The 49,522-nt window shown below is 74.3% G+C and carries 46 protein-coding genes, 1 pseudogene and 1 riboswitch; of the genes and pseudogenes, 24 read left to right on the top strand and 23 right to left on the bottom strand.

Annotated features, from left to right (window positions below; genetic code table 11):
* The 3 genes from ACH9EU_RS13795 to ACH9EU_RS13785 form a co-directional block, all read left to right on the top strand.
* Positions 1-393: 2Fe-2S iron-sulfur cluster-binding protein (locus ACH9EU_RS13795; RefSeq protein ID WP_396414488.1), on the top strand; the 393-nt coding region annotated here is incomplete at its 5' end.
* A gap of 67 nt (positions 394-460) precedes the next feature.
* Positions 461-1,576 (top strand): fatty acid desaturase, encoded by a 1,116-nt coding sequence (locus ACH9EU_RS13790; RefSeq protein ID WP_396414487.1) that lies wholly within the window; start codon positions 461-463, stop codon positions 1,574-1,576.
* Positions 1,577-1,748: 172 nt separating this feature from the next.
* The gene (locus ACH9EU_RS13785) at positions 1,749-3,311 is read left to right on the top strand and encodes a DUF2867 domain-containing protein (protein WP_396414486.1); all 1,563 of its coding nucleotides are present in this window, start codon (positions 1,749-1,751) and stop codon (positions 3,309-3,311) included.
* Between the two features lies 1 nt (position 3,312).
* Here ACH9EU_RS13785 and ACH9EU_RS13780 read toward each other — a convergent pair whose 3' ends face one another.
* The 5 genes from ACH9EU_RS13780 to ACH9EU_RS13760 form a co-directional block, all read right to left on the bottom strand.
* Positions 3,313-4,176, bottom strand: a complete 864-nt coding sequence (locus ACH9EU_RS13780) for a rhodanese-like domain-containing protein (protein WP_396414485.1) — start codon at positions 4,174-4,176, stop codon at positions 3,313-3,315.
* A 10-nt stretch (positions 4,177-4,186) separates the two neighbouring features.
* Positions 4,187-4,729 carry an SRPBCC family protein gene (locus ACH9EU_RS13775; RefSeq protein ID WP_396414484.1) on the bottom strand — a complete coding sequence of 181 codons (543 nt, stop codon included), beginning with the start codon at positions 4,727-4,729 and terminating at the stop codon, positions 4,187-4,189.
* Positions 4,730-4,949: 220 nt separating this feature from the next.
* A complete protein-coding gene (locus ACH9EU_RS13770) occupies positions 4,950-6,137 on the bottom strand; it encodes a cystathionine gamma-synthase (protein ID WP_396414483.1) in 1,188 nt (395 codons plus the stop codon).
* A gap of 8 nt (positions 6,138-6,145) precedes the next feature.
* Positions 6,146-7,489 carry a PLP-dependent transferase gene (locus ACH9EU_RS13765; protein WP_396414482.1) on the bottom strand — a complete coding sequence of 448 codons (1,344 nt, stop codon included), beginning with the start codon at positions 7,487-7,489 and terminating at the stop codon, positions 6,146-6,148.
* Positions 7,490-7,503: 14 nt separating this feature from the next.
* A riboswitch (SAM riboswitch) is annotated at positions 7,504-7,640 on the bottom strand.
* A 75-nt stretch (positions 7,641-7,715) separates the two neighbouring features.
* Positions 7,716-8,198 carry an AsnC family transcriptional regulator gene (locus ACH9EU_RS13760; RefSeq protein WP_396414481.1) on the bottom strand — a complete coding sequence of 161 codons (483 nt, stop codon included), beginning with the start codon at positions 8,196-8,198 and terminating at the stop codon, positions 7,716-7,718.
* Between the two features lie 241 nt (positions 8,199-8,439).
* On the opposite strand from ACH9EU_RS13760, the gene ACH9EU_RS13755 reads away from it, so the two are divergent.
* The 3 genes from ACH9EU_RS13755 to ACH9EU_RS13745 are packed head-to-tail and all read left to right on the top strand — an operon-like array spanning position 8,440 to position 12,154.
* Positions 8,440-9,615: a thiamine pyrophosphate-dependent dehydrogenase E1 component subunit alpha gene (locus ACH9EU_RS13755; RefSeq protein ID WP_396414480.1), complete on the top strand. Its 1,176-nt coding sequence runs from the start codon at positions 8,440-8,442 to the stop codon at positions 9,613-9,615.
* Entirely contained in the window at positions 9,612-10,661 is a 1,050-nt protein-coding gene (locus tag ACH9EU_RS13750; protein WP_396414479.1) for a transketolase C-terminal domain-containing protein, read from the top strand. Before ACH9EU_RS13755 ends, ACH9EU_RS13750 begins: the two co-directional genes overlap by 4 nt.
* Positions 10,662-10,663: 2 nt before the next feature.
* Complete coding sequence (locus ACH9EU_RS13745) at positions 10,664-12,154, top strand: 2-oxo acid dehydrogenase subunit E2 (RefSeq protein WP_396414478.1); 1,491 nt, start codon at positions 10,664-10,666, stop codon at positions 12,152-12,154.
* 127 nt (positions 12,155-12,281) lie between these two features.
* Here the strand turns inward: ACH9EU_RS13745 and ACH9EU_RS13740 are convergent, their stop codons facing one another.
* From ACH9EU_RS13740 to ACH9EU_RS13710, 7 genes are all read right to left on the bottom strand, one after another.
* The gene (locus ACH9EU_RS13740; protein WP_396414477.1) at positions 12,282-13,538 is read right to left on the bottom strand and encodes an alpha-hydroxy-acid oxidizing protein; all 1,257 of its coding nucleotides are present in this window, start codon (positions 13,536-13,538) and stop codon (positions 12,282-12,284) included.
* 79 nt (positions 13,539-13,617) lie between these two features.
* Positions 13,618-13,779: a hypothetical protein gene (locus ACH9EU_RS13735; RefSeq protein WP_396414476.1), complete on the bottom strand. Its 162-nt coding sequence runs from the start codon at positions 13,777-13,779 to the stop codon at positions 13,618-13,620.
* A 169-nt stretch (positions 13,780-13,948) separates the two neighbouring features.
* Positions 13,949-15,130, bottom strand: coding sequence for a prenyltransferase (locus ACH9EU_RS13730; protein ID WP_396414475.1), 1,182 nt, complete (start codon positions 15,128-15,130; stop codon positions 13,949-13,951).
* Positions 15,127-15,489: a lycopene cyclase domain-containing protein gene (locus ACH9EU_RS13725; protein WP_396414474.1), complete on the bottom strand. Its 363-nt coding sequence runs from the start codon at positions 15,487-15,489 to the stop codon at positions 15,127-15,129. The genes ACH9EU_RS13730 and ACH9EU_RS13725 overlap by 4 nt, the downstream gene beginning before the upstream one ends.
* Entirely contained in the window at positions 15,486-17,996 is a 2,511-nt protein-coding gene (crtI, locus tag ACH9EU_RS13720; protein WP_396414473.1) for a phytoene desaturase family protein, read from the bottom strand. The genes ACH9EU_RS13725 and crtI overlap by 4 nt, the downstream gene beginning before the upstream one ends.
* Positions 17,993-19,105 (bottom strand): polyprenyl synthetase family protein, encoded by a 1,113-nt coding sequence (locus ACH9EU_RS13715; protein WP_396414472.1) that lies wholly within the window; start codon positions 19,103-19,105, stop codon positions 17,993-17,995. Before ACH9EU_RS13715 ends, crtI begins: the two co-directional genes overlap by 4 nt.
* A gap of 34 nt (positions 19,106-19,139) precedes the next feature.
* Positions 19,140-19,931 carry a winged helix DNA-binding protein gene (locus ACH9EU_RS13710; protein ID WP_396414471.1) on the bottom strand — a complete coding sequence of 264 codons (792 nt, stop codon included), beginning with the start codon at positions 19,929-19,931 and terminating at the stop codon, positions 19,140-19,142.
* 38 nt (positions 19,932-19,969) lie between these two features.
* Between ACH9EU_RS13710 and ACH9EU_RS13705 the strand changes: the two genes are divergently transcribed.
* Together ACH9EU_RS13705 and ACH9EU_RS13700 are read left to right on the top strand one after the other, a co-directional pair.
* A complete protein-coding gene (locus ACH9EU_RS13705; protein ID WP_396414470.1) occupies positions 19,970-20,749 on the top strand; it encodes a glycosyltransferase in 780 nt (259 codons plus the stop codon).
* A complete protein-coding gene (locus tag ACH9EU_RS13700) occupies positions 20,746-21,324 on the top strand; it encodes a hypothetical protein (RefSeq protein WP_396414469.1) in 579 nt (192 codons plus the stop codon). The genes ACH9EU_RS13705 and ACH9EU_RS13700 overlap by 4 nt, the downstream gene beginning before the upstream one ends.
* Here ACH9EU_RS13700 and ACH9EU_RS13695 read toward each other — a convergent pair.
* A complete protein-coding gene (locus ACH9EU_RS13695) occupies positions 21,315-23,519 on the bottom strand; it encodes a S8 family serine peptidase (protein WP_396414468.1) in 2,205 nt (734 codons plus the stop codon). The two genes, ACH9EU_RS13700 and ACH9EU_RS13695, sit on opposite strands and share 10 nt — an antisense overlap.
* A gap of 266 nt (positions 23,520-23,785) precedes the next feature.
* Entirely contained in the window at positions 23,786-25,390 is a 1,605-nt protein-coding gene (locus tag ACH9EU_RS13690; RefSeq protein ID WP_396414467.1) for a S8 family serine peptidase, read from the bottom strand.
* 357 nt (positions 25,391-25,747) lie between these two features.
* Between ACH9EU_RS13690 and ACH9EU_RS13685 the strand changes: the two genes are divergently transcribed.
* Positions 25,748-26,359, top strand: a complete 612-nt coding sequence (locus ACH9EU_RS13685; protein ID WP_396414466.1) for a malonic semialdehyde reductase — start codon at positions 25,748-25,750, stop codon at positions 26,357-26,359.
* A gap of 309 nt (positions 26,360-26,668) precedes the next feature.
* Here the strand turns inward: ACH9EU_RS13685 and ACH9EU_RS13680 are convergent, their stop codons facing one another.
* On the bottom strand, positions 26,669-27,628 hold the full coding sequence (locus tag ACH9EU_RS13680; protein ID WP_396414465.1) for an NAD(P)-dependent oxidoreductase: 960 nt from the start codon (positions 27,626-27,628) through the stop codon (positions 26,669-26,671).
* On the bottom strand, positions 27,625-28,824 hold the full coding sequence (locus ACH9EU_RS13675) for an aminotransferase class I/II-fold pyridoxal phosphate-dependent enzyme (RefSeq protein WP_396414464.1): 1,200 nt from the start codon (positions 28,822-28,824) through the stop codon (positions 27,625-27,627). Before ACH9EU_RS13675 ends, ACH9EU_RS13680 begins: the two co-directional genes overlap by 4 nt.
* Positions 28,825-29,155: 331 nt before the next feature.
* Here ACH9EU_RS13675 and ACH9EU_RS13670 point away from each other — a divergent pair, with 331 nt between their 5' ends.
* The 3 genes from ACH9EU_RS13670 (at position 29,156) to ACH9EU_RS13660 (ending at position 31,869) form a co-directional block, all read left to right on the top strand.
* Positions 29,156-30,301, top strand: coding sequence for a type III polyketide synthase (locus ACH9EU_RS13670; RefSeq protein WP_396414463.1), 1,146 nt, complete (start codon positions 29,156-29,158; stop codon positions 30,299-30,301).
* 9 nt (positions 30,302-30,310) lie between these two features.
* Complete coding sequence (locus tag ACH9EU_RS13665) at positions 30,311-30,742, top strand: hypothetical protein (RefSeq protein ID WP_396414462.1); 432 nt, start codon at positions 30,311-30,313, stop codon at positions 30,740-30,742.
* A 215-nt stretch (positions 30,743-30,957) separates the two neighbouring features.
* Positions 30,958-31,869 (top strand): VOC family protein, encoded by a 912-nt coding sequence (locus tag ACH9EU_RS13660; protein WP_396414461.1) that lies wholly within the window; start codon positions 30,958-30,960, stop codon positions 31,867-31,869.
* Positions 31,870-31,963: 94 nt separating this feature from the next.
* Here the strand turns inward: ACH9EU_RS13660 and ACH9EU_RS13655 are convergent, their stop codons facing one another.
* From ACH9EU_RS13655 to ACH9EU_RS13645, 3 genes are read right to left on the bottom strand one after another with little or no spacing between them, the layout of a single operon-like run.
* Positions 31,964-33,211: an aminotransferase class I/II-fold pyridoxal phosphate-dependent enzyme gene (locus ACH9EU_RS13655; protein WP_396414460.1), complete on the bottom strand. Its 1,248-nt coding sequence runs from the start codon at positions 33,209-33,211 to the stop codon at positions 31,964-31,966.
* Positions 33,208-34,329 (bottom strand): agmatinase, encoded by a 1,122-nt coding sequence (gene speB / locus ACH9EU_RS13650; RefSeq protein ID WP_396414459.1) that lies wholly within the window; start codon positions 34,327-34,329, stop codon positions 33,208-33,210. The genes ACH9EU_RS13655 and speB overlap by 4 nt, the downstream gene beginning before the upstream one ends.
* Before the next feature lie 37 nt (positions 34,330-34,366).
* Positions 34,367-34,933 carry a cupin domain-containing protein gene (locus tag ACH9EU_RS13645; RefSeq protein ID WP_396414458.1) on the bottom strand — a complete coding sequence of 189 codons (567 nt, stop codon included), beginning with the start codon at positions 34,931-34,933 and terminating at the stop codon, positions 34,367-34,369.
* A gap of 119 nt (positions 34,934-35,052) precedes the next feature.
* On the opposite strand from ACH9EU_RS13645, the gene ACH9EU_RS13640 reads away from it, so the two are divergent.
* Positions 35,053-36,636: a thiamine pyrophosphate-dependent enzyme gene (locus ACH9EU_RS13640; protein WP_396414457.1), complete on the top strand. Its 1,584-nt coding sequence runs from the start codon at positions 35,053-35,055 to the stop codon at positions 36,634-36,636.
* Between the two features lie 299 nt (positions 36,637-36,935).
* On the opposite strand, the gene ACH9EU_RS13635 is transcribed toward ACH9EU_RS13640, so the two are convergent.
* Positions 36,936-37,391, bottom strand: a complete 456-nt coding sequence (locus ACH9EU_RS13635) for a toxin-antitoxin system YwqK family antitoxin (protein WP_396414456.1) — start codon at positions 37,389-37,391, stop codon at positions 36,936-36,938.
* Positions 37,392-37,492: 101 nt separating this feature from the next.
* Between ACH9EU_RS13635 and ACH9EU_RS13630 the strand changes: the two genes are divergently transcribed.
* Genes ACH9EU_RS13630 through ACH9EU_RS13620 form a run of 3 tightly spaced genes read left to right on the top strand, consistent with a single transcriptional unit; the run spans position 37,493 to position 40,508 of the window.
* Positions 37,493-38,923, top strand: a complete 1,431-nt coding sequence (locus ACH9EU_RS13630; protein WP_396414455.1) for a sensor histidine kinase — start codon at positions 37,493-37,495, stop codon at positions 38,921-38,923.
* Positions 38,923-39,627 (top strand): response regulator transcription factor, encoded by a 705-nt coding sequence (locus tag ACH9EU_RS13625; RefSeq protein WP_396414454.1) that lies wholly within the window; start codon positions 38,923-38,925, stop codon positions 39,625-39,627. The genes ACH9EU_RS13630 and ACH9EU_RS13625 overlap by 1 nt, the downstream gene beginning before the upstream one ends.
* The gene (locus ACH9EU_RS13620) at positions 39,624-40,508 is read left to right on the top strand and encodes a hypothetical protein (protein WP_396414453.1); all 885 of its coding nucleotides are present in this window, start codon (positions 39,624-39,626) and stop codon (positions 40,506-40,508) included. The genes ACH9EU_RS13625 and ACH9EU_RS13620 overlap by 4 nt, the downstream gene beginning before the upstream one ends.
* A gap of 43 nt (positions 40,509-40,551) precedes the next feature.
* Here ACH9EU_RS13620 and ACH9EU_RS13615 read toward each other — a convergent pair whose 3' ends face one another.
* Together ACH9EU_RS13615 and ACH9EU_RS13610 are read right to left on the bottom strand one after the other, a co-directional pair.
* Positions 40,552-41,583 carry an NAD-dependent epimerase/dehydratase family protein gene (locus ACH9EU_RS13615; RefSeq protein ID WP_396414452.1) on the bottom strand — a complete coding sequence of 344 codons (1,032 nt, stop codon included), beginning with the start codon at positions 41,581-41,583 and terminating at the stop codon, positions 40,552-40,554.
* A gap of 24 nt (positions 41,584-41,607) precedes the next feature.
* On the bottom strand, positions 41,608-41,868 hold the full coding sequence (locus ACH9EU_RS13610; protein WP_396414451.1) for a DUF3072 domain-containing protein: 261 nt from the start codon (positions 41,866-41,868) through the stop codon (positions 41,608-41,610).
* A gap of 172 nt (positions 41,869-42,040) precedes the next feature.
* Here ACH9EU_RS13610 and ACH9EU_RS13605 point away from each other — a divergent pair, with 172 nt between their 5' ends.
* The 3 genes from ACH9EU_RS13605 to ACH9EU_RS13595 all read left to right on the top strand — a co-directional run bounded on the left by ACH9EU_RS13605 (position 42,041) and on the right by ACH9EU_RS13595 (position 43,884).
* The gene (locus tag ACH9EU_RS13605) at positions 42,041-42,577 is read left to right on the top strand and encodes a hypothetical protein (RefSeq protein WP_396414450.1); all 537 of its coding nucleotides are present in this window, start codon (positions 42,041-42,043) and stop codon (positions 42,575-42,577) included.
* A 4-nt stretch (positions 42,578-42,581) separates the two neighbouring features.
* Positions 42,582-43,418, top strand: coding sequence for a dihydrofolate reductase family protein (locus ACH9EU_RS13600; protein WP_396414449.1), 837 nt, complete (start codon positions 42,582-42,584; stop codon positions 43,416-43,418).
* Positions 43,419-43,695: 277 nt separating this feature from the next.
* Entirely contained in the window at positions 43,696-43,884 is a 189-nt protein-coding gene (locus ACH9EU_RS13595) for a hypothetical protein (protein WP_396414448.1), read from the top strand.
* A gap of 34 nt (positions 43,885-43,918) precedes the next feature.
* Here the strand turns inward: ACH9EU_RS13595 and ACH9EU_RS13590 are convergent, their stop codons facing one another.
* Complete coding sequence (locus ACH9EU_RS13590) at positions 43,919-44,653, bottom strand: SDR family NAD(P)-dependent oxidoreductase (RefSeq protein ID WP_396414490.1); 735 nt, start codon at positions 44,651-44,653, stop codon at positions 43,919-43,921.
* Between the two features lie 395 nt (positions 44,654-45,048).
* Here ACH9EU_RS13590 and uraD point away from each other — a divergent pair, with 395 nt between their 5' ends.
* The 5 genes and pseudogenes from uraD to ACH9EU_RS13565 all read left to right on the top strand — a co-directional run.
* Entirely contained in the window at positions 45,049-45,546 is a 498-nt protein-coding gene (gene uraD / locus ACH9EU_RS13585; protein WP_396414489.1) for a 2-oxo-4-hydroxy-4-carboxy-5-ureidoimidazoline decarboxylase, read from the top strand.
* Complete coding sequence (uraH, locus tag ACH9EU_RS13580; protein ID WP_396414447.1) at positions 45,543-45,869, top strand: hydroxyisourate hydrolase; 327 nt, start codon at positions 45,543-45,545, stop codon at positions 45,867-45,869. The genes uraD and uraH overlap by 4 nt, the downstream gene beginning before the upstream one ends.
* 73 nt (positions 45,870-45,942) lie before the next feature.
* Entirely contained in the window at positions 45,943-46,989 is a 1,047-nt protein-coding gene (gene pucL, locus ACH9EU_RS13575) for a factor-independent urate hydroxylase (protein ID WP_396414446.1), read from the top strand.
* Entirely contained in the window at positions 46,986-48,533 is a 1,548-nt protein-coding gene (locus tag ACH9EU_RS13570; RefSeq protein WP_396414445.1) for a solute carrier family 23 protein, read from the top strand. Before pucL ends, ACH9EU_RS13570 begins: the two co-directional genes overlap by 4 nt.
* Before the next feature lie 110 nt (positions 48,534-48,643).
* Positions 48,644-49,522, top strand: a pseudogene (locus ACH9EU_RS13565) (pyruvate dehydrogenase (acetyl-transferring), homodimeric type); the annotation flags it as partial.

Below are 49,522 nucleotides of genomic sequence, written 5' to 3'. Positions count from 1 at the left end.
GACTGGCGGGACCGGGCGGCCTACGCGTGCGGGCCCGCCGACTTCCTCGACGCCGCCGAGTCCCTCTGGCAGCGGGAGGAGGGGCAGCTGCGCGTCGAGCGCTTCGCAGCGCCCGTCGCGCCCGGAACCGGCGGTGCGGGCGGTCGCGTGACGTACGAGAAGTCCGACGCGGAGGTCGACTCCGACGGCGCCACGACCCTGCTGGCCGCCGGCGAGGACGCGGGTCTCATGATGCGCAGCGGCTGCCGGATGGGGATCTGTCACGCGTGCGTGACCCCGCTGCTCTCCGGCCAGGTCCGGGACACCCGCACCGGCGAGGTCCACGGCGAGCCCGGGCACCTCGTGCAGACGTGCGTCTCCACGGCCGCCGGGCCCGTGAGCCTCGACGCCTGACCCGTCGTTCACCTCGTCGTCCTCTTCTCGTCCCCCTTCCCCAGACCCGTTCCCGAAGGAGCGCGCCATGACCATCGTCACCCCCTTCCTGCTCGACTCCGGTGGAGGCACCCGCACCACCAAGCCGTCCGCCGCCGCCCACCTCACCGACGAGCAGATCGAGGAGCTCGGCCGTGAGCTCGACGCCCTGCGCGAGTCCGTGATCGCCACCCGCGGGGCCGCGGACGCGGCCTACATCCGCCGGGTCATCGGCGTCCAGCGCTCGCTCGAGCTCGCCGGGCGCGCCACGCTGCTGTTCGCCAAGCACAAACCCGCCTGGATCGCCGGCACCGGCATGCTGACCGTCGCCAAGATCCTGGAGAACATGGAGATCGGCCACAACGTGCTGCACGGCCAGTGGGACTGGATGCGCGACCCCGACATCCACTCCACCACCTGGGAGTGGGACTTCGTGACCCCGTCCAAGGCGTGGCAGCACACCCACAACGACCTGCACCACACCTGGACCAACGTCCTGGGCAAGGACCGCGACGTCGGGTACAACATCTTCCGCGTGGACGAGGAGCAGCCCTGGAAGTGGTGGAACCTGGGCAACCCGCTGTACAACGCGCTGCTCGCCCCCGTCTTCGAGTGGGGGATCGCGATCTACGACCTCGAGCTGGACGAGGTCCGCGAGGGGCGCAAGCCCAAGTCCGAGCTCAGGCGGTCCCTGAAGGCCCTCGGGGCGAAGTTCGCGAAGCAGGCCGCCAAGGACTACGTGGCCACACCTGCTGCCGCGGCACTGACCGGGTCCGCCAAGCAGGCCCTGACAGGGACCCTCGCCGCCAACGCCGCCCGCAACGTCTGGGCGCACGCCGTGATCTTCTGCGGCCACTTCCCCGAGGGCGTGGACACCTTCACCGAGGAGCAGATCGAGGACGAGACCCGCGGCGACTGGTACGTGCGGCAGATGCTCGGCTCCGCCAACATCTCCGGGTCCAAACTGATGCACCTGATGACCGGCAACCTCTCCTTCCAGATCGAGCACCACCTCTTCCCGGACCTGCCCTCGAACCGCTACGCGGAGGTCGCCGTGAAGGTCCGGGAGATCTGCGAGCGGTACGGGCTGTCCTACACCACCGGGCCGCTGCCGAAGCAGGTCGGCTCCTCCTGGGCGAAGATCTTCCGCCTGGCCCTGCCCTGACCCGCCCCCTCCCGCTCCCCTCCGGGGGTCGGCCCGGCTGATGCCGTCCTCCGCTGCGGAGGGCGGCATCAGCCGTACGACCGCTCGAACCGGTGGAGCGGCGGCGCGGGGCGGCGCCGGGTGGTGCCGGGCGTCGTTGGTAGGCTCACCGGACCCGCACGAAAGGCAGGCCATGAGCTCTCCCCAGCGCGTCCTCATCACCGGTGCCACCGGCTACGTCGGAGGGCGCCTGGTGCCGCGCGTGCTCGAGGCCGGCCACCGGGTCCGCGTCGCCGTCCGGTCCCCGGGCAAGCTCCGGTCCGTGCCGTGGCGGGAGCAGGTGGAGATCCACGAGACGGATCTCAACGACCTCGCGGGCATGACCGCCGCGTGCCGGGACGTGCACACCGTGTACTACCTGGTGCACTCCATGGGCGGCTCCCGGCACTTCGAGGAGCAGGAGGCCGAGATGGCCCGGACCGTGGCGCGGGCCGCCGAGCAGGCCGGGGTGCGACGGATCGTCTACCTCTCCGGGCTGCACCCGGAGGGCGTGGAACTCTCCCAGCACATGCGCTCGCGGGTCCGGGTCGGCGAGATCTTCCTGGCCGGCACGGTTCCGGCGGTCGTCCTCCAGGCCGGTGTGGTCATCGGCTCGGGCTCGGCGTCCTTCGAGATGATCCGCCACCTCGGCGACACCCTGCCCGTGATGCCGGCGCCGTCATGGGTGACCAACAGCATCGAGCCCATCGCCGTGCGGGACGTCCTGTACTACCTGGTCCGCGCGATGGACCTGCCCGAGGACCTGAACCGGACCTTCGACATCGGCTCCCGGGACGTCATGACCTACGCGGACGCCATGCGCCGCTACGCCCGCGTGGCCGGGCTGCGACGGCGCCGGGTGTTCCACCTGCCGCTGCCCCTTCCGCGCCTGTCCGGGTTCTGGGTGGGCCTGGTGACGCCCATCCCCCTGGACCTTGCCGTGCCGCTCGTCCAGTCCCTGCAGCACGACGCCGTGGCGAAGGAGCACGACATCGACGACCTCGTCCCCCTGCCGCCGGGGGGCCTCACCGGCTACCGCCGCGCCGTGGCGCTGGCCCTGCAGAAGATCGAGGACAACAGCGTGGAGACCACGTGGGACGTCCACTACGGCTCGGCCGAGGCCGCCGCCGACCCCTTGCCCTCGGACCCGGACTGGGCGGGCCGGACGGTCTTCGTGGACGAGCGCAGCCGCACCGGTCCCGCCCGGCCGGAGCAGGTGTGGCGGGTCGTCGAGTCCATCGGCGGGCGCAACGGCTGGTACTCCCTGCCCCTGGCCTGGCGGGTCCGCGGCGCGGTGGACAAGCTGGTGGGCGGCGCCGGTCTGAACCGGGGGCGCCGCGACCACACGGACCTCCGGGTGGGAGAGTACGTGGACTGGTGGCGCGTCGAGGACCTGGAGGAGGGACGCCGGCTGCTCCTGCACGCGGAGATGAAGGCCCCCGGTCGTGCGTGGCTGGAGCTGTCCGTGGAGCCCGAGGGCACCGGCAGCCGGTACCGGCAGCGCGCGATCTTCTTCCCGAAGGGCCTGCCCGGCCGGCTCTACTGGTGGGGCGTCTGGCCCTTCCACGGGCTGATCTTCCCGTCCATGGCCCGCAACATCCTGGCCGCGGCCCACGCCCTGGACGGCGGTGCCGAGGGGGACGTCCTCGGGCAGCGGTCTGCCGCGAAGGGAGCATCCGGGCACGGGGCCCCGGCGGAGGACGCGTCCCGCGACTGACTCAGCCCGGACCCGCCACCGGCCGGGGGCCGGGGCGGCCCCACTCGCTCCAGGAGCCGTCGTAGACGGCGACGTCCTCGCGCCCGGCCAGGTGGGCGCCCAGGGCGAGCACGCACGCGGTGATGCCCGAGCCGCAGCTGGTGACCACGCCGTGGCCCTCGGGGACGACGGCGTCGATCCGCTCCCTCAGCCGCGGGAGCGGCAGCAGGTGCCCGTCCGGCCCCTGGAGCTCGGTGTACGGGAGGTTGACCGCTCCCGGCATGTGCCCGGGGCGCAGGCCCGGCCGCGGCTCCGGCTCCGTGCCCGCGAACCGTCCCGCCGAACGGGCGTCGAGGACGGTCGCGTCGGGGGCGGCCAGGGCACGGGCGACGTCGTCGGCCCCCACGAAGAACCCCGCACGGGGCACCAGCTCGACGTCGCCGGGCTCGGCCGGGGGCGCGGCGTGCGCCCCGGTGGGTCGGCCCTCGGCGACCCAGGCGGGCAGGCCGCCGTCGAGGACGGCGACGCGCCCGAAGCCCGCGCTGCGGAGCATCCACCAGACCCGGGGGGCGGCGAAGAGGCCCTGACCGTCGTAGGCGACGACCGTGCTGCTCCGGCGGATGCCCAGCGACCGGGCCGCCGCGGTCAGCCGCTCGGCGGAGGGCATCGTGTGCGGCAGCTCCGAGGACGGGTCCGAGAAGGGACCGTCGAGGTCCAGGAGCAGGGCGCCGGGGACGGCCTCGTCGGCGCGGTTCATGACAGAGCTGGCATCCACGAGCACCAGCCGGGGGTCGTCGCGGTGCTCGGCCAGCCACCCCGTGCTCACCACGGGCCCGGGGAGCTCGAGCGGGGCGGTGGCGTCGTCGGCAGGGATGCTGGGGTCCATGGGCCTCAGACTAGGACGTGTCGCCGTCGATGTCCCCCAGGTGCCGGATCCGGTCGTCCGCGGGGCCGTGTCCGAGCGTCCGGACGAGGTCCTGGAGCCGGTCCGTCGCCTGTGCCCAGCCGTCGTGGAAGCCCATCTCCGCATGCCGGTCCCTGTCCTCCTCGGTCCAGTGGAGGGCGCGCACGACGTGGCGGGTCCGGCCGTCCGCGTCGGACAGGTCGACGACCGTCGTCATGAACGGCACGACCGCGGGCCGGCCGGCGGGGATCCAGCCCGGGGCGAAGGCGTTGGTGAACACCAGCCGCCGCTGCGGAACGGCGTCCAGGAACACCGCGACGCCGTCGGACAGCTCGCCGCCCGGCCCGCGCATGACGATGTGGGACGTTCCCCCGGGACGCGGCTCCAGGGTCTTCACCTCGGTCGTCCAGGACCGGGGGCCGAACCACTGCTCCAGCAGTGCGGGATCCGTCCAGCAGCGCCACACCACCGAGCGGGGGGCGTCCAGGACGCGCTCCAGCCGCAGCTCGAGACCCTCGGCCTCGTCTTCGGTCATCGGGCCTCCTCGGTGGTCCGAGGAATGCAGGGGTCGCCGTTCGGGGCGTCTCCCCAGTGGAACGGTTCCGCCCCGGCCGCGACAGGACCGAGGCCCGGCACCTCGACCACGGCATGGGTCCGGGCGACGCTGTGCCCGTTGACCCCGTTGACCCCGTTGACCCCGTGGCGCCCGGACGCCGAGCCGGCGGCGCCGGGGACCGCCGGGCAGGACCGGCCGATCAGGCGGTCAGCGCCCGCTCGAGGTCCTCCAGCTGGTCCTCGACGTCCTCGATCCCCACGGAGAGCCGCACCAGGTCCACGGGGACGGCCAGCGCGGTGCCCCGGACGGTGGCGTGCGTCATCTCGGACGGGTAGCAGACGAGGGACTCGACCCCTCCCAGGCTCACGGACAGCGCGTAGAGCCGCGTGCCCTCCGCCGCGGCACGGGCCGCCGCCTCTCCCCCGGCGAGGCGGAAGGAGACCATGCCGCCGAACCCGCGCATCTGCGCGGCGGCCAGGTCGTGGCCCGGGTGCTCCGGCAGCCCCGGGTAGAGGACCTGGGTGACCTCGGGGCGGCCGAGCAGCCACTCCGCGATCCGCTGCGCGCTCTCCTGGTGCCGTTCCATCCGCAGGCTCAGGGTCTTCAGCCCGCGGGCCGCGAGGTAGCTGTCCTGGGGACCGGCCACGGCCCCGGCCGCGAACTGCTGGAACGCGACCGTCTCGGCCAGCGGCGCTCCGCGCCACTCGGCCGCGCCCACGACCACGGCGCCGCCGAGGACGTCGGAGTGCCCGCCGATGTACTTCGTGGTGGAGTGCACCACGGCGTCCGCGCCGAGCAGCAGCGGGTTCTGCAGGTACGGGGAGGCGAAGGTGTTGTCGACGACCAGCAGCGCCCCGGCGTCGTGGGCGAGCTGCGCCCACGCCGCGACGTCGGCGATGCCGAGCAGGGGGTTGGACGGCGTCTCGAGCCACAGCACGCGGGTGGCGCCCGGGCGGAGGGCGGCGGCCACGGCGTCGAGGTCGGTGATGTCCACGGGCGTGGAGGCCACGTCCCACGGGGCGAGGACCTTGGTGATCAGCCGGTTCGTGCCGCCGTAGCCGTCGGCGCCGAGCACGACGTGCTCCCCCGGTCTGAGCACGGCCCGCAGCAGGGCGTCCTCCGCAGCGATCCCGGAAGCGAAGGCGAACGCCCGTTCACCGTGCTCGAGCGCGGCGAGCTGCTCCTCGAAGCCGCCGCGGGTGGGGTTCGAGCCGCGGGAGTACTCGTGCCCGGCGCGCAGGACGTTGATCCCGTCCTGGGCGAACGTGGAGGTCTGGTAGATGGGCGGGATCACTGCCCCGGTCAGGGGGTCCGGCGCCTGACCGGCGTGGACGGCGGTCGTCGTGAAACCGCGCGTGCGGACGCGGTGCGGTGCGGTGGAGGTCATGTCGCGGCTCACTTCCCGGGGGTCGAGGTGGTCTCGAGGACGCGGTCGAGGGCTTGGCGGAGGTCTGCCACGAGGTCCTCGGGGGACTCGAGGCCGATCGAGAGCCGGATCGTGGTCTCGGCGATCCCGCCGGCGATCCGCTGCTCGGGCGTCAGCCGGCAGTGCGTCATGGCCGCCGGGTGGACGACGAGGCTGCGGGTGTCGCCGATGTTGGCGACCAGCTTGAACAGCCGGAGGCTGTCGATGAACGGCCCCACGGCGTCGTCGGGGGCGGCGAGGTCGAAGGAGAACACGGACCCGGTGCCGCGCGGGAAGTCGCGGGCCGCGATCCCGGCGCCGGGGTCACCGGGCACTCCCGGGTGGTGCACCCGGGCGACGGCGGGGTGGCCGGCCAGGAACTCGGCGACCGCGAGTCCGGAGGCGGTGTGGCGGGCCACGCGCAGGTCCAGGGTCTCGATGCCCTGGATGATCTGGCTCGCGTTGAACGGGGACAGCGTGGTCCCGAGGTCGTGGACGTACTTCGCGCGGACCAGGTGCAGGTAGGGGCTCGCGCCGGCGCAGCGGTCCACGAGGCTCCGGCCGCCCCACCGGGCGCGGGCCACGGTGAACTGGGGCCACTTCCCGGGCTGCGCGCTCCAGTCGAACGTCCCCCCGTCCACCACGGCGCCGGCGAGGGAGTTGCCGTGGCCGCCCAGGAACTTGGTGGCCGAGTGCACGACGATGTCCGCGCCCTTCTCGAACGGGCGGTACAGGGCCGGGGACGCGACCGTGTTGTCGACGACGACGGGCACCCGGGCGGCCCGGGCGACGTCGGCGATCCCGGGCAGGTCCGGGAGGGTGGCCAGCGGGTTGCCGATGGACTCGAGCAGGAACGCCCGGGTGTCCGGGCGGACCGCCGCGGCCCACTCGCCCGGGGTGGTCGGGTCCACGAAGTCCACCTCGACGCCGAGGTCGGCGAACGAGTCGGTGAGCAGGTCCACGGTGCCGCCGTAGAGCTTCTCGGAGGCCACGAGGTGCTTGTCCTCGCCCTGGCCGAGCAGGGCCAGCAGCGCGACGGCGACGGCCGACTGCCCGGAGCCGGTGGCCACCGCGCCCGTGCCGCCCTCGAGATCGGCGATGCGCTGCTCGAGCACGCTGACGGTCGGGTTGCCCGTGCGGGTGTAGGTGAAGCCGGGCCGCGTCTGCGCGAACATGTGCTTCGCGGCCTCGTAGTCGGGGAACTCGTACGCCGCGGACTGGTAGATCGGCACCGTCAGGGTGCGCTGCGTGACGACGTCCTGGGTGCCCGCGTGGATCTGGCGGGTGGCGAGGTCGTGGTCGGCCACGTCGTGCTGGGTCACGGGGAGGGACAAGGCGATGCTCCTGCTGCTTGCTCTTACCCGCACCGGTCGGCCGCGGCGGGCTCGCCGCGGAGGATGCAGGCCGCTTCCTCATCCGAACCACCCACTGAGCATGGGGTTGGTGCGTGACCAAGTCGGAGCTTGGCGGTCACGTCTCGTGAAGCTGGATCAACAGTAAGCGCGCCGCTCCCGGGTGTCCCACCGCGACGCAAGATGACGCCCGTGACGGATCATGACGTCATCCGCCCGAGTACGACGCCCCCGAGTACGACGCGCTCGTGTCGACGTCCTCGAAGACCAGGAACGTCTGGGTGTCCACGACGCCGGGCAGCTGCTGGATGTGCTCGAAGATCACCTGGCGCAGGTGGACGGTGTCCACCGCCCGCACGAGGAGCATCACGTCGAAGGTGCCGCCGACCAGGGCGATGTGGTGCACCGCCGGAATGGCCTGCAGCTGCGCACAGAGGTCCCGCCAGGTGTTCTGCTGGAGCTTGAGCGTCACGTAGGCGGAGGCCTGCAGCCCCGCGCGCACCGGGTCGACCACCGCGCTGTAGCGCAGGATGACGCCCTCGTCCCGGAGCCGGTTGATGCGGGCGTAGGCGTGCGCCCGCGAGACGTGCACCGCCGCGGCGATCGCGGTCACCGACTGGCGGGCGTCCCGGGTGAGCTCGGAGAGGATCCTGCGGTCGGTCTCGTCCAGCGGGACGGGCGTGGAGGGCACGGGGAGCTCCTTCGGGTGCGGTCCGGACCTGCGTCCCGACCGGAACGGACGAACGCATGTGCTCCAGGCCACACTAGAGCATTTCGTCCACCGCAATTGCGTCCATGACTCCACTTTTCTGCACTTCTGCCGTGCCCTGGATACGAAGGCGTTCCTGTTCCCATACTTGGCGGACAGAGCAGAACCCGCCCTCCTGCCGTCCCGGCTCCGGGACCCGGGCGGGACCGACCGAGGGGACACCATGAGCCAGACCGTCGAGACCCCCGGGGACCCCATCCTCCGGGCCTCCCAGCGCTTCGGGATCACACCGGAGCAGTACATGCTCCCGGCCCGCGGCGAGATCCGGATGGTCGACCCGTCCGGACGCCTCCTGCCTCCCGCCGAGCAGGGCACCGAGCCCGGCCACGAGTACCCGCTGCCGCCCGAGGACGTGCTGCTGGAGGCCTACGAGAGGCTCGTGGTCGGCCGCCGGGTCAACGACCAGAACTCCGCACTGGTGCGCCAGGGCCGGATGGCGGTCTACCCGTCCAGCCACGGCCAGGAGGCCTGCCAGGTCGCCGCGGCCCTGTGCCTGCACGAGGGCGACTGGCTGTTCCCGACCTACCGGGACACCGTGGCGGTCATGACGCGGGGGGTGGACCCCCTGCAGGCCATGGCGATCTTCCGCGGCGAGTGGCACAGCGGCTACGACCCCCACGAGCGCCACGTGGGCATCCAGTCCACGCCCCTGACCACGCAGCTGCTGCACGCGGTCGGGGTGGCCCATGCCGCCAAGCTGCGCGGTGAGGACACCGTGGTCCTGGCGATGTGCGGGGACGGCGCGACCAGCGAGGGCGACTTCCACGAGGCCCTCAACTTCGCGGCGGTGTTCAAGCTGCCGGTGGTGTTCTTCGTGCAGAACAACGGCTACGCGATCTCCGTGCCGCTGGCCCAGCAGTCCGCGGCCCCGACGCTGGCCCACAAGGCCGTCGGCTACGGCATGGCGGGCGAGCGCGTGGACGGCAACGACCTCGTGGCCCTGCTCGCGGCCCTGCGCCGGGCGGTCGACCTCGCCCGCTCCGAGTCCGAGCCCCTCCTCGTGGAGGCCCACACCTACCGCATGCAGGCCCACACCAACGCCGACGACGCCACGCGCTACCGGGACGACGCCGAGGTGCAGGAGTGGATCGCGAAGGACCCGGTCACTCGGATGCGCGCCTACCTGGACGCGCAGGGCGTGCTCGAGGACGACGCGGAGCGGCGCATCGCCGCGCGCGCCGAGGAGGTCGCCACGACCCTGCGGGACGGGATGAACGCCGAGGTGCGGATCGACCCGCTCGAGCTCTTCCGCCACGTCCACGCCGAGCAGACCCCGCAGCTCGCCGAGCAGGAGCGCTTCCTGGCCGACGAGCTCGCCCGAGAGGAGACCGAGAAGTGAGCACCCTCGAAGCCCCCGCCCCGCCCGCCGGCGCCCCGGCCGCGAAGCCGGTGACCCTGGCCCAGGCCCTCAACACCGCCCTGGCCGACGCGATGGCCGCCGACCCCGACGTCGTCGTCTTCGGCGAGGACGTCGGCACCCTCGGCGGCGTCTTCCGGATCACCGACGGGCTCACCGAGCGCTTCGGCCGCACCCGCTGCTTCGACACCCCGCTGGCCGAGTCCGGGATCGCCGGCATGGCCGTGGGCATGGCCATGAACCGGATGCGCCCGGTGATCGAGATGCAGTTCGACGCCTTCGCCTATCCGGCGTTCGAGCAGATCGCCTCGCACATCGCGAAGATGCACAACCGCACCCGCGGTGCCGTGACCCTGCCCATCGTCATCCGCATCCCGTACGCCGGCGGGATCGGCGGCGTGGAGCACCACTGCGACTCCTCGGAGGCCTACTACGCCCACACCCCCGGCCTGAAGGTCTTCACCCCGGCCACCGTGGAGGACGCCTACCTCATGCTCCGCGAGGCGGTCGACTCGGAGGACCCCGTGGTGTTCTTCGAGCCCAAGAAGCTCTACTGGTCCAAGGCCCCGGCCGACCTGGCCGAGCTCCGGGACCGCTACGAGCAGGGTACGCACGGGCGCCGGGAGGGCCGCGCCGTCGTCGCCCGACCCGGGGACGACGTGACGATCCTGACCTACGGGCCCTCCGTGCCCACCGCCCTGGCCGCTGCCGCCGCCGCGGCGGCGGAGGGCCGCTCGCTGGAGGTCGTGGACCTGCGCACCCTCGTGCCCTTCGACGACGAAACGGTCGCCGGGTCGGTGCGGAAGACCGGCCGCGTGGTGGTCGTGGCCGAGGCCCCCGGCTTCGCGTCCGTGGCCTCGGAGATCGTGGCCCGGGTGCAGGAGCGCTGCTTCCACTCCCTGGCCGCACCGGTGCGCCGGGTGACCGGCTTCGACATCCCGTACCCCGCGCCCAAGCTCGAGGAGTACTACCTGCCCAGCGTCGACCGCATCCTCGACGCCGTGGACGACCTGCAGTGGGAGGACTGACCATGACCGTGAGGACCTTCACCCTCCCCGACCTCGGCGAGGGCCTGACCGAGGCCGAGCTCGTGACCTGGCTCGTCCGGGTGGGCGACGCCGTCGCCGTCGACCAGCCCATCGCGGAGGTCGAGACCGCCAAGTCCGCCGTGGAGGTGCCCTGCCCCTTCGCCGGGACCGTCCACGAGCTGCACGGCGCGTCCGGGCAGACCCTCGACGTGGGCGCACCCCTGATCTCCGTGGACACCGCAGACCGTGCCGGAACCCCGGCCCCGGAGGGCGGGGGGCCGAAGGGCGGTCAGTCCTACCGCGAGGAGGAGCAGGCCGGGACCGACCCGTCCTCGGGCCCCGAGCTGACCGCGGGGACCTCCTCCGGGGGGTCCGACGACGACGCCGGCTCCGGCAGCGTGCTCATCGGCTACGGCACGCCCGGCGGCGGCACGGCGGGGCGCCGGCGCAGGCCGCGACGGACGCCCGCCGCCCCCGCGGACACGGGGACGGCCGGTGCGCAGCGGGCCGCCGCCCACGACGCGATGGCCTCGTCCCCGCGGCTGGCCCCCACCGTCGTCTCCCCGATCGTGCGCAAGCTCGCCAAGGACCGGGGCGTCGACATCTCCACCGTGCGCGGTTCCGGGCCCGGCGGGCTCGTGCTGCGCCGGGACGTGCTCGCCGCGGCCTCGGGGCCGGGCACGCCGGCTGCCGCCCCCACCGGGGCGTCGGCCGGCGCGGCGTCCCGGGCGGAAGGGGCCGCCGCGTCGCCGACCCCGGAGCTGCCCGCCACCGATCCGCGGACCGGGCTGGGCGTCGCGGGGCGCACACCGGTGACCGGGGTCCGCAAGGCCGTCGCCCAGGCGATGACGCGCTCGCGCGCCGAGATCCCCGAGGCCACGGTGTGGGTCGACGTCGACGCCACACGGCTCGTCGAGCTGCGGGCCGAGCTCAAGGCGCAGGATCCCGCGGCGCCGGGGCTCATGGCGCTCATCGCCCGGTTCGTGCTCGCCGGCCTGGCCCGCTACCCCGACCTGGCGTCGCGGATCGAGACCCGGGAGGACGGCGGCCAGGAGATCGTCCGCTTCGCCGGCGTGAACCTCGGCTTCGCGGCGCAGACGGACCGCGGGCTCGTCGTGCCGAACGTCCGCGACGCCCACACCATGAGCGCCCGCCGGCTCGACGCCGAGCTCAAACGGCTCGCCGACCTGGCCCGGGCCGGCAAGGCCTCCCCCGCCGACCTCACCGGGTCCACGTTCACCCTCAACAACTACGGGGTGTTCGGCACGGACGGGGCCGCGGCGATCATCAACCACCCGGAGGTCGCGATCCTGGGCATCGGGCGGATCATCGACCGCCCGTGGGTGGTCGACGGGCAGCTGGCCGTCCGCAAGGTCACGCAGCTGTCGCTGGCCTTCGACCACCGCGTGTGCGACGGCGGGGTGGCCGGCGGCTTCCTGCGCATGGTCGCCGACGCGGTCGAGAACCCCGCGTCGGTGCTCGCCGACCTCTAGTCCGCCACCGGCCGCGAGGGGTCGTGCCACGCCGGAACGCCGCACCGACGCGGCACGACCCCTCCGCCGGGCGGGCAGGCCGGGCCGGCCGGCGGGGCGGGTCAGCCGGGCCGGCCGGCGGGGCGGGTCAGCCGGGCCGGTCCGTGACGGCCGCCCGGCGACGGAGGTCCGGGTGGTGGCGGGTCCCGAGCAGCTCGGGGCCGAGGTCGCGGACCGACGCGGCGCCCATGAGCTGCATGCTGATCCGGATCTCCTCCGCCAGCAGCTCGATCGCGCGCTCCACGCCGGCCTGCCCGCCGGCCATCAGCCCGTACAGGTAGGCCCGGCCGATCAGCACGAAGTCCGCGCCCGCGCACAGCGCCGTGATGACGTCCGCTCCGCTCATCACGCCGGAGTCGAGGATCAGCTCGACGTCCGCGCCGACCTCGTCCCGCACCTCGGGCAGGGCGTGCAGGGAGGCGGGGGCGCGGTCCAGCTGCCGGCCGCCGTGGTTGGAGACGACCAGGCCGTCGGCCCCGGCGGCACGGGACCGGCTGGCGTCCTCCCGGGTCAGCACCCCTTTGACGAAGAGCTGCCCCGGCCACTCGGAGCGGATCCACTCGAGGTCCTCGAAGGACAGCGCCGGGTCGAACATCGCGTTGGTGATGGTCGGCAGGTCCGCGCTCGTGCCGGAGAGGGACGCGAAGGTCAGGGGGTCCGTGGTGAGGAAGTTGACCCACCACTCGGGCCGGTGGGACGCGTCGGCCAGCGTTCGCAGGGTGAGCTTCGGCGGGATGACCATGCCGTTGCGCACGTCCCGGAGCCGCTGTCCCGCCACGGGAGTGTCCACGGTGACGAGCAGCGTCCCGTAGCCGCTGGCCGCCGCGCGCTCGAGCAGGTCCCGGGACCGGGCCCGGTCCTTCCACAGGTACAGCTGGAACCACCGCGTCGCGCCGGGCCCCGCGGCGGCGACCTCCTCGATCGAACGGGTGCCCATGGTCGACAGGGTGAACGGGATCCCGGCCCGCTGCGCGGCGCGCACGCCGCCTGTCTCGCCGTCGGCGTGCATGAAGCGGGTGAATCCGGTGGGGGCGATCCCGAACGGCAGGGCGGAGCGGGAGCCGGCGATCGTGGTGGACAGGTCGGGGGCGGCGATCCCGTGCAGGATGCGCGGCAGCAGCTCGACCGAGTCGAAGGCCTGCCGCGAGCGCTCCCGGGTCAGCTCGCGCTGGGCCGCGCCGTCCGTGTAGTCGAACGCCGGCCGCGGGGTGCGGCGGCGGGCGATCCGCCGGAGGTCCCAGAGGTCGGCCGCCCTGGACAGCCGTGCGGCACGGCGGTCGAGGGTCGGGGGCTCGAACCGCATGAGCGATCGCAGCTCGGACCACCGGGGCAGACGTCGCTCCATCGCGGACCTCCTGGTCGGTGTGCTCCCGCCCACCCTACGGCGCACGGCCGCCGTCCGGGCGGCACGCGGGGGCCGCCGGTCAGTCGGTCTCGGGACCGCAGCAGTACGGGCAGTCCCACTCGACCTGCGCCCAGCCGTCCTGCGGGCCCACGTGGACGCAGTGCAGGTGCGGGGCGTCCACGGCGGCGTTCCGGTGCGCGGGCTTCGTGGCACGAGGTGTCGGGAGAAGGTCGACGGTCATGATTGCTGCTCCTCGGGGAAGAACGCTGTCCGGTCGCATGCCGGCCGGTTCCTCCAGTATGAGACAGCTCACACATCAGCAACAGCGGAAGTTTCCGACGACTACCGGTCAGCAGAACTGATGAGTGGCTCCGGCCCGCGGCGCCGCCGGGGAGCGCGGGAGGCCGGTCTCAGCGGGTCAGCGACCAGCTCCAGATCAGCAGCATGGTCACCAGGAAGCCCGTCACGTAGTTGAGCCACAGGAACCTCTTCCAGCCCCGGTTGGCGCGCTCGCACCCGGCGTCGTCGATGGTGAGGAACGGCACGAGGTTGGCCAGGTACGGCAGGACGAGGAAGGACGCCAGCGGCCCGGGCCACGGGGTCAGGAGCAGCAGCGTCCCCGCGACGGCGTAGAGGACCGCGGCGGCCCGGACGGTGGCGCGGGCGCCCAGGACCGTGGCGATCGAGCGCAGCCCGCCCTCGCGGTCCGCCTGCACGTCCTGGACGGCGCCGAAGGCCTGGGAGGCCATGGACCACAGGAAGAACGCTCCGCACAGGGCCACGGTGCCCGCGGACCAGCCTGCCCCGGCGAGCACGAGCCCGTACACGGCCGGGGACACGAAGTGGGTCGCCGAGGTCGCCGAGTCCAGGAACGGCACCTCCTTGAACCGCAGGCCCCGGAGGCTGTAGGCCACCACCGCGAACAGGCTGACGGCGAGCACGGCTCCCGCCGCGGCCCCGCCGGCCGGGAACAGGTGGAGCAGGAACGGCAGCGCGACCAGCACGGAGCCCACGAGGATCATCCGGTGCTCGGAGCGGTCCACGAGCGCTCCCTCGACACCGCCCTTGCGGGGATTGCGGAGGTCGGACTCGTAGTCGAAGACGTCGTTGATCCCGTACATCAGGAGGTTGTAGGGAAACAGGAAGAACAGCGTGCCCACGACCAGGGACAGGTCCACCCGGCCGGTGGTCAGCACGTAGGCGGCCGCGAACGGGAAGGCGGTGTTGATCCAGGAGACGGGCCGGGACGTGGCCACGAGCGTGCGCACGGTGGAGCCCAGCCGCCCGCGCTCGGCGAGCCCCCACCACAGGGCCGGGAGGAGGAGCAGGGCCGCGAGCGGGTACGCGAGGTCCTCGACCGGCGCCAGCCCGATCCGCAGCCCCGTGATGCGCCCGTCCCCGTAGTCGAAGAGCCCGGCGGCGATCATGAGGCTGTCGAAGACCACGGTGAGCACGGCCAGGACCGCGAAGCACAGCGCGAGGACCGGCACGGCCCGGCGCGGTGGGGGCGCCGGGGAGGGCCGGCGCACGAGCAGGGTCGCGGGCACCACGGCGAGGGCGAGGAACACGGGGATGATCAGCGCGTAGGTCACGGGGCGCCCGCCCCCCGGGAGGCGGCGGGGGCGGAGCGGCGGGCCGTGAACTGCTCCACGAGCCGGACGAGGTTCATGGTGAGGTAGCAGAGGAAGACGAGGAACACGATCTCCTCGACCGGCAGCTGGGGTGCCACCATCCAGCCGGTCGCGAAGCGGCTCGGGCTGTGCCGGAAGATCCCCAGGCCGATCCCGGCGAGGTCCCACGCGAGGAAGAACACGAGGCCGGCCGCGAGCACGAGCGCCGCCCGCCGGGGGTCGTGGGCCAGGAAGAGCTTCCGCCGCACGTCCAGGACGACCATCCCGGCGAGGCTCAGGAGCAGGCAGCCCAGGTAGGCGAAGCCGTACAGCGAGCTCATGCGCCCGGCACCGGCGGCTCGGCGAGCGGTCCCGTGGAGGTGTCCCCGCGCAGGTCCTTGAGCAGGATCTCCGCGCTGATCAGGCACATCGGCAGGCCGATCCCCGGCAGGGTCGAGGCCCCGCAGTAGTGCAGGCCGGCGACCCGGCGGCTGCGCGTGGAGCCGCGGAAGAACGCGGACTGCCGCAGGACGTGGGCGGGGCCGAGCACGTTGCCCCGCCACGAGTTGAGGTCCCGCCGGAAGTCCTCCGGGCCCACGGTGTGGCGCAGCACGATCCGCTCCCGCAGGTCGGGGATCCCGGCCCACGCGGCGATCTGGTCCAGCACCCGGTCCGCGACGGCCTCGACCGCCGGGGCCCCGGTGCCGTCCGGACCGCCCGCGCCCAGCCCGGGGTCGGCGGGCACGGGGACGAGCACGAAGAGGTTCTCGTGCCCGGCCGGGGCCACCGTCGGGTCGGTGGCCGAGGGCTTGCACACGTACACGGACGCGGGGTCGGGCACGCTCGTGGGCTCCACGAAGATCGCCCGGAAGTTCGCGTCCCAGTCCTCGGTGAAGAACAGGCTGTGGTGCGGCAGCTCCGGCAGGGCGCCCCGCACGCCGAGCATCACGAGGACGGCGCCGGGGCCGCTCTGGCGACGGTCCCACCAGCGCTGCGGGTAGGTCTGCAGGGCGGGCGGGAGCAGCCGGGTCTCGGTGTGGTGCAGGTCGGCGGCCGAGACGACGACGTCGGCGGCGAGCTCGTGCTCCGCGCCCTCCCCGTCCCGCCACACGACGCCGGTGGCCCGGGCCGGCCCGGCGGAGGCCCGCGACGTGGTGATCCGCACGACGTCGGCCTCCGTGCGGATCCGCGCCCCGTGCGCGACGGCGAGCCGCTCGGCGGCCTCGACGATCCGGTGGAAGCCGCCCCGGGGGTACTGCACGGAGTCCGCGAGGTCCATGTGGCTCATCAGGTGGTAGAGCGAGGGCGTCATCCGCGGGGCCGAGGCGAGGAAGACGGCCGGGTAGCCGAGCACCTGCCGCAGCCGCGTGTCCTGCACGGTCCGTGCCGCGAACCCGTGCAGGGAGCCCGTGAGGTGCCGGACGAGACCGGGCAGGCCCCGCACGACGGCGCGGGTGAGCAGCGGGGCGAACGACGTGTAGGACGTGTACAGGAAGTGGTCCACGGCGAGGGCGTAGGTCCGCTCGGCCGAGGCCAGGTAGGCGCGGATGCGCGCGCCGGCGCCCGGTTCCACGGACTCGAACAGCGCCACGGTGTGCTCGAGGTCGGAGCGGATGTCGAGGGGCTCCGGGTAGTTCTCGCCCCACACCCGGTAGGCCGGGTCCAGCGGAACCAGCTCCAGCTCCCGGGCCGCGCTGGAGCCCATGAGCCGGAAGAAGTGGTCGAAGACCTCGGGCATCAGGTACCAGGACGGCCCGGTGTCGAAGCGGAAGCCGTCCCGCTCGAGCAGCCCCGCGCGCCCGCCCGTGGTCGCCCCCCGTTCGAGCACCTCGACGTCCCAGCCGTCCCGCGCGAGCAGACCGGCGGCGGCGAGCCCGGCGATGCCGGCGCCGACCACGACGGCACGCCGTCCCCGGGGCGCCGCGGCCCGCCGCTCCCCCGGTGCCGCGGCCCGGCGGCGGGGGCGCGCCCTCGCGACGGCGGCCGCCGCCAGGGCGGCCTTGCGCGGGTTCGGGACGCGCACACGGGAGTCCAGCAGCTGCCGGGCGGGAGTGGCGCGGATCCGCGCGGCCAGCTCCCGGAACAGGTCGTGCGCCGTCAGCACCGCGGCCCGGGAGGAGACCGGGAGCTCGCCGACCACCGCGCGGGCGGCCGCGAGGTCGGCGTCGATGTCGTCCAGGAGCCGGCGCTTGTCGGCCTCGGAGAACTCGTGCGGCTCCACCCCCGGGAAGTACACGCGGCCGAGCTCGCCGAAGTCCTGGGCGAGGTCGCGCAGGAAGTTGACCTTCTGGAAGGCCGCGCCCAGCCGGCGCGCCCCCGCCTCCAGCCCCGCCCGCCGCCGGTCGTCCACGGGGTGGCCCGCGAGGAAGACCCGCAGGCACATCAGCCCCACGACCTCGGCGGAGCCGTACACGTACGCGTCGAGGGAGTCGGCGCTGTGCCGGTGCTCGGCCAGGTCCGCGCGCATCGACGCGAAGAACGGGCGGACCAGCTCCGCGCCGATCCCGGCCAGGCGGGCCGTGCGGGCGAAGGCGTGCACCACGAGGTTGCTGCTGAACCCGCGGTCGATCGCGGCGTAGGTCTCGGCCTCGAGGTCGTCGAGCAGCTCGCGGGCACCCTCGGCGGGGACGCCGGCTCCGGCGCTGGCGCCGTCGACGATCTCGTCGGCGATGCGCACGAGGGCGTAGACGGCGTAGACGTGCGGGCGGACCTCCGGGCCCAGCAGCCGGCAGGCGAGGCCGAAGGACGTCGAGTAGCGGCGGATCACGGTCGCGGCGGCATGCCGGGCGGCGTCGTCGTACCTGGCGGCGGCCTCGGCCGGCGACCCGGCGTGCTCGCGGGCGCTCACCGGATGCGCTCCGTGGCCCCGCCCACGATGCGGCGCAGGTCCTGCTCGAGGGCCGGGGGCAGGCGGGCGTCGTCGAGCAGCGCCCGCGCCTCGGCGGCGCACCCGGCGACCATGTCCTCGACCTCCTGCCGCGCCCCGCACCGCTCGAGCAGCTCCCGCGCCCGCCGGGCCTGCTCCGCGTCCACCTGTCCGCCGGACCCCTCGAGGAGCGCGTCCAGCTCCGCGCCCGCGGGCGTGCGCTGCGCCGCGGCCACGAGCATCGTGCGCTTGCCCTCCCGCAGATCGCTGACCACGGACTTGCCGGTGGCCTCCGGGTCCCCGAAGACACCGAGCAGGTCGTCCACGAGCTGGTAGGCCGTGCCCACGGTGCGGCCCAGCCGGCCGAGGACGGCCACGTGCTCGGCAGGGGCTCCCCCGAGCACGCCGCCGGCCTGGAGCGGGGTCTGGAAGGAGTACACCGCGGTCTTCAGGCACGTGGCCGTGAGCACCTGGTCCCGCGCCGGCCGCGCGCCGGGCAGGGCGTGGTCGACGTCGAGCAGCTCGCCCGCGGCCGAGCAGAAGAGCGCCTCGTCGATCAGCTCGAGCAGTTCCGGGAGCCGTTCGGGCGAGGCCCCCGAGCGGGCCACGAGCCGGTAGGCCCCGGCGAGGGCGAGGTCCCCCGCGATGACTCCCACGCCGACCCCGTACTGGCGCGCCCGGTCCGGGGCGGCCCCGGCCGCGGACGCGCGGGAGGCCGCGGCGGCGTTGACGGTCGGCTGGTGCCGGCGCTGCTCGTCCTGGTCGATGACGTCGTCGTGGACGATCAGCGCCGTGTGCAGCAGCTCGAAGGCGGCGCCCACGGCGTCCACGACGGGGTCGGGCTCCCGGGCCGGATAGGAGGCGGCGGCCATCCGCACGAGCCGGGGACGGATCCGCTTGCCCCCGGCACTGAGCCGGGCCACCTCGCCCCAGAGCCGGGCGTAGCCGGGGGCCAGGGCCCGCGCCCGGTCCGTGGCCTCGGCCAGGAAGCCGTCCAGGGCCGAGTCCCCGCCGCCGGCCGGAGCGGTCCGCGCCCCCGAGTCCGGGCGGGCGCCGGGGATCGCCGATGCGCGCGAGAAGACGGTCACCATGCCCCCATTCCACCACAGTCTTTCGAAAATCGAATCAGTTGGTCGCTCCGGCGTGCGGATCCGGGGATGCCGCACCCGGGCCGGCGTCGGCGTCCGCCCCGGAGGCTTCGCGCCCCGTCCCGGCCCCGTCGGCGTGGTCCTCCGCGGCTCCGTCCTCGCCGGCCCCGTCCCGCCCGGCCCCGCCCTCGCCGGCCCTGCCCTTTCCGGCCCCGTCGCGTGCGTCGTTCTTCTCCGCGTTCTTCTCCGCGTTCTTCTCCGCGTTCTCCTCCGCGTTCTCCTCCGCGTACTCCTCCGCGGCGCGGCGCCCGGCACGACGGACGGCCTCGGTGAGCTCGGGCAGGCGGCGGCGCAGCACCTCGATCTCCTCGTCCGTGCAGTCGTCGAGCACCCCCAGGACCTCCTCGGTGAGGGCGGCGAACATCTGCCGTCCGGAGCGGTAGGCGTGCTCGGTGGCGCGGAGACTGACCTCCCGCCGGTCGTGGGGGTCCACGGAGCGCACCAGGTGTCCGGCGGTGACGAGACGCTTGATCACGCTGGTCGTGGCCGAGCCGCTCAGCACGAGCCGGCGGGCGACGTCCCCCGCCCGGACCGGCCGTCCCGCCCGGTTGGCCTGCATGACCTCGTTGAGGGCGTGGACGTCCTTGTGGGCCAGTCCGAAGCGGCGCCGGACCTGGTCCGCGTAGCGCTCCGCCTCGGTGCTGAAGAGCTGCAGGAGGAACAGGACGTCGAACCCGCGCCGGTCACGGTGGACGCCCTCCTCCGCGGCGCGCGGCGGTCCGGGCACGGTGGCGCCGGGCGCCCGGGTCCTGCCCTGCTCGGCCTGCATGTGGCGATTCTAGGCGCAGGGCGCGGGAGAATGGGCCCATGAACGGACCGCGCGCCCTCCCCTCCCGCCGCCCCGGGGACCCCACCGTCTCCGTGGTCGTCCCGGCGCGCGACGACGCCGTGCACCTCGCCCGGTGCCTGCGCCTGCTCGCCGCGCAGACCCGCCCGCCGGACGAGGTCGTCGTCGTGGACAACGCCTCGCGCGACCGCACCGCGGAGGTGGCCCGGGCCGCGGGGGCGCGCGTGGTGCACGAGCCGCGGCCCGGGATCCCGCCGGCGGCGGCCACCGGGTACGACGCGGCCCGCGGCGACGTGGTCGTGCGCTGCGACGCCGACACCGTGCCGGCCCCCGAGTGGATCGCGGCCCTGCTCGCGGCGCTGGGGGACCGGCCTGACGTCGTGGCCGTGTCCGGGCCCGGTCGCTTCAGCGGACTGCCGCCGGCGCTGGGCCCGGCGCTGTCCCTGCTCTACGTGGGCCTGTACGTCGCCACCACCGCCGCCGCCCTGGCCCACCCTCCCCTGTTCGGCACCAACATGGCGATGCGCCGCTCCTGGTGGCTCGAGGTGCGGGACGGGGTGCACCGGGACGATCCCGAGCTGCACGACGACTTCGACCTGAGCTTCCGCCTCGCCCCGGGTCGCCGGATCCGCTTCCGTCCCGGGCTCTCGGTGGGCATGTCCGCCCGGGCGCTGCGCCCCGGGCGGCCCGCCGTGCGCCGGCTGGCCCGGGCGCTCCGGACCCTGCGGGTGAACTGGGCCGAGGAGCGGCCGTGGGAGCGGTGGCACGCACGTCTCGGCCACCGCGCGGACCGGCCGTGACGGCTCTCCTCCTCGCGGTCCGGTGGGCGGGGCCGCTGTCCGTGCTGCTCACCGCCCTCGTCTACGACGCCGCCGGGGCGGCGGTGATGATGCTGGTCTGCCTCGGCGTGACGGTCGCGTGGCGGGCGCGGCCGCCCGCGGCCCTCGAGCTCGGCACCGACCTGGTGCTGCTGCTCGCCGCCTGGAGCTCGGTGCTCCTGCTCTACGAGCGGCTGACCTGGTGGGACCTGGTGGTGCACTTCGCGGCGACGGCGGTGCTGGCGGAGCTCGGCTTCCGGGCCCTGGAGCGGTGGGGCGGGCTCTCCGCCGCACGGGCGGTGTCCCACGTGCTCGTGGTCTGCGCCCTGGGCGCCGCGCTGGCGCTGCTCTGGGAGTACGCGGAGTTCGTGGGCAACGCGACCGTGGACCCGCGCGTGCAGGTGGGGTACCGGGACACGCTGGGGGACCTGGCCGCCGGCACCGCGGGCGCCCTGACGGCGGGAGCAGTGGGCGCGGCGGCGCGGAACCGGGCGGGCCCGGCACGGGGCGGGTCCGGGGACCGGGGCGTGCGCGCGGACGGGCGGGGTCAGCGGTAGCTGACCGAGGTGCCGCCGGCCCGGTAGGCGATCGCGCCGCCCTGGAAGCGCTGGACCACGGAGTCCCCGACCGCGTACTCCTGGGACACCGGCAGTCCGAGCCGGCCGCTCTCGCCGCCGAGGCCCGCGTGCGCACGACCGATGGCTCCGTGCAGCGAGTGGGCGCCGGTGGCCGCGGACCACAGGATCCGGCCGTGCTGGAAGGACTGGTGGGCGACGCCGGTGGATCCGGCACGCTCGTCGCCCAGAGGGTGACCGAGCACGCCGCGCTCGCCGCCCGTGGACGCGTGGCGCGCCCCGATCGCACCGTACAGCGCCGCCGCCCCGGTCGCTGGGCTCCAGACGATCCGGCCGTGGCGGAAGAGCTGGTGGACTCCCCCGGCGCCGTTGTCCTGCTCGCCGGTGCGGGGGTAGCCGAGGGGACCACGGACGTCCCCTCCCCGGTTCCAGGCTCCCTGGACGGCGCCGTGCACCCACTGGGCGCCCGTGGCGGGGCTCCAGTAGATCGCGCCGCGGGCGAAGTGCTGGAAGCAGCCGCCCTGCGGGAGACCGCAGACCTCCGGGGACCGCGGGGCGCCCGTGGCGACCCTGATCCGCTCGTAGAGCGCGCCGATGGCGCCCTTCGTGGGGTAGCCGCCCTGCACGGCCACCCGGGAGACGGCCTCCTGCGGGTTCACCAGGCCGGCGCCGCAACCGCCCGGACACCCGCCGGGCAGGGGGCGGGCCGTGGCGACCAGAAGGTTCCGGACCTGCGCCGGCGTCAGCGAGGGATCGGTCTCGCGGACCAGGGCCACGACCCCCGCGACGGCCGGGCTGGCCATGGACGTCCCGAACTTGTTGGCGTAGCCGCCGGTGCCGGGGGTGGTCACGCCGTTGTTGGCGGTCGAGAGGATCTGCGCCGGGCCGTCCCCGCCGGGCGCGGCCAGCGTGACCCGGCCCCAGTTGGAATAGGGCGCCCGGGAACCCGAGGCGGTGGACGAGGCCACCGAGATCACGCCCCGGCAGTTGGCCGGCGACTCCTGGACGGCGTCGTGGTTGCGGTTGCCCGCCGCCGCCACCACAACGGCCCCGCGGGCGGTCGCGCTGTCGACCGCGTCCTGCAGGACCGCCGGGCACACGCTGGAGACGAAGCCCAGACTCAGGTTCACCACGGTCGCCGGGTTCCGGTTCCGCGCGGTCGGCGGGACGTCCGCGCCCACCGCCCAGGCGGTCGCCACCGCGATGTCCGAGAGGTAGCCCTCGCCGCAGGCCCCGATCGCGCGCACCGGCAGGATCTTGGCGTCGTAGGCGACGCCGGCCACGCCGGTCCGGTTGTTGGCCCGCGCCGCGGCGATGCCGGCCGTGTGGGTGCCGTGCCACGAGGAGCGGACGGCCGTGCCTCCGGACGCGCACTCGCCGGCCCCGCCGTAGTCGCCCTCGTCCCGGGGGTCGGGGTCCCAGCCGTCGCCGTCCCGGGAGTGCCCGGACTGCACGACGCCGCCGTGCAGCGAGACGAAGTCGTAGCCGGGCAGCACGTTCGCGTCCAGGTCCGGGTGGCGGGTGATGCCCGTGTCGACCACCGCGATGGTCTGGCCCCGGCCGGTCGCCGACCCCCACACGTCCGGCAGACCGAGCCCGGCCGCCGTGCGGTGGAGGCTCCACTGCGCCGTCGGGAAGTAGGGGTCGTCCGGGACGGAGGCGATCCGCACGAGGTGGTCCGGCTCGGCGTACTCGACGGCGGGGTCCTCCTCGAGCTCTGCCACGAGGGCGTCGAGCCGCCCCGCGTCGAGGACCTGCCCTGCCGTCACGACCCGGGCCGAGTCCACGGTCGGCCTGAGTTCCTGGAGGTCCGGGACGGCGGCCGCCGTGCCCGGGAGCCCCGGACCCCGCCCTCCGGGGCGGTCCGCGGCTCGCTCCGCGGCCGCGTCGTAGACCTGTTCACGGGCTTGGGCGCCGGGCTCGGCGCCCTCGGCGAACTTCACGATGATCCGGTCGGTGACGGGCCCGCCGGCCGGGGCGGGCGCCTCCGGGGAGACCTCCGCGACGGTCTCCGCGACGGTGTCCGCGGTGTCCCCGCCCGCGCTCCGGGCGGGGGCCGGCACGGCGGGCCGGGCGTCGGGCGAGTCGTCCGGCTGGGCCGCGGCGACGCCGACGGGGGCCAGGACGAGCAGTGCGGCCAGGGCGCCCGCGAGGGCACGGCCGCGGTGGGGGGTCATGAGGTCTCCAGCCGGTGGGGGGCGCGCAGGGCGCGGCCCGGATCCTGCGGCGCACCGCCCACGGGGTCCACGGGCCCGGACGTTGCGTCAGCGAACAGCCTACGGAGCGCGGGCGGCCGGTGCCCACTGGCGATTGCTTCTGTTACCCAATGGGTACGCCAGGACGCCGCGAGGACCTGCCTGGGCGGGTCGACGAGCGCCGGGTCGCCGGGCGGGCCACGCCCCGGGGCGGGAGGTCACGGGGGCTGACGCCGGAGGGCGGGACGTCAGGGACCGGCCCACCAGGTGGCCGGCAGCACGTCGTACCAGCGGGCCCCCTGACCCGCGTGCCAGAGGATCCACCCGTTGGTGAACTCCTGGAAGCAGGGGCTGCCGCCGAGAGCGCACAGTTCCCGGGACTGCGGCTCGCCGGCACTGCCGGCGATCCTGCGGTACAGCCCGTCGATGCCGCCCCTCGTGCTGAACGGCCGGCCGCCCTGGGCCTGCACCACGGCGGAGACCGGGTCGACGATCCCCGCCCCGCAGCCGGGCGCGCACCCGCCCGGAGCCTGTCGCGCCGTGGAGGTCAGGGCGTCCTGGATCCCGGCCACGCCCAGCGTCGGGGCGGCCTGCCGGAGCAGCGCCACGGCCCCGGAGACCGCCGGGGCCGCCATGGACGTGCCGTTGCGGTGGGTGTACGTGGCCGCACCGGGCACCGTGACTCCCGCGTTCCCCGTGGAGACGACCTGCGCGTGGGGGTCCCCACCCGGGGCCGCCAGCGTGACGGACCCGAAGTTGGAGTACGGCGCCAGGGCGCCGGCGACGTCCGTCGCGGCCACCGAGATGACCCCGGCGCAGTTGGCGGGGGCCGACTGCGCCGCGTCGACGGCCTGGTTGCCCGCCGCCACGACCACGGGGATGCCCCGCGCGAGTGCCTCGTCGACGGCCGCCTGCAGCACGGCGGGGCACTCGCCCGGCACGCCGAGGCTGAGGTTGATGACCGAGGCCGGGTGCGGGTTCAGTGGCACTCCGGGCACCGGTGCGCCACTGGCCCAGACGACACCCGCGGCGACGTCGCTGATGTAGCCCTGGCTGCAGGCGCCCACGGCGCGCACCGGGAGGATCCGGGCGTCCGGGGCCACTCCCGCGATGCCGGTGGCGTTGCCGGCGCCGGCCGCGGCGATGCCCGCCGTGTGCGTCCCGTGCCACGAGGACGCCGGAGGCATCGGGCTGTTGGGGCACAGGGCCGCGTCGGGGTAGTCCCCCATGTCCGTCGCGTCCGCGTCCCATCCGTCCCCGTCGCGGCCGTTCTGGGGCGTGGAGACGAAGTCGTAGCCCGGCAGGACGTTGACGTCCAGGTCGGGGTGGGGGGTGATGCCGGTGTCCACCACGGCGATGGTCTGGCCGGCCCCGGTGGCCAGGTCCCAGGCCAGGGGCAGGCCCGTCCCGGCGGGGTCGTTCCACAGGGTCCACTGCTGGGCGGAGTACAGCGGGTCGTTCGGCTCGAAGCTCGTGGTGGCCAGCAGGTCCGGCTCCGCGTGCTCCACCGCGGGGTCCTGCTCCAGTGCCGCGGTCAGCTGCTGGAGCTCCGCGGCGGCCGGCGCTCCCTCCGTGCGCACGACCGTGGCGTCGTCGGCCGTCGCCGCGGTCTCGACGAGCCGGGAACCGCCCGCCCGCTCCGACGCCCGCGCGTAGACGTCGTGCCGGAGCTCCTGCGACCCGGCCCCGTCCCGGAACGTCACGACGATCCGCTCGCCGGTGCCGGACGCGGCGGTGTCCGGGACGGCGGTCGCCGCGTCCGGCGCGGGGGCCGCCGTGGCGGTGGCCGCCGGGGCGAGGGCGAGGGCGGCCGCCAGGGCGAGCGCGGCGGTGCTGCTGCGGGTGGACGTCAAGGATGCCTCCGGCCGTTGGCGGGAGGCGGCACGGCGCACGCGGTCCCACCCCCCGATGGACTGGAGCGGGGACGTCCCCTGCATGGACGGATGCATGGACCGAGTCCCCCGACTCCGGTGCTCCGACCAGCGTAGGAAGGGCGACCGCGTGTGTCCCAATGCGTACTCCACCGCAGCGCGGCCCGCGGCGCGGCCCGCACCGAGGCCCCGGCCGGCGGTCGCACCGCAGCCCGTGGCGGCGCACGGGGTGTCCGTCGTCGCAGGGTGTGAGGGGGCTCACGTGGAGCGCGGGCATAGACCCCGACCCATTTTTGTTGACGCGTACAACAACAAGTGCTTGAACCCGAAAGGAACCCCATGACCGCCGACGCCCTCCAGGACCAGCTGACCCTCGACGCCGCCTCCGCCGACCTGCTCTTCCGCGAGGCCCGCACCGCCTCCGAGTTCCTCGACGAGCCCGTGAGCGACGAGCAGCTCCGGGCCGTCTTCGACCTTGCCAGGATGGGTCCGACGGCCATGAACATCCAGCCGTTGCGCGTCACGTGGATCCGTTCGCAGGAGGCCCGCGACCGCCTTCTCCCCCACATGGCCGAGGGCAACCGCGCCAAGACAGCCTCCGCCCCCGCGGTCGCCGTGCTCAACTACGACGTCGACTGGCACGAGCATCTGCCGGTCGTCTTCCCGCCGGCCGCCGCCAAGCAGGAGATGTTCGCCGGCAACGAGGAGCTGCGCGCCCAGATGGGCCGGGACAGCGCCCACCTGCAGGCGGGGTACTTCATCCTCGCCGTGCGCGCCGCGGGCCTGGCGGCGGGCCCCATGGGCGGGTTCGACCCCGCCGGCGTGGACGCCGAGTTCAACACCGGGACGAGCCGGCGCGCCATGCTGGTCGTCAACATCGGCGTGCCCGCCGCCCCGCGCCACGACCGCCTGCCGCGACTGGGCTTCGACGCCGCGACGACCACCGCCTGACGCGCCTCGGCAGACGGGGACCGCACTGGCCCTGCTGCCACGGGCGGGGCCCGCAGGGATGCCCGAGTGACGCCCCGAGTGGCGCCCCGTGGAGTGCTACAGGAAGAGCCGCAGGGGACGCGAGGAGGCCGCTGGAGTCGCGTCCGCCGGCCGGGCCTGATGTCCGGCGGAGGACGCCGAGCGGTTCTCGCGCTCGCTCGGCGCCCCGGACGGCCCCGGCCCCCCCTCGACCGAGGGCCGGGGCCGTCCACCACGGTCACCGGCTCGCGGGCCTCGCAACCCCCCGACCCCGAACCGTCGACACCACGACTAACCGATCGGTGCAGGCGGTCGCTCCCCGCCGAGCACGGCGAGCACGTTGTCGGCGGCGAGCACCGCCATCGCGGTGCGCGTCTCCACGGTGGCGGAGCCCAGGTGCGGCACCAGCACCACGTTGTCGAGCTCCAGCAGCTCGGGATGCACCTGGGGCTCGTGCTCGAAGACGTCCAGTCCGGCACCCGCGATCCGGCCCTCGCGAAGTGCGGACGCGAGCGCCGCTTCGTCGACGATCGGTCCGCGCGCGGTGTTGACGAGGTACGCCGAGCTCTTCATCGCCGCCAGCTGCTCGGCGCCGATCAGATGGTGCGTGGCGGGCCCGTAGGGGCAGTGCAGCGACACGACATCGGAGACGCTCAGCAGCTCGTCGAGATCGACCCGCCGGGCGCCCAGCTCCGCGGCGATCCCGGGATCGATCTCACTGCGCGACTGGTAGACGATCTCCATGCCGAAGGCCTTGGCCCGGCGCGCGGTCGCCTGACCGATGCCGCCCATGCCGACGACGCCGAGGGTCTTGCCCTGCAGGCTGCTGCCGAGCAGGAAGAACATGCCCCACTTCCAGGCCTGGCCGGAGCGGATGAGCCGTTCCCCCTCGCCGAGCCGGCGGGTCGCCATGAGAATGAGGCCGAACGCGATGTCGGCGGTGGCGTCCGTGAGCACGCCGGGGGTGTTGGTGGCCACGACGCCCCGTTCGGCGCAGGCCGGCACGTCGATGTTGTCATAGCCGACGGCGACGTTCGCGACGACTTTGAGCTGCGGGCCGGCGGCCTCGAGCAGCTCGGCGTCGATGCGTTCGGTGAGCAGGCTCACGACGGCATCGGCGCCGGCCACTCGCCGCAGGAGCTCCTCGCGGCCGATCGCCTCCGGGCCCGGCCAGGCATCGACCTCGTGCTCGGCGCGGAGCTTCTCGATCGCGGCGTCGGGCACACGTCCCGTGACGACGACCCGGCTCATGCCGACTCGATCCACTGGCGCAGGCGGCCGAGGCCGTCGCGGATGTCGGCGACGTCGATGCCCGAGTAGGCGAGCCGGATGTACTGCTGCTCCTCGCCCGGCTGGCGTCGGCCGAAGTGCTCGCGCGTGCAGAAGGAGACGCCGGTCTCGTGCAGTGCCGCCGTGGCGAAGTCGCCGACCGCCGTGTAGCCCATGCGCTCCATGGCGGAGGTGACGTCGGGGAACAGGTAGAACGTCGACTGCGGCACGGCCACGTGCATGCCAGGGGTCGCGTTCACGAGCTCACATGCGGCGTCCCGGCGCTCGCGCAGGATGTCGAGCATCTGCTGCACGGGTTCCTGGGGACCGCGGAGTGCTTCGATGCCGGCCCACTGGACGTAGTGCGTGGTGCACGACTCGTCGTTGGTGTTGAGCGTGCTGAGCACCGTGGCGATCTCGGGCGGCGCGACGGCGCAGCCGAGGCGTGAGCCGGTCATGGCGAACTTCTTGCTGAACGTGTAGAGGATGACGGTGCGCTCCGCCATGCCGGGGAGCGACGCGATCGAGTTCGAGACCCCCTCGTAGCGCGTCTCGAAGTAGGCCTCGTCGGAGAGCACCCAGAGGTTGTGCTCCTGGGCGAGCTGCGCGACGGCCTCGCGCTCGGCCGCCGTCGACTCGGCCGAGATGGGGTTCTGCAGGTCGTTGTAGATGATGGCGACCGTGTTCTCGGTGATCGACTCGCGCACCTGGTCGAGGTCGATCGCGAAGCCCTCCGGCGTGGGGAGGTAGCGGTACGGCACGGCCGTGCCGCCGAGGTACTCGATCTGCGACTCGTAGATCGGGAAGCCGGGGTTCGGGTAGAGCACCTCCTGGCCGGGGTTCATGACCGCCTGCAGGAACTTCGTGATCACGGGCTTGCCGCCCGTCATCACGACGACGTTGTCGGGGGTGAGCTCGATGCCACGACGCGAGCCGATGTCATCGGCGAGGGCCTCACGCAGCTGCGGGATGCCGGGGCCGGGGCAGTAGCCCGTGTAGCCGTCGGCGATGGCCCGGTTCATCGCCTCGATGATGTGCGGGGCCGTCGGGATGTTGATGTCGCCGAGGTGGAAGGGGTACACGCGGTTCCCCTTCGCCTTCCAGGCGGCCGCGGCTTGGGCGACGCTGAAGGCGGTTTCGGTGCCCAGCCGTTCGAGCCGGTGCGCGAGTTGCGGCATGCTGTTTCACTCCTCATCGAGGTGGCGATCGATCCTCCGGCGGATCCAGACCTAGTACACGACTAATATATCAGAAGGTGGACCGTGATTCACGCCTGGCGTCCCGACCGGCACAGCCGCGCGCGGTCGCGATCCCCGGGGACGGGCCGTGCGCCGGAGCGCAGGTGGGGGTGAAGGGGGCCGACACGGCGCGATGCGCCCAGGGAGCACAGGGCGCCACCCGTTCGGCATCTCGGCTGCGAGGCGGAACCGGCCGGGCCCGGGCCTCGCACGGGACCATCCGCGCGTCGCCCGTGGCACCTGCCCGAGCGAGGCCGGATACTGGGGGACGATGACACCCGCACTCCTCTCCCTCGGCACGGCCCTGCCCCCGCACGTGCTCGAGCAGACCGACGCCCTGACCCTCTACCGCACCCAGCCCGGCACGGACCGCCTCAACGCGCGGCTGCTGAGCACGGTCTTCGGCGCCTCCGGGGTCGAGCGCCGGCACACCGTGCTGGCCGAGCTCGTCGACGACGACGCCCGCACGGACTCCCCGTACGTCACCGCGGAGGGCGCGTTCCGGGAGCCGCTCACCGGGGCTCGCAACCGCACCTACACGGAGCGGGCCCCCGCCCTCTTCGCCGAAGCGGCGCGGGACGCCCTCGACCGGTGCCCGCAGGTCGACCCCGCCTCCGTCACCGACGTGGTGACGGTCTCCTGCACCGGGTTCTTCGCGCCGGGCCCCGACTACCGGCTGGTCCGGGACCTCGGCCTGGACCCGTCCGTCCGCCGCTCGCACATCGGGTTCATGGGCTGCCACGGTGGGCTGATCGGGCTGCGCCAGGCGGCGTCCATCGCCACCGCCGACCCGGAGGCGGTCGTCCTCGTGGTGGCCGTGGAGCTGTGCTCGCTGCACCTGCGCCCGGCCCGGGACCCGGACGCCATCCGGGGCGCGGCCCTGTTCGCCGACGGCGGGGCCGCGGCCCTGGTCAGCTCGCGGGTGCCCGCGGGCGCGACCGCCCTGCTGGAGCTCGACCGGTTCAGCACGCTCGTGATCCCCGACGGCGAGCACGCGATGGCCTGGACCATCGGCGACACGGGCTTCGAGATGATCCTGGGCGCCGCCGTGCCGCACGTCCTGGAGGAGAACATCCACGCGGCCCTGCAGGCCCTCCTGGACGGCCCGGGGCCCCCGGTGGCACGGGAGGCCGTCACGGACTGGGCCCTCCACCCGGGCGGCCGGGGCATTCTCGACAAGCTCGAGCAGACCCTCGGCCTGGGCCCCGACGCCCTGCGGGAGTCGCGCGACGTGCTGGCCCAGCGCGGGAACATGAGCAGCGTGACCGTGCTGCACGTGCTGCGCCAGGTCCTCGACCGCATCCCGGCGGGCGAGGCGCGGACCGTGTGCGCCCTGGCCTTCGGGCCCGGCCTGACCGTGGAGTCGGCGCTGTTCACGGTCCCTGTCCGCGAGGCCGGGACCGCACCGACGGCGTAGGAGGTCCCCGTGGACCACGTCGTCGTCGTCGGCACCGGACTCGCCGACCCGCGCCGCGCCCCGGGACGCCTGTCCGGCACCCTGCGCAGCCCGCTCGTGCGGCCGCGGGACCTCGTGCTGGAGCCGTTCCTGGCCGGGGTGGTCCTGGAGGACGAGGGCCGCACCTCCGGCGCGTTCGTGCGGGATCTCGTGGGCTGGTTCCTGCAGGGCACCGCGGGGCTTCCGGCCGGGGGCATGGGGCCCTGCCCGCCTGGATCCACGACGGGCTGCGCACCCCCGGCCGTGCTGGGGGTCCGCGTCCGGTCGGTAGAGCGCGAGGGGACGGGGTGGACCGTGCGGGCCGCCCGGCTCCCGCGGGGCGCCCGGCTTCCCGGCGAGAAGGCGGTCCGCCGGCAGCTGGGGAGATCCGGCGGGCGCGCGCCTCCGCGTGGGACCTGCTGACGGTCCACGAGGTCCACAACGCGCTGCCCGGGCAGCAGGCGGGGGTCGTGGCCGACCGGCCCGTCGCGCTCGAGGGCGGGGCCCGTCCCGCGCCGCCCTGATCCGGCACCCGAGCCAGATTCTTGCTTGATCAACTATTTCCGTGGTAAATTTCTAGACGTCCCGTCACGAGCCCGCCCGGGCCGTGCCCGTCCTCCCTCACGGAAGCGCCGCAGATGCCGATCTTCGCCCAGCACCCCGATCCCCGCACCCTGGCTCCCCGGCCGGCCGAGGACCTCCTGGCCGCAGGCACCCGGATGGGCGCCGTGGAGCTCCTGGTCTCCGACCTGGACACCATGGTCGCCTTCTACACCACCGGGGTGACCCTGGAGGTGCTCCAGCACTCGGGGAGCACCGCGGTCCTGGGCCGCCACGGCGAGACCGTGGTGCGGCTGCGCCAGGTCGAGGACCTGCCCCCGGCCCGCCCCGGCCAGGCCGGGCTGTTCCACACCGCCGTGCTCTTCGAGGACGAGGCGGCACTGGCCGCCGCGGTGGCCTCCGTGGCCGCCTTCGCGCCGCACTCCTTCACCGGCAGCGCCGACCACCTCTACAGCCAGGCGTTCTACTTCGACGACCCCGAGGGCAACGGTGTGGAGCTCTACGCCGACCGGCCCCGGGACACCTGGCGGCGCGAGTCCCACGGGCTGCTGTCCGTGGCGACCAACCCCCTGGACCCCAACGCCTTCCTGCGCGCCCACCTGCGCCCGGACGACCTCGCCCGCACGGCCACGCCCCCGGCCACCCTCGGCCACGTCCACCTGCAGGTCGGGGACATCGCCGTGGGCCGCCGGTTCTACGTCGACGTCCTGGGCTTCGAGGTGATGAGCGACGTCGGCTCGGCGCTGTTCATCGCCGCGGGTGGCTACCACCACCACATCGCGATCAACACCTGGGCCAGCGCAGGGGCCGGACCCCGTGCGGCGGCCCTGGGCCTGGGCCAGGTCAACATCGACCTCCCCACGGACGACGACGTCGCCGCCCTCGGGTCCCGGCTGAGGCACCACGGGATCGAGACCCGCCACGACGGGGCCGTGCTGCGCTTCGAGGACCCCTGGAGGACCCTGATCCAGGTCGGCGCCACCGCCTGACCTCCGCACCGCACCCGGGCAGGACCGGGCCCAGGACGGGCCCGCGACGCCTCCGGGCCCCGGCGGGGACGGCGAGCGGGACGGATTCGCGGGCTCAGTCGCCGGCTCGCCGGCGGACTCCGTCGCGGAGCATCTCGCCGACCCGGCGCACGCCCTCGGCGATCTCGGCCTCGGAGGCCGCCGAGAAGGCCAGCCGGAGGCTCGTGGACGGCCGCCCGTCGGCGTAGCAGGCACCCCCGGGCACGAGGGCCACGCCGTGCTCGAGGCCCCGGTGCATCAGGTCGCCGTGGTCGGCGTCGGGGTCGAGGTCCAGCCAGGTGAAGAATCCCCCGCACGGCCGCGTCCAGCGCACGCCGGCCGGCATGTACGTCTCGAGGGCCTCCATCATGGCCGCGCAGCGGGCACGGTAGCGCGCCGCGGCCCGGTCCAGGGCCGGCCGCCAGTGCTCGCTGCCCACGTACTCGACCGCGAGCTCCTGGCTGAGCACGGACGGGTGGATGGTCACGGCCTCCGCGGCGATCTGCAGCCGGGCCCGCACCGAGGGCTCCGCGGCGATCCAGCCGAGCCGCAGTGCGGGCGAGAAGATCTTGGAGAAGCTGCCGAGGTGGATCACCGCGCCGGGGTCGAGGGAGTAGAGGGACGGCAGCCGGTGGGCCCGGTCGAAGCCGAGCAGCCCGTAGGCGTCGTCCTCCAGGACCGGGACGCCGCGCTGGGCGCAGACCTCCACGAGCCGGCGCCGCCGCGGCTCGGTGAGGGTCACTCCGGTGGGGTTGTGGAACGTCGGGACGGTGTAGACGAGCTTGACGGTGCGCCCGACCGTTCGGAGCGCGTCGATCCGCGCGGCGACCGCCTCCGGGTCCACCCCGTCCTCGTCGACGTCGACGTGCTGGACCTCCACCTCGTAGCTGCCGAAGACGCCGAGCGCCCCCACGTAGGTGGGGCCCTCCGCGACCACGACGTCGCCCGGGTCGCAGAAGAGCTTGGTCACCAGGTCGAGGCCCGCCTGGGAGCCGGCGGTGACCTGGATGCGGTCCGGGGTGGCCACCGCGCCCCCCAATGCCATGAGCTCGCAGACGAGCCCGGTCAGGCGGGCGATCCCGGCCCCGGAGCCGTACTGCAGGACCTCGGGGCCGCGCTCGGACAGGATCCGGGCGGTCATCCCGGCGAGCACCTCGTGCGGGAGCACCCCGGTGTCCGGGTTGCCGCCGGCCAGGGACACGATCCCCGGGCGCATCGCGTGCTCGAAGACGGCGCGCACGGGCGAGGGCCGGAAGTGCTCGGCGCGGTGCGCGAACGCCGCGACCGGGCCCGCCGGGCGGCTCTCCGCCGCACCCCCGCTCACGGCCGCTCCTCGCCGGCGCCCCCGCGTCCGTCCCGCCCGGCGCCCCCGCGCCCGTCCCGCCCCTCGTCCCCGCGGACGTCCCCGCCCGGATCCCGGGGAACGGGCCTCGAGGCCCCGTACGCGGGGCCCCCCGGAGCCGCCTCCGCACCCAGGGCCAGCAGCGTGATCAGCTCGTAGACGGCGTGCGCCGCGGCGATGCCCGTCAGCTCGGCGTGGTCGTAGGCCGGGGCGACCTCCACCACGTCGCAGCCGACCACGTCGGCCCCGCGCAGCCCGCGCAGGATCTCCAGCAGCTCCCGGCTCGTCATCCCGCCCGCCTCCGGGGTGCCCGTGCCGGGGGCGTGGGCGGGGTCCAGGACGTCGATGTCCAGCGACACGTAGAGCGGCCGGCCCCCGACGCGCTCGCGCAGGTCGCGGACGACGGCGTCCACCCCCCTGCGCATGACGTCGGCGGAGGACACGATGCCGAAGCCGAAGCGGGCGTCGTCGTCGAGGTCCCCGGCACCGTAGAGGGGTCCGCGGATCCCCACGTGGCACAGCGCCTCCGGATCGAGCAGGCCTTCCTCGAACGCGCGGCGGAACGGGGTGCCGTGGGTGTACGCGGCCCCGAAGTAGGTGTCCCAGGTGTCCAGGTGCGCGTCGAAGTGCAGCAGCGCGAGCCGGCCGTGGCGGGCGTGCGCGGCCCGCAGCAGGGGCAGGGCGATCGTGTGGTCGCCGCCGATGGCCACGAGCCGGGTGCGCTCCCCCATCAGCTCCCGGGCCTGCGTCTCGATGGCCGTGATCGCCTCACGGATGTCGAACGGGTTCGCGACGACGTCCCCGGCGTCGGCGACCTGGACCGCGGCGAAGGGGGAGACGTTCTGCGCCGGGTTGTACGGGCGCAGCAGCCGGGACGCCTCCCGGACGTGCTGGGGGCCGAAGCGGGCGCCGGGGCGGTAGGAGACCCCGGAGTCGAAGGGCACCCCCGCCACGGCGACGTCCGTGCGCCCGACCTCGTCGGTGCGCGGCAGGCGTGCGAACGTGGCCGGTCCGACCCAGCGGGGAGTCAGCGAGGCGTCGACCGGCCCGACCACGGGGCGGCCGTCCGGGGCGGTGGAGGTGGTGCGGTCGGGGTTCATGCGGAGCACCTCTCGACGGGGAGCGGGGACACGGGGCTCAGGCCCCGAGGATCCAGAGCAGGACGGCCTCATCCTCCCCGGGGTTCTCCCAGGTGTGGGGCTCGGCGCCGGGGAAGGTCACGGTGTCCCCGGCCGCCAGCTCGAAGGTGCGGCCGGGAACCATCAGCCGGAACCGGCCGCTGACCAGGTGGAGCACCTCCGTCTCGCAGTCCATGCTGTACATGGCCTCCTCGCCGCGGCCTCCGGCGGCGACGCGGGCCCGGAGCACCTGCACCGTGCGCTGGTCGGCCGGGGTCAGCAGCTGCTCCTCGATCCCCTGCCCGCCCAGGTCGATGCGCGGGGCCTCCTCGAGCCGGACGACCTCGACGGCGCCGGGACCGCGGAACAGGTCTCCCACGTCGAGCCGCAGCACCTGGCACATCCGCACCAGCGAGTCGACCGAGGGCGACGTCATGTCCCGCTCGACCCGGCTCACGAACCCCTTGGTCAGTCCCGCGGCGGAGGCCAGCTGGTCGATGGTCATGTGGTTGCGCCGCCGGTGGGCGCGCAGGCGGGAGCCGACGGCGGCGGAACGGCCGGAGCTCTCGACGGGCAGTGCCTTCACGCGACCTCCTCGGCGGACCCCGTGACGCGGGGACTCCACCATGCAACTTTTGTTGCACGCCCGGCAACCCCCTGCGAGACTGGCACCGAGCACGCCCGACCAGCGAGGGAGGCCGGCCCATGACCGCGCGCAGGACCACCGCCCGGGCCGTCCTGGAGACCCTTCGCGGCTACGGGGTGGACACGGTCTTCGGCATCCCGGGCACCCACTCGCTGGAGTTCTACCGGCCTCTGCGGGAACTGGGCATCCGCGCGATCACGACCCGCCACGAACAGGGCGCGGCCTACGCCGCCGACGGCTGGAGCCAGGTCTCGGGGCTGCCGGGGGTGGTGGTCACCACGTCCGGTCCGGGTCTGCTGAACTCGCTGTCCGGGGCGGCGGCGGCCTACGCCGAGTCCCGGCCCATGGTGCTGCTCTCACCCGGCCGGCCGATCGGGCACGACTTCCGCGACATCGGCTCGCTGCACGAGACGAAGAACCCCTCCGCCGCGGTCGGTGCCATCGTGGGGCGCAGCCGCCGCGTCCTCAGCGGCGCCGAGGCCGTGACCATGGTCCACGACGCCTTCCGCGACTTCGCCCACTCCCGGCCGCGTCCCGTGCACATCGAGATCCCGCTCGACGTGCTGGAGGCGGAGACCGCGCTGACGGACCGCCAGGTCGCCCCGCGGCGCCCGGGCGCCCCGCAACCGGCCCCCGCCGACGACGTGCGCCGGGCCGCCGAGGTGCTGCGCGCCGCCCGCCGGCCCGTGATCCTCGCGGGCGGCGGCTCGCTGCCGGCCGGCGAGCGCCTGCTCGAGCTGGCCGAGCTGCTCGAGGCCCCCGTGGTCACCACGGTCAACGGCAAGGGTGCCGTCCCGGAGCGGCACCGGCTCTCGCTGGGCGCGGACCTGCGCCTGACCGCGGCGCGCGAGTTCCTCCGCTCCGCCGACGCCCTCCTGGTGATCGGTTCCAAGGTCGGCGAGGCCGAGCTGTGGGGCGGGGACGTCACCCCCGCCGGGCCGGTCGTGCGCGTGGACATCGAGCGGGACCAGATGCTGTGCAACCTCGACCCCGACGTCGAGGTCCCGGGCCACTCGGCCGCCGTCGTGCCCCAGCTCCTCGACGCCCTCGGACCGCTGGAGCCCCGCCCGCACCGGGACCTGGCGGAGGTCTTCGCCCGGCTCGACGACGAGGCCCGCCGCCGCGCCCCCGACCTCGCCGCGCTCAACGAGTCGATCATGTCCGTGGTCCCCGAGGACACGATCGTGGGCGGGGACTCGTCCCAGGTCACCTACCTGGGCTCGACCACGTTCTTCCGGGCCGCGCGTCCCCACTCCCTGCTGTGCACGGGGACCTACGCGACCCTGGGCTACGGGCTGCCCGCCGCGATCGGGGCCAAGCTCGCCGCCCCGGAGCGCCCGGTGCTGTGCCTGGTCGGGGACGGCGCGCTGATGTTCTCGGTCCAGGAGCTCATGACGGCCGTGGAACTGGGCCTGGACCTGCCCATCGTCTGCGTGGACAACGGCGGCTACGGGGAGATCCGGCAGAACATGGTGGACCGGGGCATCGAGCCCCTCGCCGTGGACCTGCGCCAGCCCGACTGGCCGGCGCTCGCCGAGGCGTTCGGCGCCGTCGGGCTCGAGGCCACCCCGGACACCCTCGCCGAGACGGTGCGCCAGGCCTTCGACGTGGCGGGCCCGAGCCTCGTCCACCTGCGGATCTGATCCCGCGGCCGCACGGCACGACGAATCCGGTGCGAACCGCTGGCAGACCCCGCAGGGTCGGGCGTCCGCCCTGGCGAGCGCCCTGTGCGCCTGACTGCGCTCGAACGCCACGCAACCGGATGGGCACCTCGCCGACGAGGGGGTGTGGAGGGCCCGGGTGCCCTCGGGCCCGAGGCGCGGCCTCCCGCACGCCGGCCCGCCGAGGGACGGCGTCCTGCCGGTGTGCGGCCCGCGCGGCGCCAGGGCGGGACTCCCCGCCGGGACTTCCCGCGCCGGCGGGTCCCTCGGGGTCAGGAGCGTCAGCCGGCCTGCGGCGGGTGTCCCCGGTGGACGCTCGTCCGCCGGACGGTGCCGTCCGGGTGGTAGTAGGTCCACTCCCCCGACTTCCGGCCGCGGTCGAAGTGTCCCTCGTCGATCGGCGTGCCGTCCGCGGTGAAGCGCTGCCAGTAGCCGTGCTTCTCGCCGTCGAGGAGCTCCCCGCGCTGCAGCACGCCCCCGGAGGCCCGGTACCAGGTCCACGGCCCGGTCAGCCGGCCGCGGTCGTAGTGGCCCTCCGAGCGCAGGGCCCCGGCGTCGGAGCGGTGGCGCCACAGCCCGTGGCGCTCGCCGTCGACGTACTCCCCCTGCACGACCCCGCCGTGCGGGTCCTTCTCGGCCCACGTCCCCGTCGGTCGGCCGAGCTCGTCGACGGCGTTCGGTGCGGCGTCGGGTGTGGTGGGGGGTGCGGCGTCGTGCGCCTCGCGCGGTGCGTCCATGTCCCCCAGTCTCGCCGGAGGCGAGCCTGCGGAAAACCCCACCCGCAACGGGTGGAGAACATCGCAGCCGGGCAGGGCCCCGCGGTCGTAGCGTGAAGGGCATGAGCACACCGCACGAGACCCGGCCCCTGCCGTCCACGCCATCACCTCCGCCGTGGAGCACCGCCGGGCGGACTCCCGGCACGGAGCCGGGCAGCGCCGGCGACACCCACCGCGCCTCCCCCGGATCCCTGCCCGCCGGCACCGCCGGGGCGCCCGCCGGATTCCGCGAGTGGGGTCCGTGGTCCCTCCGGACCGTCCTGTCCGGCACCGCCGATCTGGTGGTGGACGCCGCGCTGGGCACGCTGTGGCTGACCGCGCTCGTCACCCTCGTCTCGGCCGGCATCGCCTCGCTCGCGGCCCTGGTCGGTGCGGTCCTGCTGGTCGCCGCGCTCTACGCCGCCCGCGGGATCGAGTGGGTCGAGCGCCGCCGCACGCAGGCGGCCTTCGGGCTGCACCTGCCTGCGCCCCACCGGGCCAGGTCCCCCCGTACCGACGGCTGGCGGATCCCGCACCAGTGGTGGCTGGACGTCTCCGACCCCACCTTCTGGACGGGGTTGCTGCATCTGGTCCTGACCACGGTGCTGGGCTGGGTCGCCGTCAGCGCCCTGTTCGGCACCGGCGCCGCCGTAGCGCTCGCCCTGGCGCCCCTGTACGCCGCCGAGAACAACCCCGTGTGGCCCTCCGACGTGCTCGGGACGTGGCCGGACTGGGCGGTGGTCCTGGCGGGGATCGTCTTCGCCCTGCTCGGCCTCCTCGTGGTGGTGCTGTGCACCGCCGCGCACCGCGGCCTGTCCCGGCTGCTGTTGCGGGTGGACGAGGCCACCGAGCTGCGGCGCCGGGCCGCCGAGGCCGCGGCCGCCCGCGAGACCGCGGTCCGCGGCGCCCGCACCGAGCGCTCCCGGATCGAGCGGGACCTGCACGACGGCGTGCAGCCCCAGCTGGTCTCCGTGGCCATGAACCTCTCGATGGCGCAGCGGCGCATCGACCACGACCCCGCCGGGGCCAAGGACCTCGTCCGCGAGGCGCACGCGACCACCAAGGCCGCGATCGCGGAGCTGCGCCGGCTGGCCCGGGGATTCCACCCCGCCGTCCTGGAGGACCGGGGGCTGGACGCGGCGCTGTCCGCCGTGGCCGCGCAGTCCCCCGTCCCCGTCGCGGTGGACGTGCGGGTGCCGCGACTGGCTCCCGAGACCGAGGCGGCCGTGTACTTCGCGGTCTCCGAGGGTCTGGCGAACGTCGTCAAGCACTCGCGGGCCGACGCGGCCTCCGTCCGGGTGGCCCTGGAGGCCGACCCCGGCGGCGGCTCCCGGGTGGTCGCCCGGATCGCCGACGACGGCCGCGGCGGCGCCGTGGTCGTCCCCGGTGGCGGTCTGTCCGGGATCGCGGACCGGATCCGCTCCGCGGGCGGCCACTTCTTCCTCGACTCGCCCGCGGGCGGGCCGACCGAGCTGACCGTCGAGCTGCCGGTCGCCCCGGGGGCCGGTTCCTGATGCGCATCGTGATCGCCGAGGACGCCGTCCTGCTGCGCGCCGGCCTCGTCCGCCTGCTCACGGAGGCCGGCCACGACGTCGTCGCCGACGTCGACACGGCCGAGGGCCTCCTGCGGGCCGTGGCCGAGCACCGGCCGGACTTCGCGCTCGTGGACGTGCGGCTGCCGCCCACGTTCACCGACGAGGGGATCCGTGCCGCCGTGCTCCTCCGCTCGCAGCACCCGGGGCTGGCGGTGCTCGTGCTCTCCCAGTACGTGGAGGAGCGCTACGCCTCCGAGCTCATCGCGAGCCGCCGCGACGGACTGGGCTACCTGCTCAAGGACCGGGTCGCGGACGTCGACCAGTTCCTGGAGTCGGTCGGGACCGTGGGCGGGGGCGGCACCGTCCTGGACCCGGAGGTCGTCTCCCAGCTGCTCGTGCGCTCCCGGCACCGGAGGGACCTGGAGCTGCTCTCCCCGCGGGAGCACGAGGTGCTCGGGCTCATGGCCCAGGGCCTGTCCAACGCCTCGATCGCCGCGAACCTCTTCCTCACCGAGTCCTCGGTCGAGAAGCACATCCGGTCCGTGTTCACGAAGCTGGGCCTCGCCTCCGAGGACGGCGGCAACCGCCGCGTCCGCGCGGTCCTGCGCTACCTGGGCTGTCCCGATCCCGGGCCCGGCCGTCCCACGTCAGCCCACCACCCGAACCAGGAGTTCCGGCCATGACCACCCACCCCGAGCACCCCGGCCCCGCGGACCGCGGCGCCGTGCCCGACGGCGAGCGCACCGCTTGGCTCGTGCCCACCGCCGTGCTCGGCGGCATCGGCGCCCTCGTGCTGCTGACCGCCGGCGGCGCGACCGCGGCCGCGTCACTGTCGATCGAGCAGCACCGTCTGGAGACCACGGTGACCGAGCCGGTGACCGCGGTGGAGGTCGACGGCCGCTCGGCGGTCGTCGAGGTCGTCACCGCCGACGTCGAGCACGTGCTGGTCGAGGCCGTGCACGCCGGGTTCCGCCTCGAGGACGTCCCCGAGCCCCAGGTGGAGAACGGTCGGCTGACCCTGGCCGCTCCCCCGTCCGGCTCCTGGTTCGGCACCGGCTCCTGGATCGGACCCCGCGGCGGGATGCAGGTGCGGGTCACCGTCCCGGCCGAGGACGAGCCCGTGGACCTGCGGCTCTCCGGTCGGGCCGGGACCCTGAGCGCGGAGGGGGACTTCCGGGACGTCCGGCTCGAGACCGAGGCCGGTGTCGTCGAGGTGCAGGGCAGCGCCCGCAGCCTGTGGGCGTCGTCGGAGGTCGGCGCGGTGTCCCTCGACGGCGTGCGGGTGCGCGAGGACCTCGACGTGCACACGGAGGTCGGCGCCACCGAGGTGCGGCTGACCGGAGACGCCCCCCGGCGGGTGTCCGTCACGACCCGCGCCGGGGCGATCGAGGCCGAGGTCCAGGACGCCGCTTGGTGGACCCCCGTCGTCGCCGGCGCCGACGAGCGCGGGACCGGGAGGCTCACGGCCGCCGCCGTCTGCGCCGGGGCCCCGGAGGACCGCCCGTGCCTGTTCGTGCGCTCGGCGGTGGGTGCGGCCGAGGTCGCCTACGCGGCGCGGCCCTGAGCGCCGGCGCGCGGGAGACCCCCGCCGGGAACCGCGGCGACCGCTAGACGAGTGGCGACCTGGGCCGGTGGTCGGGGTTGCCGAGTCCCTCGCGGCCGTCCAGGTGGTCGAGCAGCTCCCGGACCGCGTCGAGCGAGCTCACCGTCTCGGACCAGCCGGTGAGCTCCCGGATGCGTGTGGTGTCCATGACCGGAACGGCCTCGGCGAGATCGACCCAACCGGGGTCGGTGGGCTGCAGCCGCAGCCGGTACGTGATCGCCACCAGCGCCCGCACCAGCGACACCGGGACGGGCAGGACGCGACCGGCGCCCAGCACGCGCGCCATGCCGTCGGGCCCCAGCACCGGTTCGGCAGCGACGTTGAACGCGCCGCCGGCCCGGTGCTGGATCACCCGCCAGAACGCGTCGGCGACGTCGCGGGTGTGCAGGGCCTGGAACCGGAAGGACTCGGGGAAGGGCAGCACGGGCAGGCGCAGCCGCGCGAGCAGCCGCTTGGGCACGAGGGCGCCGAAGAAGTAGTCCGCGATCTCCGGTGCGGCGTCGGCCTGGAAGAGGAACCCCGGCCGCAGCCGCGTGACCACGGTCTCGGGATGGGCCTCCTCGAACCGGTTCAGCACGGCCTCCGTCTCGGCCTTCTGCACGTTGTAGTGCGAGGTGTCGACACCGCCCACGGGCCAGGACTCGTCCACGGGACGGTCCTTGGGACCGGGGCTGTAGGCGCCGAGCGAGGACGGGTAGACCAGCTGGGGCACGTGCGCCAGCGTCACGGCGTCGAGCACGTGCACCAGGCCGTCGACGTTCGTCTCGTGCATCAGGGCGAAGTCCCGGTTCGGGCGGATGAGCCACACGAGGTGGACCACCGCGTCCGCCCCGTGGAAGATCTCCGCGAGCCGGCCCACGCACTCCTTGACCGAGACGTCCACGGCGTGCCACTGCACGCCGTCGTACGGTTCCCCGGAGCGCTCCGGGCCCTCACGGGAGACGCCCACGATCTCCGTGACCTCCGGCGCGGCGTGCAGCCGGCGGAGCAGGGCCGTGCCCACATTGCCCGTGGCCCCCAGGACGACGATCTTCATGCTGCTCCCCCTCGTGGTCCGGGACTACTGGTCCTGGACGCGGTCGCTGCGGCCCTGCAGGCGGTCGATGTGCTTGGAGGCCTCGGCCTTGGTCAGGTCGGCGGGCAGCTCCTCGCCGGCCTCCCGGGCGAGGGTGTCCAGGTAGCTGCGCTGGGCGCCGGTCATGGGCTCGTCGCCCGTGGCCCACTCGTCCGGATCGCGGTCGAGACCGCTGCCCTGTTCGGGGCCGGCCGCCCCGATGGTCTCGTCACCGGAGCCGGGAGCGTCGTTCGCGTGGTCTGTCATGCCCCCATGATAGTCATGTCACTTATGGTTCTCGCCTCCGGACTTCGGTGCCCGCCGGCCGTGCCGAGGCGCCCCGGAGTCAGTACCCTGGGAATCCCCCGACCACGCGGCCGGGAGCGGCGGGACCACATCGGCACGCAGACCCTGGGGGGTCCGGACGGAGGAGCAACGGATGAGCGAGCAGCCGCACACCGGCACGGACGGCGCCCCGCGCGACCGCGTCCAGGCCGACAAGCTCGAGGCCTACATGCTCGGGCACTACCTGGGCGCCCTGTCCGGCGTACGGCTGTTCGACGAGGCCGCCCGCACCTGGTCCGGGACACCGTACGAGGGCCGGTTCGCGCAGTTCGTCGACGACATCGAGAACGACATCGAGCACCTCGAGGCGATGATCGACCGCCTGGGCTCCCGCCGGCGGGCGGTGGCCAAGGCGATCGGGACCGCCACCGGGATCACCTCCCGGCTCAACCCGTTGAGCCGGATCCGCGAACGGGCCGGGATCGCCGCCCACGGGGAGCTCGAGATGCTCCAGTCCCTCGTGGTCGCCAAGCGCAGCATGTGGCTCACCCTCCTCCAGCTGGTCCCCGCCGAACCGCGCCTGGACGCCGAGGAGCTGCGCCGGCTCGAGGCCGACGCCGCCGACCAGTACCACCGTCTGCGCGCCGTCGCCGAGGAGACCGCCCGGGACCGGTTCCTCGACCGGGACTGAGCCCGTGACCGAGCCCTCCTCCCCACGACCGGGACCCCTCGCCGGACGCGCTCCCGGCCCCCTCGACGACGGCGCCGCGGACCCCGCTCCCGGCACCGCCGCGGACGCCGCCGTCTGGGACCGGCTGCTGGCCGGCCGCGTCCCCCCGCCCGCGGGGGACGGGGCGGAGCTGGCCGAACGCTACGGCCCCCTGGTGGCGCACCGTGGCCCCCTGGTGATCGCGCAGCTCGGCCAGAGCCTCGACGGCTTCATCGCCTCCCGGACCGGTCACGCGGAGTTCGTGACCGGCCCTGCCGACAGGGAGCACCTGCACCGGCTGCGGGCGCTCGTGGACGCCGTCCTCGTGGGCGTCGGCACCGTGGCCGCCGACGACTGCCGGCTGACCGTCCGGGCCGTGCCCGGCCCCCACCCGACCCGGGTGGTCCTGGACCCCTCGGCACGCGCCCCCGCCGGCTCGTTCGTGCTCACGGACGACACGGCGCCCACCCTGTGGGTCGTGGGCGAGGACGCCGTCGTGCCGGGGGCGACGGCGCCGCACGTCATCGTGGTCCGGGTCCCGGCGCCCGCCGGGACGGTGGCGCCGGCGGACGTGCTCGCGGCGCTCGCGGCGCACGGCCTGGAGCGCGTGCTCGTGGAGGGCGGAGGGCGCACCGTGTCCCGCTTCCTGGAGGCGGGCACGCTGCACCGGCTCTACCTCACCACCGCTCCCATGCTCATCGGCGACGGCGTGCCGGGCATCCGCTTCCGCGGTGCCGACCACCTCTCGCAGGCGCTGAGGGCACCCGCCCGCCGCTTCGAGCTCGGCGACGACCTCTGCACGGAGCTGACGTTCCGGAGCTGACGCACCGCAGCCGACGTCCCGGAGCTGGGCCTCCCGGGCCGGCCCGGCCTGCAGCGCCGGGGGCGCTCCCCGCGCCCCTCCGGCACTCGGTCGGGACTCCTCCGGCGCATCCTCCCCCGTCGCCCCGGCCCCGTGCCCGGAAGCGACCGTGGCCGTGTGCTGGGCGCCCCTGGAACGGATTCCTGATGTGCACTGGCCCCTTGACGCTTTCCCCGATCGTCGCTATATTTCGTCATACGGAATTTTGATTCCGTATTACGAATCCGAAGGAGTTCCCATGAACGCCAGCCCGGCCTCCGCCGCCCACGCGTCCTTCTTCAGCTACGCCGGCACCGACTGCGACCCCGATCTGAGCCTGCCCCCGCACACGGCGCCCCGGAGCGCGCCGCTGTGGATGCTCGCCCTGTCCTCGGCCTGCCTGGGCGCCGCCGTGGGGCGCTTGTCGACCCGGCGCCTGACGGCCTGACGGCCCCCGGGGCGCGGCCACGCCCCGGCCCCGGCTACCCGCGGCCCACGAAGGGCATGCCCGAGGCCGTGAGGACCAGGGAGTTCACGGTGGCCGAGGCCGGCAGCTGCGCCATCATCAGGACCGCCCGCCCGACCTCCTCGACCGGGAAGCTCGGCTCCGGGCGCAGCGTCCCGTCGGCCTGCAGCGCCCCGGCACCGGTGTCCAGGCCCGCCAGCAGCTCGGTGGCCGCGTTGCCGATGTCGATCTGCCCGCACGTGATGCCGTGCGCGCGGCCGTCCAGGTCGATGGACCTGGTGAGTCCCGTGACCGCGTGCTTGCTCGCGGTGTAGGCGGGCGAGAGCGGCCGGGGCGAGTGCGCGGAGACGGACCCGTTGTTGATGATGCGGCCCCCGCGGGGGGTCTGCTCCTTCATGATCCGGACGGCCTCGGCCGCGCACAGGAACGTGCCGGTGAGGTTCACCTGCAGGGTGCGCCGCCACTCCTCCGGATCGATCTCGTCCACCGCGCCGCGGGGCCCGAATGTCCCCGCGTTGTTGAAGAGGACGTCGACCCGCCCGACCTCCCGCCGGATCCAGCGGAACGCCCCGGCGACGGCGTCAGCGTCGGCCACGTCCGTGACCACCACACGGGCACCCGGAGCCCCGGCGGCGGTCTCCTCGAGGGCGCCGCGGCGCCGGCCCGCCAGCACGACCGTCCACCCCGCCCCGAGGAACGCCCGCGCCACCGCGCGGCCGATCCCGGACCCGGCCCCCGTGACCACGGCCACCCTGTCCGACGCCGCCCCGGCCGTCGCCGGCTCCCCCGCCGTCCGGTCCTGCGCCGTCCGGTCTTGCGCCGCCGCACCGCTGCTGGTCTGCTCCACCGCCGCCTCCTCGTTCGCCTCCGTCCGGCCGCCTCCGCGGCCGCGACCCCCGCTCGTCCGCGCGGGCGCCCCTGATGCCACTCTGGCTTCACCAGGTCCTGCGGGGCGCCGGGACGCGCCGCACAGCCTCCGGAGCCCTGCCCTTCCCGACGGGCTCCTCGTGGCCGGCTCGTCACCGCCCCGCGAGACCGGGAAAAACTTGTGCGGGCCCATTGACTTCCATTCCGTGATCCCCTTCACTGTACATAGTGGAAGACTTATTCCACATTATGAAACCTAGGAAGGCGTGGGCGCACCAGATGCATCTCATGGAGTTCAACTCCCTCGGCCGGGCCGAGGCGATCGAGACGATCCGCCCCTCGCTCGACGTTCCACGCTGGCTCGAGAGCCTGGCCGACGCGCGACCCTACGGGCACCGTGAGGCCCTGCTGGACGCGGCCCGCTCCGCGGCGCACCCGTTCACCGCCGAGGAGATCGAGCGCGCGCTGTCCCACCACCCGCGCATCGGCGAGCGGGCCCGGGGGGAGAGCCCCGAGGCCGGCCTCTCCCGGAGCGAGCAGGCCGCCGTCGACCCCGCGGACGAGGACGTCCAGCGGCGCCTGCGGGAGGGCAACCGCGCCTACGAGGACAGGTTCGGCCAGGTGTTCCTGGTCCGCGCCGCCGGACGAGGTCCCGAGGAGATCCTGGAGCAGCTCTCCCAGCGCCTGGGCAACGACCCCGAGACCGAGCGCGCCGTCGTCGCGGAGCAGCTGCGCCAGATCGCCCTCCTGAGACTCGAAGGACTCGTCACGCCATGAGCCACGTCACCGCCCACGTCCTCGACGCCGTCGTCGGCGCCCCCGCACGGGGCCTCACCGTGGTCCTCGAGACCGCCGACGGCACCCCCCTGGCGACCGCCGCGACGAACGACGACGGACGCGTGCCCGAACTGGGCCCACAGACCCTGGAATCCGGCGACTACCGGATCACCTTCCGCACGGGAGAGTACTTCGCCGGCAGGAACCAGCCGACGTTCTACCCGTTCGTGACGGTGAACTTCACGGTGCGGGCCGAGGAGGCGCACTACCACGTGCCTCTTCTGCTGAGCCCGTTCGCCTTTTCCACCTACCGGGGCAGTTGACCCAGGAGTCGACGGGTCCGCCCGTCTTCGACCGCCCCACCGGAGAAACCACTTTCGACAAGGAGCTTTCGTCATGACCGACGTCAGAACCGAGAAGTCCACGGACACGGTCGTCCTGGGGGCCAACCAGTACGGCAAGGCCGAGAACCACGTCGTGCGCATCACCCGCGACACCGCGCGTCACGAGATCCGCGACCTCGTGGTCACCTCGCAGCTGCGCGGGGACCTGGAGGCCGTCCACACCCGGGGCGACAACAGCCACTGCGTCCCCACGGACACCCAGAAGAACACGGTCTTCGCGTTCGCCCAGCAGTACGGCATCGAGTCGCCCGAGGCGCTGCTGCTCAAGCTCTCCGACCACTTCACCGGGGAGTTCGAGTGGATCACCGGCGGGCGCTGGGCGGCACAGGAGCACGCCTGGCGGCGCATCGACGACCACGACCACTGCTTCGTGCAGAACAAGGACGAGGTGCGCACCGCGGTGCTCGTCACCGACGGCGACGAGCGGACGGTCATCTCCGGCTTCCAGGACCTCACGGTCCTGAAGTCCACGCAGTCCGGGTTCACGGGCTACCCGAAGGACCGGTACACGACGCTGCCCGAGACCGAGGACCGGATCATGTCCACGGACGTGGCCACCCGCTGGCGGTACAACACGACCGAGCTCGACTTCGACGCCGTCTACGAGGACGTCAAGAGGATCATCCTCACGAAGTTCACCGACCACTACTCCCGCGCCCTGCAGCAGACGCTCTACCTCATGGGCCGGGCCGTCATCGAGGCCCACCCCGAGATCGACGAGATCAAGTTCTCCTGCCCGAACAAGCACCACTTCGTCTACGACCTCGGCTTCTGCGACCTGCCCAACCCCCACGAGACCCACTGGGCGGCCGACCGCCCCTACGGGCTCATCGAGGCCACGGTCCAGCGCAGGGGCGCCCCGGCACACGCTTCTCGCCGGCCACCGAGCCGTCCCCGTCCCTCCGGGCCGTTCCGCGCCGGTCGGCCCCGTCCGGCCGCGCGCCCCACGCCCGCGCGCTCCGTGCGCCCCCGGCGCCGCTTCCGCGTCGCGCCGCACCCCTCTCCAGCGTCATCAGGTTCCAGAGGAGGACCATCATGACCAGGTCTCGCACCGCCACCCCGAGCAGAGCCCCCCGCCCCGAGGACGAACGACTCGGCGTCGGCGCCAGCTTCGGCTACGGCCTGCAGCACGTGCTCACCATGTACGGCGGCATCATCGCTCCACCCCTCATCATCGGCGGCGTCGCCGGCGTCACCCCGCAGGAACAGGGGCTGCTGATCGCGGCGTGCCTGTTCGTGGGAGGCTTCGCCACCGTCCTGCAGTCCTTCGGCATCCCGTTCTTCGGCTCCCAGCTGCCGCTCGTGCAGGGCACCTCCTTCGCGTCCGTGGCCACCATGACCGCCATCGCCCAGGGCGAGGGCGGAATCCAGGCCGTCTTCGGCGCCGTGATCGCGTCCGCAGCCCTCGGTTTCCTGATCACACCGTTCTTCGCCCGCGTGGTGCGCTTCTTCCCGCCCGTCGTCACCGGCGTGGTGATCACCGCGATCGGTCTCACCCTCTTCCCCGTGGCCGCCCGGTGGGCCATGGGCGGCGACGCCCAGGCGCCCGAGTTCGGCTCGGTGGGCAATCTCGGCCTCGCGGGGGCGACGCTGCTGATCATCCTGCTGCTGTCCAAGCTCGGCAGCGCCGCGATCTCCCGGCTGTCCATCCTCCTGGGCCTGGTGCTGGGCACGGTCCTCGCGGTGCTGCTCGGCAGGGCCGACTTCAGCACGGTCCTCGACGGACCGGTCTTCGCCTTCCCCGAGCCGCTGGCCTTCGGCCCGCCGGTCTTCGAGGTCGCGGCGATCGTCTCGATGTTCATCGTGGTGCTGGTGATCCTCACCGAGACCACGGCGGACATCATCGCGGTCGGCGAGATCGTGGACACGAAGGTCGACAAGAAGCGCATCGGCGACGGCCTGCGTGCGGACATGGCGGCCTCCGCCATCGCCCCGCTGTTCAACGGCTTCACCCAGAGCGCGTTCGCCCAGAACGTCGGCCTCGTGGCGATCACCGGGGTCAAGAGCCGGTTCGTGGTCACGGCCGGCGGTGTGATCCTCGTGGTCCTCGGCCTGCTGCCCGTGCTCGGCCGGGTGGTCGCGGCGGTGCCGCCGCCCGTGCTGGGCGGCGCCGGCATCGTGCTCTTCGGCACCGTGGCGGCCTCCGGCATCAGGACGCTGGCCAAGGTGGACCACAAGAACGGCGCGAACCTCATCATCGTGGCGGTGTCGATCGGCTTCGGCATGCTGCCGATCGCCGTTCCGGAGATCTACGGGAACTTCCCGGGCTGGTTCGAGACCGTCTTCCACTCCGGGATCAGCTCCGCCGCCGTCATGGCCGTCCTGCTGAACCTGCTCTTCAACGAGTTCCGCGCCGGCAACCCGCCGCGGGGCACGGGCTCGGTCTTCGCCAACGCCCCGGTCCGGGCGGTGCGCTACGAGAGCCTCGAGCACCTGCAGGACCACCTGAAGGAGGGCGACACCGTCAGGGGCGGCAAGCTCGTGGACTGCGACGGCAAAGAGGTCCCGGTGATCACCGCCGCCGGCGAGATCATCGACACCCGGGTCTGCCGGTCACCGGACGGTCCGGCCCACGCCCACTGACGCCCCCGCCACACCCCGATCCGACGGGCGCGCCGTCGGGCGCACCACGGCACCCGGCGCGCCCGTCCCCCTCCCGCGGGAGATCCCCGCACCGACGAAACGAGGCATCCATGACTTCCGCAGCACCGTCCGAGCGGCTCGGCCCGGCCCGCAGCCGGCTCACGATCGAGCTGACCGATGTCGACCCTGCCGAGACCCGGCAGTGGATCGAGTCCTTCCAGGGCCTGGTCGAGGCGCCCAGGGCGGCCGGGCCCCGGGCCGGCGGCCCCGGGCCCGCGTCCCCCACCACGGACTACGTGAACACGATCCCGGTGGACCAGGAGCCGGAGTTCCCCGGCGACGAGGAGATCGAACGCACCTACCGGCGGTGGCTGCGGTGGAACGCCGCCGTGATGGTCCACCGCGCCCAGCGTCCCGGCATCGGGGTGGGCGGGCACATCTCCACCTACGCCGGTGCGGCCACCCTCTACGAGGTGGGCTTCAACCACTTCTTCCGCGGCCCCGACCACCCCGGCGGCGGGGACCAGGTCTTCTTCCAGGGCCACGCCTCTCCCGGCATGTACGCCCGGGCCTTCCTGGAGGGCCGGCTGACCGAGGAGCAGCTCGACGGGTTCCGCCAGGAGAAGTCCAAGGGCAGCAACGGCATCCCGTCCTACCCGCACCCCCGGTCGATGCCCGACTTCTGGCAGTTCCCCACGGTGTCCATGGGCATCGGGCCGATGAACGCGATCTACCAGGCCCAGTTCAACCGCTACCTCCACCACCGCGGCATCAAGGACACCTCCGACCAGCAGGTCTGGGCGTTCCTGGGCGACGGGGAGATGGACGAGCCCGAGTCGCGCGGGCTGCTGCAGCTGGCCGCCAACGAGAAGCTGGACAACCTGAATTTCGTCATCAACTGCAACCTCCAGCGCCTGGACGGGCCGGTGCGCGGCAACGGCAAGATCGTCCAGGAGCTGGAGGCCTTCTTCCGCGGCGCCGGCTGGAAC

The organism is Kocuria rhizosphaerae (genome assembly GCF_044462265.1).
GTDB classification, from domain to species: Bacteria; Actinomycetota; Actinomycetes; order Actinomycetales; family Micrococcaceae; genus Kocuria; species Kocuria rhizosphaerae.
This window is presented reverse-complemented; position numbering and strand designations above follow the sequence as displayed.

Bases quoted from the DNA above. Each gene is read 5' to 3' on its own strand.
- ACH9EU_RS13790 (WP_396414487.1), top strand. From the start codon at position 461: ATGACCATCGTCACCCCCTTCCTGCTCGACTCCGGTGGAGGCACCCGC.
- ACH9EU_RS13785 (WP_396414486.1), top strand. From the start codon at position 1,749: ATGAGCTCTCCCCAGCGCGTCCTCATCACCGGTGCCACCGGCTACGTC.
- ACH9EU_RS13780 (WP_396414485.1), bottom strand. From the start codon at position 4,176: ATGGACCCCAGCATCCCTGCCGACGACGCCACCGCCCCGCTCGAGCTC.
- ACH9EU_RS13775 (WP_396414484.1), bottom strand. From the start codon at position 4,729: ATGACCGAAGACGAGGCCGAGGGTCTCGAGCTGCGGCTGGAGCGCGTC.
- ACH9EU_RS13770 (WP_396414483.1), bottom strand. From the start codon at position 6,137: ATGACCTCCACCGCACCGCACCGCGTCCGCACGCGCGGTTTCACGACG.
- ACH9EU_RS13755 (WP_396414480.1), top strand. From the start codon at position 8,440: ATGAGCCAGACCGTCGAGACCCCCGGGGACCCCATCCTCCGGGCCTCC.
- ACH9EU_RS13745 (WP_396414478.1), top strand. From the start codon at position 10,664: ATGACCGTGAGGACCTTCACCCTCCCCGACCTCGGCGAGGGCCTGACC.
- ACH9EU_RS13740 (WP_396414477.1), bottom strand. From the start codon at position 13,538: ATGGAGCGACGTCTGCCCCGGTGGTCCGAGCTGCGATCGCTCATGCGG.
- ACH9EU_RS13735 (WP_396414476.1), bottom strand. From the start codon at position 13,779: ATGACCGTCGACCTTCTCCCGACACCTCGTGCCACGAAGCCCGCGCAC.
- ACH9EU_RS13725 (WP_396414474.1), bottom strand. From the start codon at position 15,489: ATGAGCTCGCTGTACGGCTTCGCCTACCTGGGCTGCCTGCTCCTGAGC.
- ACH9EU_RS13715 (WP_396414472.1), bottom strand. From the start codon at position 19,105: ATGGTGACCGTCTTCTCGCGCGCATCGGCGATCCCCGGCGCCCGCCCG.
- ACH9EU_RS13710 (WP_396414471.1), bottom strand. From the start codon at position 19,931: ATGCAGGCCGAGCAGGGCAGGACCCGGGCGCCCGGCGCCACCGTGCCC.
- ACH9EU_RS13705 (WP_396414470.1), top strand. From the start codon at position 19,970: ATGAACGGACCGCGCGCCCTCCCCTCCCGCCGCCCCGGGGACCCCACC.
- ACH9EU_RS13695 (WP_396414468.1), bottom strand. From the start codon at position 23,519: ATGACCCCCCACCGCGGCCGTGCCCTCGCGGGCGCCCTGGCCGCACTG.
- ACH9EU_RS13685 (WP_396414466.1), top strand. From the start codon at position 25,748: ATGACCGCCGACGCCCTCCAGGACCAGCTGACCCTCGACGCCGCCTCC.
- ACH9EU_RS13680 (WP_396414465.1), bottom strand. From the start codon at position 27,628: ATGAGCCGGGTCGTCGTCACGGGACGTGTGCCCGACGCCGCGATCGAG.
- ACH9EU_RS13675 (WP_396414464.1), bottom strand. From the start codon at position 28,824: ATGCCGCAACTCGCGCACCGGCTCGAACGGCTGGGCACCGAAACCGCC.
- ACH9EU_RS13670 (WP_396414463.1), top strand. From the start codon at position 29,156: ATGACACCCGCACTCCTCTCCCTCGGCACGGCCCTGCCCCCGCACGTG.
- ACH9EU_RS13660 (WP_396414461.1), top strand. From the start codon at position 30,958: ATGCCGATCTTCGCCCAGCACCCCGATCCCCGCACCCTGGCTCCCCGG.
- speB (WP_396414459.1), bottom strand. From the start codon at position 34,329: ATGAACCCCGACCGCACCACCTCCACCGCCCCGGACGGCCGCCCCGTG.
- ACH9EU_RS13640 (WP_396414457.1), top strand. From the start codon at position 35,053: ATGACCGCGCGCAGGACCACCGCCCGGGCCGTCCTGGAGACCCTTCGC.
- ACH9EU_RS13635 (WP_396414456.1), bottom strand. From the start codon at position 37,391: ATGGACGCACCGCGCGAGGCGCACGACGCCGCACCCCCCACCACACCC.
- ACH9EU_RS13630 (WP_396414455.1), top strand. From the start codon at position 37,493: ATGAGCACACCGCACGAGACCCGGCCCCTGCCGTCCACGCCATCACCT.
- ACH9EU_RS13625 (WP_396414454.1), top strand. From the start codon at position 38,923: ATGCGCATCGTGATCGCCGAGGACGCCGTCCTGCTGCGCGCCGGCCTC.
- ACH9EU_RS13620 (WP_396414453.1), top strand. From the start codon at position 39,624: ATGACCACCCACCCCGAGCACCCCGGCCCCGCGGACCGCGGCGCCGTG.
- ACH9EU_RS13615 (WP_396414452.1), bottom strand. From the start codon at position 41,583: ATGAAGATCGTCGTCCTGGGGGCCACGGGCAATGTGGGCACGGCCCTG.
- ACH9EU_RS13610 (WP_396414451.1), bottom strand. From the start codon at position 41,868: ATGACAGACCACGCGAACGACGCTCCCGGCTCCGGTGACGAGACCATC.
- ACH9EU_RS13605 (WP_396414450.1), top strand. From the start codon at position 42,041: ATGAGCGAGCAGCCGCACACCGGCACGGACGGCGCCCCGCGCGACCGC.
- ACH9EU_RS13595 (WP_396414448.1), top strand. From the start codon at position 43,696: ATGAACGCCAGCCCGGCCTCCGCCGCCCACGCGTCCTTCTTCAGCTAC.
- uraD (WP_396414489.1), top strand. From the start codon at position 45,049: ATGCATCTCATGGAGTTCAACTCCCTCGGCCGGGCCGAGGCGATCGAG.
- uraH (WP_396414447.1), top strand. From the start codon at position 45,543: ATGAGCCACGTCACCGCCCACGTCCTCGACGCCGTCGTCGGCGCCCCC.
- pucL (WP_396414446.1), top strand. From the start codon at position 45,943: ATGACCGACGTCAGAACCGAGAAGTCCACGGACACGGTCGTCCTGGGG.
- ACH9EU_RS13570 (WP_396414445.1), top strand. From the start codon at position 46,986: ATGACCAGGTCTCGCACCGCCACCCCGAGCAGAGCCCCCCGCCCCGAG.